Origin of the sequence: Pseudomonas sp. ME-P-057 (assembly GCF_030208975.1) — a bacterium.
In the GTDB taxonomy this organism is placed as follows: Bacteria; Pseudomonadota; Gammaproteobacteria; order Pseudomonadales; family Pseudomonadaceae; genus Aquipseudomonas; species Aquipseudomonas lutea.
In genome coordinates, this window is sequence record NZ_JARVSX010000035.1 from 113373 (window position 1) to 159821 (window position 46449).

The following is a 46449-nucleotide window of genomic DNA, read 5'->3' on the forward strand; positions in this document are numbered from 1 at the left end:
ATCGCAGGATACGCGCGCTGCAGGTTGGAGCACGCGACGATGACGCCGTCGACGTCGGCGGCTGTCTTGCCGGCGCGCTGGAGGGCCTGGTGAGCTGCCGCTACGCCCATTTCGCAGAGGATCGACCACTCGTCATTGGAGCGCTCGGGCAGGCGCGGCTTCATGCGTTGAGGGTCGAGGATGCCGTCTTTGTCCATGACGAAGCGGCTCTTGATGCCGCTGGCTTTTTCAATGAACGCTGCGTTGGATTCCGTCAGGGCCGTGACGTCTCCGGCTTCGATAGCGGCGGCATTGTCGGCGTTGAACCGGGCCACGTAGGTGTTGAAAGACTGCACCAGCTCATCGTTGGAAATACTGTTGGCGGGAGTAAAAAGCCCGGTGCCACTGATCACGACTTCGTACACGGTCGTTCCTCTTGAGATAAAAGCGGCTGGTTGACGGCAGCAGCTGAACAGCCAGCACAAGCATGGGCGGCGATTGATCTGGAACTACAGTCCCAATGCAACGATGCAGCGACTCGCTTGGCGGACGACGGATATTGATGACACTTTGAAGTTTAGCCGCGAAGTTTGCCATAACGGCCGGTTTTTCGCGCTATTACGCACAGCCATCACGCCGCGCACTGCTACAGCCGATCCGGGCAACCCCGGCAACCTTTGGCGAAACGCAAAGTTCGTAGGAGCCGGCTTGCTGGCGAAAGCGGTGGATCAGGCGACAAGTGTGCTGCAGCAAAATCGCCATTCGCGGGCAAGCGCGCTCCTACAATTGATCCGGGCATCACCGGCAACCTTCGGCGAACGCAAAGTCTGCAGGCGCCGGCTTGCTGGCGAAATACAAAGTTCGTAGGAGCCGGCTTGCTGGCGAACGCAGTGGATCAGGCGACAAGTGCGTTGCAGCAAAATCGCCATTCGCGGGCAAGCGCGCTCCTACAGTCGATCCGGGCAACGCCGGTAAACTTCGGCGAACGCAAATTCTGCAAGCGCCGGCTTGCTGGGAAATGCAAAGTTCGTAGGAGCCGGCTTGCTGGCGAACGCGGTGGATCAGACGACAAGTGCGTTGCAGCAAAATCGCCATTCGCGGGCAAGCGCGCTCCTACAGTCGATCCGGGCATCACCGGCAATCTACGGCGAACGCAAAGCCTGCAGGCGCCGGCTTGATCTGGCGAAAGCAAAATCTGTAGGAGCCGGCTTGCTGGCGAACGCGGTGGATCAGACGACAAGTGCGCCGCAGCACCATCGCCTTCGCGGGCAAGCGCGCTCCTACAATTGATCAGGGCAACACCGGCAACCTTCGGCGAACGCAAAGTCTGCAAGCGCCGGCTTGCCGGCGAAACGCAAAGTTCATAGGAGCCGGCTTGCTGGCGAACGCGGTGGACCGGGCAACAAGTGTGCCGCAGCAAAATCGCCATTCGCGGGCAAGCGCGCTCCTACGTTGATCCGGGCAGCATCTGCAACCTTCGGCAATCGCCAAGTCTTGTCCGACCGGTAATCTCATTCATGCAGCCGAAACACCCTACCCTTCAACCTGGCTCCACTGCTTGCTCAATCGCTTGTCCGAAATCGGCACCTTGGTGCCCAGTTGCTGGGCGAACAGCGAGACGCGGTATTCCTCAAGCCACCAGCGATAGACCACCAGTTCAGGGTCACGCTTGCCTTCCTGTGCATGCTTGTCGGCGCGGGTCTGGTATTGCGCCCACAGGTTGCCAAGCTCGATGCTCCAGACCCGGTCCTTCTGTGCCTGACTGCCGAGTTTCTCCAAACGGATTTCAACAGCCTTCAGATACCGCGGCAGTTCCTTCAGCCACGCTGCAGGCGTCTCACGGACGAAGCCGGGGTAGACCAGTTTGCTCAGTTGCCCTTTGATGTCGTTCAGCGCCACCGCCTGCGCGAGATCGATCTTGCCCTTGAAGCGCTTCTGCAGCCCGTGCCAGAGCTTGAGGATCTCCAGCGTAAGCTTCGCCAGACGCTCGGCATGCTCGGTCAGACCGCCGCGCTTGCGCTCCGCCAGTGACAGCAGCCCGGCGCCGTCTCGCGGCAGGCTCGCTTCGCCCTCCAGAATGCAACTGTCCAGACTGGCCAGCAGAATATCCTCGATCAGCGCGTCAACCCGGCCCAAATCGCGATACAGCAGCGCCAGTTCGGTTTGACCCGGCAGCTTGCTGCGCAGAAACTTCGTCGGCTCTGCCAGTTGCTGCAGCAAGAGCCGCTGCAAGGCGCGTCGGTGTTGGTATTCGGCTTCGGCCTGGGTGGAGAAACGCCCTTCCTTGACCGCACCACCCTCTTCTACCAACGCCGGATACACCGTCATCGAGAGCCCGGCGATTTTCTGTTGAGTCTTCTCGGCTACCGCAGCAAAACCCTTGGCTTCAACCGGCTGTTGGCCTTTGTCCGATTGCGGCACCGCCAATGCAGCCTGGCCGGCCTCGGCAAAGCGCGCGGTCAGCTCATCCAGATCGCGTCCTTCGCCGAGAAACTTGCCGTTGGCATCGACCACTTCAAGGTTCATCTTCAGGTGGCTTTCCACCTGCTGCGCGGCCTCGGCCCAGGCTTCGTCAGTCACCCGAACCCCGGTCATGCGCAGCAATTCGCGGCCCAGCGCCTGGGGCAAAGAGCCCTCGGCAAACACCATGCGCTGCAGGGCGGCCTTGACGAAGTCCGGCACCGGCACAAAGTTCTTGCGCAGCGCCTTGGGCAGGTTGCGCACCAGTGCCACGCACTTGGTTTCCAGCAGCCCCGGCACCAACCACTCCAGGCGCTCGGCCGGCAAGGACAGCAACAACGGCGCCGGCACCCGCAGGGTCACGCCATCGCGGGGGTGATTGGGTTCGAAGTGATAGGTCAGCGCCAGGGTCAGTTCGCCCAGGCGCAAGGTGTCGGGATACTGGTTGGCCGTGACCTCGCTGGCTTCACGGGCGAGCACGTCTTCCTCGCGCATGATCAGCAGTTGCGGGTTCTTCTGGCTCTCCATCCGGTACCAGGCGTCGAACGTCGCGGTCTGGTGGACCTCGGCCGGCAAACGCTCGTCGTAAAAGCGGTAGAGGGTTTCTTCGTCGGCCAGAATGTCGCGCCGGCGCGCCTTGGCTTCCAGCTCGTCAAGCTGCTCCAGCAGTTTTGTGTTGGCGCTCAGGCATTGGGCCCGCGACTGGATTTCACCGCGCAACAGGCCTTCGCGAATAAAGAATTCGCGGGACACCACCGGATCGATCGGCCCGAAATGCACCGGCCGACGCCCAACGACAATCAGCCCGAACAACGTGATCTGCTCGAAGGCGACGACCTGGCCGCGCTTCTTCTCCCAGTGCGGTTCGAAATGGTTCTTCTTGATCAAGTGGCCGGCCAGCGGCTCGATCCAGTCGGGCTCAATCTTCGCCACCATCCGCGCATACAGCTTGGTGGTTTCGACCAACTCGGCGGCCATGATCCATTGCGGGCGCTTGCGGCCCAGCCCCGAAGAAGGATGCACCCAGAAACGCCGCTGACGGGCGCCCATGTAGTCGCCCTCTTCGGTTTTCTGGCCAATCTGGCTGAGCAACCCGGAAAGAACGGCCTTGTGAAACTTGGGGAAATCGGCCGGCTCTTTATTGACCGTCAGCTGCAAGTCGCGGCAGATCAGGCTCAGCTGCCGGTGGGAGTCACGCCATTCGCGCAGACGCAGGTAATTGAGGAAGTTGCGCCGGCACCAGTTGCGCAGCGGGCTTGCCGTCAGCGCCTGACGCTGCTCCTCGAAGCCGCGCCAAAGATTGACCAGCCCGGCGAAGTCCGAATCCTGATCCTTCCACTGCGCGTGGGCCTGATCCGCTGCCTGCTGACGTTCCGGCGGCCGCTCGCGCGGGTCCTGAATCGACATCGCGCTGGCCACGATCAGCACTTCCTGCAAGCTGCCCTGTTTGGCGGCTTCGAGCAACATGCGGCCCATGCGCGGGTCGACCGGCAGGCGCGCCAACTGACGGCCCATCGGCGTCAGGTTGTTCTCACGGTCGACCGCCGACAGTTCTTGCAGCAGGTTGAAGCCGTCGCTGATGGCTTTGCCGTCCGGCGGCTCGATGAACGGGAAATCGGTGATCTGCCCCAGCCGCAGGTGGAGCATTTGCAGGATCACCGCCGCCAGGTTGGTACGCAGGATCTCTGGATCGGTGAATTCCGGCCGCGAAAGAAAATCCTCTTCGCTGTAGAGGCGCACGCACAGGCCCGGCTCGACCCGACCGCAACGGCCCTTGCGCTGGTTGGCGCTGGCCTGGGAGATGGCTTCAATGGGCAGGCGCTGCACTTTGGCGCGGTAGCTGTAGCGGCTGATGCGCGCGGTGCCGGTGTCGATGACGTAGCGAATGCCCGGCACGGTCAGCGAGGTTTCGGCGACGTTGGTTGCCAGTACCACGCGGCGGCCAGGGTGCGACTGGAATATGCGTTGCTGCTCGGCCGGCGACAGACGCGCGTAGAGCGGCAGAATCTCGGTGTGCTTGAGTTGCGCCTTGCGCAGCATTTCGGCGGCGTCGCGGATCTCTCGCTCGCCCGGCAGAAACACCAGCACATCGCCGGGCGACTTGCGCTCGCTGCGCTCGAAGGCGGCGAGTTCGTCCAGCGTGGCCAGAATCGCCTGATCGACGGTCAGGTCTTCCTCGATGCTGTTGCCCTCTTCGTCCTGCTGGGCGGTCATCGGGCGGTACCAGGTTTCCACCGGAAAGGTACGGCCCGAGACTTCGATCACCGGCGCCTTGTCGAAATGCTCCGAGAAGCGTTCGAGGTCGATGGTGGCCGAGGTGATGATGACTTTGAGGTCCGGACGACGCGGCAGCAGGGTCTTCAGGTAACCGAGCAGGAAATCGATGTTCAGGCTGCGTTCGTGGGCTTCGTCGACGATGATCGTGTCGTAACGCTCCAGAAAGCGGTCGTGCTGGGTTTCGGCCAGCAGGATGCCGTCGGTCATCAGCTTGATCAGGGTGTTTTCGTCGCTCTGGTCTTCGAAACGTACCTGGTAACCCACCAGACCGCCCAGCGGCGTGCCGATTTCCTCGGCGACCCGGCTGCCGACGCTTCGCGCTGCAATTCGACGGGGCTGGGTGTGGCCAATCAGGCCATGCTGGCCTCGGCCGATTTCCAGGCAGATTTTCGGCAGCTGGGTGGTTTTGCCCGAGCCGGTTTCGCCCGCGATGATCAGCACCTGATGTTCCTGCAGCGCTTTTTTGATCTCGTCGCGTTTGGCCGCGATGGGCAGGTTTTCGTCGTAGCGAATGGTCGGCACGCTCTGCGCCCGACTCACCACGCGCGCGCAGGACGCCTGCACTCGCTCGACCCACTGCGCCAGCTTCGTCTCGTCCGGTTTCTTGCGCAGTTCGTGCAATTGCCGGCGCAAGCGATGACGATCGCTGATCATCGCGTGGTCGAGGTTTTTGAAGAGTTGGTCGATGGAGGTCGAATCGTCGGTCATCAGGGCGCGGGATCTTTCTGTCTGAAATGCTGGGCGCGGATTGTCGCAGATTTGGTGCAGCGGATGCAGGTCTGCGGATCAACGTCGTGTGTGGGGGAGCATTTGTTGTCTCAACGGGACCACCGCCCTGTTGGACCGGCTTGTTGGCGAATGCGGTGTGTCAGGCATCGACCATGTGTTAGCGATACCGCATTCGCGGGCAAGCGCGCTCCTACAGTTGATTCGCGCAAAACCGGCGACCTTCGGCGTACGCGGAACCGGTTGATCCGGGCAACACCGGCGACCTTTTCGGCGTACGCAAAACCGGTGATCCGGTGCAACACCGGCAACCTTCGGCGTACGCAAAACAGGTTGATCCGGGCAACACCGGCGACCTTCGGCGTACGCGGAACCTGTCGGTCCGGTACAACACCGGCAACCTTCGGCGTACGCGAAACCTGTAGGAGCCGGCTTGCTGGCAAAGGCGGAGGGTCAGATACGAAAATGTGGCTGACCCCATAGGTTCGCCAGCGAGCCGGCTCCTACGGATGTGTGGAGCTGGCGGGGTCTGTGGATGTCACGGCTGACTTACGCAGGCTTCTTCAGCGCCAGCTTTTTCAGCTCTTCGTCCCGCAACTCACGGCGCAGGATTTTGCCGACGTTGGTGGTCGGCAGCGCATCGCGGAATTCCACGCTGCGGGGCACTTTGTACGCGGTGACGTTGGCACGCATGTGCGCCATGACTTGATCCTTGCTCAGCGTCGTGCCCGGCTTGCAGACGACGAACAGCTTGATGGCCTCGCCGGATTTTTCGTCCGGCACGCCGATGGCGGCGCACTGCAGCACGCCCGGCAAGGTGGCCAGCACGTCTTCCAGTTCATTGGGATAAACGTTGAAGCCGGAGACCAGAATCATGTCCTTCTTGCGGTCGACGATGCGCATGTAGCCATCGGGCTGGATGATTGCGATATCGCCCGTCTTCAACCAGCCGTCGGCGTCGAGCATCTCGTCGGTGGCGGCCTGATTTTGCCAGTAGCCCTTCATGACCTGGGGGCCCTTGATGCACAACTCGCCCACCTCACCCACCGGCATTTCTTCGCCAGCGTCATTGATGGTCTTGCACAGGGTCGATGGCACCGGAATGCCAATAGTGCCCATCTGGATCTGCTGGAACGGGTTGACCGACGCGACCGGGCTGGTTTCGGTCATGCCATAACCTTCACAGATCGAGCAGCCGGTCACTTCTTTCCAGCGCTCGGCCGCCGCCTGTTGCAGCGCCATGCCGCCTGACAGGGTGAGCTTGAGCGAGGAGAAATCCAGCTTGCGGAATTCGGCGTTATTGCACAGCGCAACGAACAGCGTGTTGAGCCCGACGAAACCGGAGAATTTCCACTTCGACAGCTCTTTGACCATCGCTGACAGATCACGCGGATTACTGATCAGGACGTTATGGTTGCCGCTCAGCATCATCGCCATGCAATGAAAGGTGAACGCATAGATGTGGTAAAGCGGCAGCGGCGTGATCAGGGTCTCGGTGCCCTCATTCAGGTTCGCTGCCATCAACGCCTTGCACTGCAGCATGTTGGCGATCAGGTTGCGGTGGGTGAGCATCGCGCCCTTGGCCACGCCGGTGGTGCCTCCGGTGTATTGCAACACCGCGACGTCGCCGCCGCCCGGAGAAACATCCTGCACCGGCTGGCCATGCCCTTTGGCAAGCACGTCGTTGAATTTGATCGCCTTGGGCAGATGAAACGGCGGAACCATCTTCTTTACGTACTTGATGACACTGTTGACCAGCAGACGCTTGAGGGGCGGCAACAAATCAGCGACTTCAGTGATGATGACGTGCTTGACGCCGGTTTTGGGCACGACCTTTTCGGCCAGATGCGCCATGTTTGCCAGGCAGACCAGCGCCTTCGCGCCGGAATCGTTGAATTGGTGTTCCATTTCCCGCGCGGTGTACAGCGGGTTGGTGTTGACCACGATTAGCCCTGCACGGATGGCCCCGAACACCGCCACCGGGTACTGCAACACGTTGGGCAGTTGCACGGCGATGCGATCACCGGGCTGCAGGTCGGTGTGCTGCTGAAGATAGGCGGCAAAGGCACCGGACAGCGTATACATCTCGCCGTAGGTCAGGGTTTTACCCAGATTGCTGAAAGCAGGTTTGTTGGCGAAACGCTCGCAGGACTGTTTCAATACGGCCTGTACATTCGGATACTGGTCCGGGTTGATATCGGCATCGATACCCGTCGGATATTTATCCTTCCAGAAGTTTTCGAGCATGCAGGCCTACTCCTCATCGACAGCGTTTCTACACACCGCTTGATGCGATGATTTCTTGTGTTTGGAATACTGTAGTCACCGCTTCTTGTTGACCGATGTTACAAAAAGCGGGGCGAGCGTAGCAGCTTTGCAAAGGGCCGCCTAGAGCCAAAAGCGGGCTCTCCGGTCACAACGATGACTCTTGAATATTCGCCAGTCACGTTTAGAGCAATGAACCTAAATGTCGGAATTTTCCTACGTCAGAGGCTCATGCCGACGCCGACAGTCAGACCCTTTTCTGCACCTTCAGCGCGAAAAAAAACGGCGTGATCAACACGCCGTTTTCATGTGACGCCATGCTGATCAGGCGATGTCGCGCAATTCCCGGCGCAGGATTTTCCCCACCGGCGTCATGGGCAGTGATTCACGCAGAACGATCTGCTTGGGAATCTTGTAGCCGGTGAAATTCTCCTTGCAGTATGCCTTCAACTCCTCGCTGGTCAGCGTGGCATCCCTCGGCACCACGAACAGCTTCACAGCTTCGCCAGAGCGGTCGTCCGGAACGCCGATCACTGCACAGTTGGCAACTTTGGGATGACGCGAGACCACGTCTTCGATTTCGTTGGGGTAGACGTTGAAGCCCGAGACGATGATGAGGTCCTTTTTGCGGTCGACGATGCGGATGAACCCGTCCGGGTCGATGACCGCGATGTCACCCGTCTTAAGCCAGCCCTCGACATCGAGCACTTCGGCAGTGGCCTCTGGCTTGTTCCAGTAACCCAACATGATTTGTGGCCCCTTGAGGCACAGCTCGCCGCGTTCACCGACGGGCAGCTCGACGCCATCGTCGGTGATGACCTTGGCGGTGGTGCCCGGCACCGGCATGCCTACCGTGCCCAGCCTGGACTGATTGCCATAGGGATTGGCGGTGGCGACGGGAGACGTTTCAGTCAGGCCGTAGCCCTCGACGATCGGGCAGCCCGTCAGCTGCAGCCAGCGCTCCGCCGTGGCCTTGACCAGCGCGGTGCCGCCTGAATTGGTCAAGCGCAGGGTCGAGAAATCCAGGGTTTTGAACTCGGGATGGTCCATCAGCGCCACGAACAGCGTATTGAGGCCGAGCATCGCCGAGAACTTCCACTTTTTCAGCTCCTTGATGAAGCCGCCGATGTCGCGCGGGTTGGTGATCAGCACGTTGTGATTACCGCTGACCATCATGCACATGCAATTACAGGTGAACGCATAGATGTGATAAAGCGGCAACGGCGCCACCATGATCTCGCTGCCCTGCTTGAAGATCGGCAGACCGTCCGGGCCATGTTGCAACATGCAGGCATAGACCTGCTGCATGTTGGCGACCAGATTGCCATGAGTCAGCATCGCGCCTTTCGGCGAGCCTGTGGTACCGCCGGTGTACTGCAGCACTGCGACATCCTTCAGCGCCAATGGCACCGCCTGCAAACGAGCGCCCTTCCCTCGCTTGAGCACGGTTTTGAACGCGATGGCTTGCGGCAGGTTGTATGCCGGCACCATCTTTTTAACCTTGTCGACGACGGTGTTGATCAGCCAGCCTTTGGCGGCGGACTGCATGTCGCCCATCTTCACTTCGATGAGGTACTGAATGTCGGTGTCCGCCAGCACTTCCTGAACGTTCTTGCCGAAGACGTTGAGGTACACCAACGCGCGCGCGCCCGAGTCCTTGAACTGATGACGCATCTCCCGGGCGGTATAAAGAGGGTTGGTGTTGACGACGATCAACCCCGCTCGCATGGCACCGAACACCGCGATGGGGTATTGAATCAGGTTGGGCATCTGCACGGCGATGCGATCGCCACACTTGAGGTCGGTCTGTTGCTGCAGGTAGCCGGCAAACGCCGCTGACTGCCGTTCAAGTTCCGCATACGTCAGCGTGACGCCCATATTGCTGTAGGCCGGGCGGTCGGCATACTGGCGGCAACTGCGCTCAAACACCTCGACCACCGATGAGTAGGCCGCAAGGTCCACCTCAGAGAGAACGCCAGCGGGGCGCTTGTCGTTCCAGAATTCAGGTTGCATGTTGTTTTTATCCTCTTACCTGAGTGGTACCCGAGTGTACTGGCCCCGTGGTATTTAAACGGGCGTTTGCCGGACGTTAGCAGCTATGGCATAGAAGGCAAATACTCGTACGCATGTCATCAACGCCGTGAATCTTGCGGGTAAACAGCCTGCCATCCGGCTACGGCTATACACTCAAGCGAAGCGCTCGCCACTGCGTTTTTTGCCACAACTTTTTACAGAGCCAGGGAAACGCAATGGAACAGGATGCTTTTTGGCTGGACGCGCACGACCATGCTCGCCTCTTCGTCCACTCGTGGCGACCGCTGGGCAATGCCCGGGCAGTGGTCCTGTTGTCCCACGGCATGGCCGAGCACAGCGGGCGGTATCAAAAGCTGGGTGCTGCGCTGGCACGGGCGGGTTTTGCCTTGTACGCTGCGGACCAGCGTGGCCACGGCCAGACCGCCACGCACGGGATTCTGGGTCACTACGCCGACAAGGATGGCTGGAACAAGGTGGTCGGCGACCTCGCCACCCTCAAAGCATCCGTTGCGGTGCGGCATCCGGGCGTACCGGTGTTCCTGTTGGGCCACAGCATGGGCAGCTACATCGCCCAGGCGTATCTGTTGCACCACAGCGCCAGCTTGCAGGGCGCCATTCTCAGCGCCTCGAATTACCAGCCGGTGACGTTTTACCGATCGGCGGCGCTGGTGGCGCGGATCGAGCGTTGGCGCCAGGGACCTACCGGGCGCAGCGCGGTGATCGAGCACTTGTCATTCGGCGCTTTCAATAAGCACTTCAAGCCCGCACGTACCTGCTATGACTGGCTCAGTCGCGATCCCGAGCAGGTTAACGCGTACGCCAGCGACCCCCTTTGTGGGTTCCGCTGTACCAATCAGCTGTGGATGGATCTGCTCGGCGGCCTGCAGCAGATCAGCCGCCACTCGAACCTGGCGCAGATCGATTCAGGCCTTCCGATACTCATCATTGGCGGTGAATGTGATCCGGTGAGCGACGGCAAGCGTCTCACGCATCTGGCAGACGCGCTGAGAGGCACCGGGCACCCGTTGGTCACGCTGAAAGTCTATGCGCAGGCGCGTCATGAGCTTTTCAACGAGATCAACCGTGAAGAGGTCACCCGGGACCTGCTCGCCTGGCTTGAGCAGGCGCTTGAGCAGGCAAGACCGCGCCGCAGCGAATGACGCCAGCGGCCCACTTTTATTTATGCGACAGGACACTCCATGACCCAAGTCACCAACACGCCGTACGAAGCCCTTGAAGTCGGTCAGACGGCCAGCTACAGCAAAACCGTCGAAGAGCGCCATATTCAGCTGTTCGCGGAGATGTCCGGCGACCGCAATCCGGTTCATCTGGACGCTGAGTTCGCCGCCAAAAGCATGTTCAAGGATCGCATCGCCCACGGCATGTTCAGCGGCGCGTTGATCAGTGCGGCAGTGGCTTGTGAACTGCCGGGTCCGGGCACGATTTACCTGGGCCAGCAGATGACGTTCCAGAAGCCGGTAAAGATTGGCGATACCTTGACCGTGCGCCTGGAAATCCTCGAAAAGCTGCCGAAATTTCGCGTGCGCATCGCGACCCGCGTGTTCAACCAGAACGATGAATTGGTCGTTGATGGCGAAGCCGAGATCCTCGCCCCCCGCAAGCTGCAAACCGTGAGCCTGGCCGAGTTGCCGCCGATCACCGTGGGTTGATCGAGGCTGCGAGGGCGGTTGGTTGGCGAATGCATGTGATTTGACGCTGCATGGGCGTAGCGCAGGTCCGGTTCGCCAGCAAGCCGGCTCCTACAGTGGATCGGCGTGATGATCAGAATCTGCGCTCTGCACAAAATCCGTAGGATCGGCGCCGACACTAAAATCTGTGCCTCGCACAGGATCCGTAGGAGCCGGCTTGCTGGCGAATGCTTGCGTTCAGCCTCCGCATGGCTGTGGGCGGATGGCATATTTTTCCGCTGCACCACCGTGCGCAGATTGCATATGTTCTTCCGCTGCACCACCGTGCGTAGATTCCATGTGTTCTTCCGCTGCACGGTCGTGCGTAGATTGCATATGTTCAGACGCTGCATGGGCGTAGCGCAGGTCCGGTTCGCCAGCAAGCCGGCTCCTACAGTGGATCTGCGTGATAATCAGAATCTGCGCTCTGCACAAAATCCGTAGGATCGGCGTCGACACTAAAATCTGCGCCTCGCACAAAATCCGTAGGAGCCGGCTTGCTGGCGAATGCAAAAAAAACGGGCAACCGAAGTTGCCCGTCATGCCCCGGTCCCGCGTTGCGTGCTCTTTTTATAAAAGCCTCAGCGTCTCGCGCGCCGGGTTGAGTCTTTCCGGGCGAACAGTGCGATGCCTGAGTAAATCACCATCAGCAGCCCCACCGTCATGACGCCGGCTATTACCGCGTGGTCGAGAAACATGCGAGCGCCCTCTGCCTGGCTCTGTTTGATGAGCAAAGGTTAACCGCAGGTTTGCGGGGAGGACTTGATGCAGGTCAACGCCGGCGTCATTCGCCGACAGCCGCCGGGGCCGATATGTAAGAAGGGGTCGTCTAGCGTTTTTTCGGTTTGCTCTTGGCTATCTTCTTGCCCTTGCCCAAGGGCATTGCCTGCTCGAAAGCCTGACGCACTTCGTTCAGCCGCTTGTCATTGAGGTCGTGAACACGTCTGGCACGCTCGGCGCTCAGGTCTACCAGTTTTTCGTCATTGCTCATGGCGTACCGCTCGTCAATACCCGTTGCGGCCAATGATGCGCAATCCTGACCTCGCTGACCAGCCTCAGACTTTCAGATCGACCCACAAACCCTGGCGCGGCTCGTCATCGATGATCGGCACTACTGGCACGGTGTCGTCGGCATTAAGAAAGTCTCCGGGAATGGCCGGGCCTTCCTCAAGCTCGGGATGACGGTCCGCGACGCGGCGGTCGCTGCGGCGGCGTTGATGCCGGCGCTGTTCTTCGCGCAGCAGCAATTCGCCCTGCTCGCGGTCGCGTTCGCCCATGTCGATAGTGGTTTCGCTCGAACTCTTTTGAATCGGCGTCACCGGCGGGATGTCCGGGGTAGGTTTGACCGGGTCCAGCTGCGAAGTTACGGGGGCCGCGCTCAGTGGGATCAGCGGTGGCAGCATGGTAATGGTCTCCTGTTATCAGGCTGTCGGCTGCCGTTTCGTCGACTTGAGCCGATTCAAGCGCGAGTTTCGACTATGTTTTTTGCAGCAAGTGCCCACACAGGCCTCATATCCCATGTATCCGGGGGTTTTTACAATGTGGCTTTGGCCTGGAGGCCTTGTTCCGTTAACATAGTCGGCTTTTTCAAGGCGGGAGTCAGGCAGCATGTCGCAGCAGTATCAACCGGGGCAACGCTGGATTAGCGACAGCGAAGCCGAGCTGGGCTTGGGCACCGTTCTGGCGCAGGACGGTCGCTTGCTGACCGTGCTCTATCCGGCCACGGGCGACACCCGCCAGTATGCCTTGCGCAATGCGCCGCTGACGCGAGTGCGCTTCTCGCCAGGCGACACCATCACCCATTTCGAAAACTGGAAGATGACCGTCCGTGAAGTCGACGACGTCGACGGCCTGCTGGTCTATCACGGCCTGAACGCGCAAAACCAGCCGGTGACCCTGCCAGAGACCCAGCTGTCGAACTTCATTCAGTTCCGCCTGGCCACCGACCGTCTGTTCGCCGGGCAGATCGACCCGCTGCCGTGGTTCTCCCTGCGTTACCACACCCTCGAACACACCAGCCGTCAGTTGCAGTCCTCGCTGTGGGGACTGGGCGGCGTGCGCGCACAGCCGATCGCGCATCAGTTGCACATCGCCCGTGAAGTCGCTGACCGTATCGCGCCCCGGGTACTGCTGGCGGACGAAGTGGGTCTGGGCAAGACCATCGAAGCCGGTCTGGTCATCCACCGCCAGTTGCTGTCAGGCCGCGCCAACCGCGTACTGATCCTGGTGCCGGAAAACCTGCAGCACCAGTGGCTGGTCGAAATGCGCCGCCGCTTCAACCTGCAGGTCGCGCTGTTCGACGCCGAGCGCTTTATCGAAAGCGATGCCAGCAACCCGTTTGAAGACACGCAGCTGGCGCTGGTTTCGCTGGAGTGGCTGGTCGAAGACGAGAAGGCCCAGGATGCGATGTTCGCCGCGGGCTGGGACCTGCTGGTGGTCGACGAAGCCCACCATCTGGTTTGGCATGAAGAAAAGGCCAGCCGCGAATACTCGCTGGTCGAGCAACTCGCCGAAGTGATTCCAGGCGTGCTGCTGCTGACGGCAACGCCGGAGCAACTGGGCCAGGACAGCCACTTCGCGCGTCTGCGCCTGCTGGACCCGAACCGTTTTCACGACCTGCACGCCTTCCGCGCCGAAAGCGAAAACTATCGCCCGGTCGCCGAGGCCGTGCAGGAGCTGCTCGACAAGGGCACGCTTTCGCCCAAGGCCAACGAGACCATTCGTGGCTTCCTCGGCGCAGAGGCGGAAGCGTTGCTCACCGCGGTGGCCGCTGGCGATACCGAAGCCAACGCGCGCCTGATCCGCGAGCTGCTTGACCGTCACGGCACCGGCCGCGTGTTGTTCCGCAACACCCGTGCCGCCGTGCAAGGGTTCCCCGAGCGCAAACTGCACCCGTACCCGCTGCCCTGCCCGGCCGAATACCTGGAACTGCCGATTGGCGAGCACGCTGATCTGTACCCGGAAGTCAGCTTCCAGGCCCATGGCGAGAGCAGCGAAGAAGAACGCTGGTGGCGCTTCGACCCTCGCGTCGACTGGCTGATCGACACCTTGAAGATGCTCAAGCGCGTGAAAGTGCTGGTCATCTGCGCTCACGCCGAAACCGCGATGGATCTCGAGGACGCCCTGCGCGTGCGCTCAGGCATCCCGGCAACGGTGTTCCACGAAGGCATGAACATCCTTGAGCGCGACCGCGCGGCGGCGTACTTCGCCGACGAAGAGTTTGGCGCCCAGGTGCTGATCTGTTCGGAAATCGGCAGTGAAGGCCGCAATTTCCAGTTCTCTCATCATCTGGTGCTGTTCGACCTGCCGGCCCACCCGGACCTGCTGGAGCAGCGTATCGGTCGTCTCGACCGGATCGGCCAGAAACACATCATCGAGCTGCACGTACCGTATCTGGAAACCAGCCCGCAAGAGCGCCTGTTCCAGTGGTATCACGAAGCGCTCAACGCGTTCCTTAATACCTGCCCGACCGGCAACGCGCTGCAGCATACGTTCGGTCCGCGCCTGTTGCCGCAGCTTGAAGGCGGTGACGAAGACGATTGGCAAGCGCTGGTGACCGAGGCCCGTAACGAACGCGAGCGTCTGGAGAGCGAATTGCACACCGGCCGCGATCGCCTGCTGGAGCTCAATTCCGGCGGCGCCGGCGAAGGCGACGCGCTGGTTGAAGCGATTCTGGAGCAGGACGACCAGTTCAGCCTGCCGATCTACATGGAAACCCTGTTCGACGCGTTCGGCATCGACAGTGAAGATCATTCCGAGAACGCGCTGATCCTGCGACCGAGCGAGAAGATGCTCGATGCCAGCTTCCCGCTGGGCGACGACGAAGGCGTGACCATCACCTACGACCGTACCCAGGCGCTGTCCCGTGAGGACATGCAGTTCATCACGTGGGAACACCCAATGGTGCAAGGCGGCATGGACCTGGTGCTGTCCGGCTCGATGGGCAACACCGCCGTCGCGCTGATCAAAAACAAAGCCTTGAAGCCCGGCACCGTGCTGCTTGAACTGCTCTATGTCAGTGAAGTGGTTGCGCCGCGCTCGCTGCAACTGGGCCGTTACCTGCCACCGGCCGCGCTGCGCTGCCTGCTGGACGGCAACGGCAATGACCTGTCGGGGCGCGTGTCGTTCACCACCCTAAATGACCAGTTGGAAAGCGTGCCGCGAGCCAGCGCCAACAAGTTCATCCAGGCCCAGCGCGATGTGCTCAATCCGCAAATCAATGCCGCCGAAAGCAAGATCGCGCCGAAGCACGCCGAGCGCGTGGCCGAGGCGCAGCGCCGCCTCGCCGCCGACACGGACGAAGAACTGGCGCGCCTGACGGCATTGCAGGCCGTCAACCCGACTGTCCGCGACAGCGAGCTGACGGCGTTGCGTGAGCAGCGTGAGCAAGGGCTGGCGATGCTTGAAAAAGCCGCGCTGCGTCTGGAAGCCATTCGGGTGCTCGTGGCGGGATAACGGGTTCGCCGCGCATCCCGCGGCGAACACCCAACCTGTAGGAGCGCGCTTGCCCGCGATTGCGGTGTGTCAGTTACGGATGCGGTGACTGACACACCGCAATCGCGGGCAAGCGCGCTCCTACAGGGACCGTGCCAACCCGATTAACCGACACAATCATTCAGGCTACGGACGGCTTCACCCCCTGCCCCAACGGCTCATCCGCCACCATCCCCTCGCGCATCCTTTGCGCGTCGGCGCTGAAACACGTCGACGCCCGCGCCAGAAACACCAGCGCGAAAAACAACGCCACCGGTATCAGATACATCGCATCGTGCAGACCCACTGCCTTGAACGGCTCGGTCATCAGCTCGACCTGCGCGGCGTACATCGCCGAATGGGCGAAATGGTCTGACAGCAAACCCACCACCACCGGTCCCAGCCCGCCGCCCAGCAAATAGAGACCGGCAAAAAACAATGCCATCGCGGTCGCACGCAGCCGAGGCTGCACCACGTCCTGAATGGCGGTGTAAACGCAGGTATAGAAGTTGTAGGAAAACAGCCAGCCGAGGCTGAACACCCCGACAAAAACACCGATTTCGATACGCCCGGCATGCAGCGCGTAACCGGTGCACAGCGTGGCGACCACCATGCTCAACGCCGCAAACATCAGACGACCGTTGCTCCAGCGTTGATGCACCTTGTCTGCGACCCAGCCACCGAGGGTCAGGCCGAACAGTCCGGTCACGCCGACGATCATTCCCGTGGCCATCGCGGCGTCCTGCAACGGCAGCAGAAAATAGCGCTGCAGCATCGACACCATGAACGAGTTGCACGCGTAAGTGGCGAAGTTGAAGGCCAGCCCGGCCAGCACCAGCCAGCGAAACGTGGGAATCGCCAACAGGCGGCGGATCGGACGATCGATTTTTTCCTGGGAAATGGCCACGCTTTCAGCCGCGCCCCGTGCCGGCTCACGAATGAAAAACATGAACACCGCCAGCACGAGCCCGGGCACGGCGGCGATAAAAAACGGCGCTCGCCAGCTGCCGAACGCCTGCACCATCGCGCCAATGGTGAAGAAAGCCAGAAGCAGGCCTAGCGGCAGTCCCAGCATGAAGATGCCCATCGCGCGGGCGCGACGGTGGGCCGGGAACAAATCGCCGATCAGCGAGTTGGCGGCCGGCGCATAGCTGGCCTCGCCAATCCCTACGCCCATGCGCACCAGCAGAAACGACCAGAAACTACCGACCAGACCGTTCACAGCCGTCAGGCCGCTCCACACCGCCAGGCCCCAGCCCATCAGTTTGCGCCGCGAGCCGTTGTCGGCCATGCGGCCCAATGGCAGCCCGGCGATGGCATAGACCAGCGTGAACGCGGTGCCGATGATGCCGAGCTGGAAGTCGCTCAGCTGCCATTCCTTGCGAATCGGCTCGATGATGATCGCCGGGATGGTGCGGTCGAAGAAGTTGAACAGATTGGCCAGGAACAGCAGAAACAGAACGCGCCAGGCGTTCGCCGCCTGCGTCGAATGATTCATGTGTCACTCTCTTCTTGTTATTTGACCGGCCAGACCCGTCGAGCCGTGAACCTGAAATCTAGTCAGCCTCTCCCAAACTGTCTGTGAACATTCGCATCGCTGATGACCCGCCATCGGAGGCGCCGCGAATGCACTCGGAACACCCACGCCATTCGCCAAACGCACTTGGCAGCAGTGACCGCATCCGCTACCGCCGACACACTGGCAGTTACCGACCTACCCACATTGCCACCATTCCACGCACCTTTATGGGGCGCAGAACGAGGTCATGCCCTTTCCTGGATCAACACCCACGGGGCTACGACCACCGCCCATAACGGTGGATCACGCTCCAGAAGGTCCAGAGCCTTTGATTCAGAGACCTTGCCGACGTCTCCGCTATTGAGCCAAACAGCCACCTGCGCCTCACTGTTTTCAGCAAATGCCTGCGCGACAGCGATCAAATCCTGAGAAGCCTCGACCCACAACAGGGCACCCTTTGCAAAGAACGGTTGCAATTCTTTCCAGGTGATAGAGGCCGTTTCGCCAAGCAGCTTGGCATAGAGGGTGCTAGGTTCTTGCGTCATGGGTTTCACCGTATTGAAAATCGGCGCAATGATAGCGCCGCCTTTCGCACCGACAAACCCGGTTTCAAATGACTGATTGCAGAGAAGTTCGCTCAAGCCGCTTGTTAGGTCCTTCAATGGAACAAAACAGCTGGCTGGATTGTGTATCTTTCTGTCGATTAAGCGACATTCACAGGCTTTGCCCACTGCAGCCAGCTTTTCAAGCGCTCGACCGGCGCTCTAAACTGTTCCGGTACAGTTGCCGGGGGTGTGGCCTGGAGATTTCATCCGGTCCTGCAGCTTTGGCCGTCAGGATTATAAAAACTACAACGCAAGAGTGGAGCATCATGACTAAGGGTATTAATCAGATTTCCAAGCTGTTTGCCGCACTGGTTCTGGCGGGGGTTGCCAGCCACTCGTTCGCAGCTGACACCATCAAGATCGGCATCGCCGGCCCGAAGACCGGCGCGGTTGCCCAGTACGGCGACATGCAGTTCAGCGGTGCCAAGATGGCCATCGAGCAGATCAACGCCAAAGGCGGCGTCGACGGCAAAAAGCTTGAAGCGGTTGAATACGACGATGCCTGCGACCCGAAACAAGCGGTCGCCATCGCCAACAAAGTGGTCAACGACGGCGTCAAGTTCGTGGTTGGTCACCTGTGCTCCAGCTCCACTCAGCCTGCTTCGGACATCTACGAAGACGAAGGCATCATCATGGTGACCCCGGCTGCCACCAGCCCGGAAATCACCGCCCGTGGCTACAAGCTGGTGTTCCGCACCATCGGCCTGGACAGCGCCCAGGGCCCGGCTGCCGGCGAATACATCGCCAAGCAGGTCAAGCCGAAGATCGTTGCGGTCATCCACGACAAACAGCAATACGGTGAAGGCATCGCTACTGCCGTTAAGCAGACCCTCGAAAAAGACGGCGTGAAAGTCGCTCTGTTCGAAGGCATCAACGCCGGCGACAAGGACTTCTCTTCGCTGATCGCCAAAATGAAGCAAGCCAACGTCGACTTCGTCTACTACGGCGGCTACCACCCTGAGCTGGGTCTGATTTTGCGCCAGGCGCAGGAAAAAGGCCTGAAAGCCGGCTTCATGGGCCCTGAAGGCGTGGGCAACGCTTCGATCTCGCAAATCGCCCAGGACGCTTCCGAAGGCCTGCTGGTGACTCTGCCGAAATCGTTCGACCAGGACCCTGCCAACAACGATCTGGTCGCAGCATTCAAAGCGAAAAAAGAAGACCCGAGCGGTCCGTTCGTGTTCCCGGCCTACGCTGCGGTGGAAGTGATCGCCGAGGCGATCAAAACGGCCAAATCCGAAGACACCGCGAAGGTGGCTGCAGCCATCCACGCCGGTACCTTCAAGACCCCTACCGGCGATCTGTCGTTTGACGACAAGGGTGACCTGAAGGACTTCAAATTCGTCGTTTACACCTGGCACAAAGACGGCACCAAGACTGAAGCCCCTGTGAAATAACGCAGCCTTCAGGCTTACCCGAAGCCCACTGCAACCGCAGTGGGCTTTGTTTTAGCTGGGCACCGAATTCCACAAGAATTCCGGCCCCTGAACATCTTGAAACCGCACCAGTGAATCACTGGGCTCGTGCCGAACGCGGACGTAGATCACGACGCGCGAGCGGGAAAAGACTTCACCAGTGGAACACCAGGCAGGTTTTTAGGAGCACACAGCAATGCCGATAGATCTCTATCACTTTCTTCAACAGCTGGTTAATGGGATGACCATTGGCAGCACTTACGCCTTGATTGCCATCGGCTACACCATGGTTTACGGCATCATCGGCATGATCAACTTCGCCCACGGCGAGGTGTACATGATCGGTTCGTATGTGGCGTTTATCGCCCTGGCCGGTCTGACCATGCTCGGCCTGGACAGCCTGCCCCTGCTGATTACCGCAGCATTCGTCGCCAGTATCGTGGTGACCAGTGCCTACGGTTACGCCATCGAGCGAGTCGCCTATCGCCCGCTGCGCGGCAGCAACCGTTTGATCCCTCTGATTTCCGCCATCGGCATGTCGATTTTCCTGCAGAACACCGTGCTGTTGTCGCAGGACTCGAAAGACAAGTCGATTCCCAACCTCATCCCCGGCAACTTCGTTTTCGGCCCCGGCAGCACCCATGAGGTCGTGATCTCCTACATGCAGATCCTGATCTTCATCGTGACGCTGGTGGCGATGCTGGGGCTGACCTGGTTCATCTCCCGCTCTCGCCTGGGACGCGCCTGCCGCGCCTGCGCCGAAGACATCAAGATGGCCAACCTGCTGGGTATCAACACCAACAACATTATTGCGCTGACCTTCGTCATCGGTGCCGCGCTGGCGGCCGTCGCTGCGGTGCTGCTGAGCATGCAGTACGGCGTGATCAACCCCAACGCCGGGTTCCTGGTGGGCATCAAAGCCTTTACCGCGGCCGTGTTGGGCGGCATCGGCAGTATCCCGGGCGCGATGCTCGGCGGTCTGGTGCTGGGCGTCGCCGAAGCCTTTGGTGCCGATATCTTCGGTGACCAGTACAAGGATGTGGTGGCGTTCGGTCTTCTCGTATTGGTGTTGTTGTTCCGGCCAACCGGCCTGCTCGGCCGTCCGGAGGTTGAAAAAGTATGACCAGGAATCTCAAATCGGCCCTTTTCAGCGCAGTGCTGGTACTGGCCGTCGCTTACCCGATCCTCGGGCTCAAACTGGACATCGTGGGGGTAAACCTTGCGGTAGTCGGCGCCAGCAACACCACCGTGCTGGTGATTTTCGCCGCTGCGTTTCTGATGTTCCTGCGCGTGCTGTTCAACGAGCAGATCAGTGCGATGTGGCGCGGCCGCCCGCAAAAGCAGCTGATGTCCGACAAGACCAGCAACTTTCTGACCCTGCCGTCGACCCAGCGCTGGTTCCTCGGTGCCCTGGTCATCGCCGCATTGGTGTGGCCGTTCTTCGGCTCACGCGGTGCGGTGGACATCGCCACGCTGATCCTGATCTACGTGATGCTCGGCCTGGGCCTGAACATCGTCGTCGGTCTGGCCGGGCTGCTGGATCTGGGTTACGTCGGCTTCTATGCCGTGGGCGCGTACACCTACGCCCTGCTCCAGCATTACTTCGGTTTTGGCTTCTGGATCTGCCTGCCGCTGGCAGGGTTGGCGTCGGCAACCTTCGGATTCTTGCTGGGCTTCCCGGTCCTGCGCTTGCGCGGCGACTACCTGGCGATCGTGACGCTGGGTTTCGGTGAAATCATCCGCCTGTTCCTGCGGAACCTGACTGACGTCACCGGCGGTCCGAACGGCATCAGCAACATCGAAAAACCAACGCTGTTCGGCCTGACGTTCGAGCGCAAGGCTGCCGAAGGCATGCAGACCTTCCATGAATACTTCGGCCTGCAATACAACTCCATCAACAAGGTGATCTTCCTTTACCTGATCGCCCTGTTGCTGGCCCTGCTGGCGCTGTTCGTGATCAACCGGCTGTTGCGCATGCCCATCGGCCGCGCATGGGAAGCGCTGCGTGAAGACGAAATCGCCTGCCGCGCACTCGGCCTGAATCCGACCATCATCAAACTGTCGGCTTTCACCCTGGGCGCTGCGTTCGCCGGTTTCGCGGGCAGCTTCTTCGCCGCGCGCCAGGGCCTGATTACGCCTGAGTCTTTTACCTTTCTGGAGTCGGCAATCATCCTGGCGATCGTTGTGCTGGGCGGCATGGGTTCGCAGCTCGGTGTGATCCTCGCAGCTATCGTGATGATTCTGCTGCCTGAACTGCTTCGCGAGTTCAGCGAATACCGGATGCTCGGCTTCGGCGCCTTGATGGTGCTGATGATGATCTGGCGTCCTCAGGGCTTCCTGCCGATGCAGCGTCCCGTCATGAAACTCAAGGGGGAGCGCTGATGAGCCGTCCAATTCTGCAGGCGTCCGGCTTGTGCATGCGCTTTGGCGGGCTGTTGGCCGTCAACGGCGTAGGCCTGACCGTCAATGAGAAACAAGTGGTGTCGATGATCGGCCCCAACGGCGCAGGCAAGACCACCGTGTTCAACTGCCTGACCGGGTTCTACCGTCCCACCTCGGGCACGATCCTGCTGGACGGCGAGCCGATTCAGGGGCTGGCCGGCCATGAAATTGCCCGCAAGGGCGTGGTGCGTACCTTCCAGAACGTGCGCCTGTTCAAGGAAATGACGGCGGTGGAGAACCTGCTGGTTGCCCAGCATCGTCACCTCAACACTAACTTCCTGGCCGGCCTGTTCAAAACCCCCGCGTACCGCAAAAGCGAACGCGAGGCCATGGAATATGCCGAGCACTGGCTGGAAGCCGTCGATCTGAAGGAGTTCGCCAACCGCCCTGCCGGCACGCTGGCGTACGGTCAGCAGCGCCGTCTGGAAATTGCGCGCTGCATGATGACGCGTCCGCGCATCCTGATGCTCGACGAGCCGGCTGCCGGCCTGAACCCGAAAGAAACTGAGGATTTGAAAGCGCTGATCGGCGTGCTGCGCAACGAGCACAACGCCACGGTGTTGTTGATCGAGCACGACATGAAGCTGGTCATGAGCATCTCCGACCATATCGTGGTGATCAACCAGGGCACCCCCCTGGCCGATGGCACGCCCGAGCAGATCCGTGACAATCCTGAAGTGATCAAAGCCTACCTGGGGGAAGCGTAAATGCTGCAGTTCGATAACGTTTCCACGTTCTACGGCAAGATCCAGGCGTTGCACGGGGTCAGCATTGACGTGCAGCAGGGCGAGATTGTCACGCTGATCGGTGCCAACGGTGCTGGCAAGTCGACGCTGTTGATGACGCTCTGTGGTTCGCCGCGTGCTCATAGCGGGAGCATTCGCTACATGGGCGAGGAGCTGGTCGGTCTGGAGTCGTCGGTGATCATGCGCAAGAGCATTGCGGTGGTGCCTGAGGGCCGTCGTGTGTTCGCGCGGCTGACAGTGGAGGAGAATCTGGCGATGGGCGGATTCTTCACCGACAAAGACGATTATCAGGTGCAGATGGATAAGGTGCTTGAGTTGTTTCCGCGCTTGAAGGAGCGTTTCAATCAGCGGGGCGGGACGATGTCCGGTGGTGAGCAGCAGATGCTGGCCATCGGGCGGGCGTTGATGAGCAAGCCGAAGTTGTTGTTGCTGGATGAGCCTTCGCTGGGTCTGGCGCCGATTATCATTCAGCAGATTTTCGAGATTGTTGAGCAGTTGCGGCGCGATGGGGTGACGGTGTTTCTGGTGGAGCAGAATGCGAATCAGGCATTGAAGATCGCTGATCGTGCGTATGTTCTGGAGAATGGCCGGGTGGTGATGCAGGGTTCGGGGGCTGAGTTGTTGGTTGATCCGAAAGTGCGGGATGCTTATTTAGGCGGGTAACTGCTTCGCCTTCGGCGGGCTGTTTTGGAGAGCCTGAAGATCAACAGCGTCGGCCTAACGGCAGACTGTTTCGCCTTCGGCGAGTTACTTGGAAAGGCACCCCAAGTAACCAAGGGTGCTTGCTCCTGGTTTGGCTCCTCCTGCGTCGGAGTACCCTCACTCCGGTCTCGCTCCGTGGGCCCGCTGCCATCCGCCATCCATGGCGGGGGGCAGCTCTCGCCGCATCCATGCGGCTCGGCCCACTCCACGAGACCTGCGTTCAGCCTGCACCCAAGTCGCGATTGGCGGTGTCTGGGCTTTTTGCGTACGAAGATCACAAGCAGATCACAAGCAGATCACAAGCAGATCAAAAGCAGATCAAAAGCTTCCCGGCTGAAGCCGGTCCTACTGGGCGCCGCCGGGTTTACAGAGGTTGCCGCTGGTGCCTCTGACTGCATGCGTTGCTTTTTGTAGGACCGGCTTTAGCCGGGAAGAGGCCAGTTGACGCACTGGAATTTTTGATTGTTTAAACCTGTCTGATCGTTCCCACGCTCCGCGTGGTAATGCATCCCGTGACGCTCCGCGTCAGCTTTACCTCTCCCCACCAACGAGGCCGACCCTCCTAGCCGTCAGAGCTTTTCCAAAGCCGCTGTGCTGCGTTCGAACCATTCGCTCAGATAATCCGCCATGACCTGCACACGCCTCGGCACCCGCCCTTCGAAGGGATGGACCAGGTACAGCGACGATACCGGTGTCTGGTAGTCGCGCAGCAGCCACTGTAAACGGCCGTCTTTCAATTCTTCATGGACCATGTACGACGGCAGTCGCGCGATGCCGGCGCCGACCAGTGCGGCTTTTTTCAGCAAGCCGTAGTGGTTGCTGGCAAACGTGCCACGGACGTTGATGCGGGTCAGTTGGTGCTGCTGATGGTAGGTCCACGACTCGCGCCCTGTGTTGTGGCTGTTGAGCAGGCACCGGTGTGCGCGAAGTTCTTCCGGCGTTTGCGGCGTGCCCTGTCTGGCCAGGTATTCGGGGCTGGCGCAGGTCAGTTCCTGCAGGGCCAGCAGCGGCTTGGCCACTAACCGCTCGTCGATGCCGACGCTGGAGCGGATCCCCAGATCGAAGCCGTCCCGGCGCAGGTCGCGGTAGTGGTTGTTGAGGTCCAGTTCCACCTGCACGTCTGGGTAGGCCTGAGCGAACTCGGTAAGCAAGCCTTCAAAAACGGTTTCGCCCAACGACACCGGCACCGTCAGCCGCACGCTGCCGATAAGGCTTTCACCGAGGCACGCCATCGCGTCCCGAATACGATCCCGTTGCGCCAGCAGCGCGCGAGCCTCGGGCAGCAGGATGGCGCCTGCCGAGGTCAGGGTCAGGCTGCGCGTGGTGCGGTGGAGCAGCGTCACGCCAAAGTTCTTTTCCAGCTTGCTGATGCGCTTGGACAGCTGACTGGTGCTGGTGTCCAGCCACTGGGCCGCCAGCGTGAAGCTATTGGCCTCCACCAGCAGCGCGAACGCCGCGAGGTCGTCCATTTCGCTCATGATTGTTTCCTTTCTGACAAAGCGGGATTGCCGTTTAGGCCCTGTTTCGGTGGTAACGGGCGGCCCAGACTGGGTCACCGTCCAGAGAAGAGGAAAACCGCATCATGAAAATCCTGTTGATTGGCGCCAGCGGCACCATTGGCTCGGCGATCCAGAAGGAATTGGCGCCCCGCCATGAGATCGTCCGCATTGGAAGAAACGGCCCGGACGAGCACGTCGATATTAGTGACAGCGACTCGATCCGCAAACTATTCGAACGGACGGGCTCTTTCGACGCATTGATTTGTGCGGCCGGCAATGTCACGTTCGCGCCGCTCGGCGAAATGACCGCCGACTCTTTTGCCCTGGGTCTGCGTGACAAACTGATGGGGCAGGTCAATTTGCTGCTGATCGGCCGGGAGTACGCCAACGACGCAGCGTCCTTCACGTTCACGACCGGAATCACCAGCGTTGACCCGATTCGCACCGGCGCGTCGGCCAGCCTGGTCAATGGCGCGATCGACGCATTCGTGCGTGCCGCTGCCATCGAGATGCCGCGTGGCATGCGGGTCAACTCGGTCAGTCCTAACGTGCTGGTCGAAGCGATGGGCAGTTACGCGCCCTACTTCCGTGGCTTCAAGCCAGTTCCGGCAGCGGATGTAGCGCTGGCGTATGCCAAAAGTGTCGAAGGGCTACAAACCGGACAGACCTATCAGGTCGGCTAATCGCCCCTTGTGATGAACGAGCAGGCTGAGTAACGTGGCGGCACTTGTCTGGAGACCGCCCCATGTCCGCTGCTCGTTCTGCCCTGATGTTCGCCTTGTTGCCCGTGTTTGCCGGCTGCCAGTTGATGCCGTCACCTTCCGCTGACAACAAGGTATCGACTGCCGGCATGATCCGCATGCAGGGCACCCTCAGCGGAGACGGCGGCAAGCTGTTCTTCGCCCCGTGCAACGAACAGCGACGCTACGCGGTGTCCGACAAGGGCAACACCGGCATCCTCCAGGAAGCCGCCTCGGTGGTAGACAAAAACGGCAAGGCGTTCGCCGATGTACGCGGCAACTTTGTCGCCAGCAAAGCGCAGGGCAGTGATGGCCAGGCCGACCTTTATCAGCTTTACCGCGTCGAGCGGCCGAGCGGTGCCTGCGAAGACCCCAACTTCAAGCGCTTGACCATTCATGCCAGCGGCAATGGCCCGAAGTGGAACCTCAACGCGAGTGGCAAGGGCCTGGTGCTTGAGCGTGAAGGCAAGGAACCGTTCGCCGTGCCCTACATGGAAGAACAGATGCCAGAGGGTCGTTTCAATCTGATCACCGACGCCAACAACCAGCATGTCGAGCTGTACGTCGCGCCGCTGCGTTGCGTGGACCCCTCGAACGGCTCTGTCCAGCACCTGACTGCCGAACTGCGGGTCAATGGCCAGGTTCAGCGCGGTTGCGCCTACTTCGGGGCCATGCGCAACGACTGATGCCTGTCTTTTGCAGGAGCGCGCTTGCTCGCGAGCGCGTTCCCGGAAGCACATCCCTGACCACTGCCCGGCAGAATCGCGGCCAAGCGCGCTCCTGCACTGCTTCGCCCGTCACCTGCTTACACCGTTCGCCCCGAAATGTGGCTTATAATCGCCCGCTCTTGTAGTGCTGCCGGGCCGATCCTGCGGCCCGAAACCGGATTTTTAAATGTTACGAATCACCGAATTCAAACTGCCGCTAGACAACGCGGACGACGAACTGCGCCCTGCACTTCTGCAACGCCTGGCCATCGGCAGCGACGAGCTTCTGGATTTCACCCTGTTCAAGCGCAGTTACGATGCGCGCAAGAAATCCACTGAGCTGCAGTTCATCTACACCATCGACTTTCAAGTGCGTGACGAGCCGGCCCTGCTCAAGCGCTTGAGCCACGACAAACACATCGGCCCGGCCCCGGACGTCAGCTACAAGATGGTCGGCAACGCCCCGGCCGACCTGAGCGAGCGCCCGCTGGTGGTCGGTTTTGGCCCGTGCGGCATTTTCGCGGGCCTGTTGCTGGCGCAGATGGGCTTCAAGCCGATCATCCTGGAGCGCGGCACCGAAGTCCGTCAGCGTACCAAAGACACTTGGGGCCTGTGGCGCAAGAACGTGCTCAACCCCGAGTCCAACGTGCAGTTTGGTGAGGGCGGCGCAGGCACCTTTTCCGACGGCAAGCTGTACAGCCAGATCAAAGACCCGAAATTCATCGGCCGCAAGGTGCTACACGAGTTCGTCAAGGCCGGCGCGCCCGATGAAATCCTCTACGTCAGCAAACCCCACATCGGCACTTTTCGACTGACCGGGGTGGTGGAGAACATGCGTCATCAGATCGTGGCGCTGGGCGGTGAAGTGCGTTTCCAGCAACGCGTGACGGACGTGCTCATCGAGGACGGCCAGATGCAGGGCGTGGTGCTCGACAGCGGCGAGCGCATCGATTCCCGGCATGTGATCCTGGCGTTGGGTCACAGTGCCCGCGACACTTTCCGCATGCTCCATGGGCGCGGCGTGTACATGGAGGCCAAACCGTTTTCGGTGGGCTTCCGCATCGAGCACCCTCAAGGCTTGATCGACCGCGCCCGTCTGGGCAAATACGCCGGTCATCCCAAGCTTGGCGCTGCCGATTACAAACTGGTGCACCACGCCAGCAATGGTCGTTCGGTCTACAGCTTCTGCATGTGCCCGGGCGGCACTGTCGTCGCAGCAACGTCAGAGCCGAACCGCGTCGTGACCAATGGCATGAGCCAGTACTCGCGCAACGAGCGCAACGCCAACTCAGGCATTGTGGTGGGCATCACTCCGGAAGAGGATTACCCGGGTAGCCCATTGGCAGGCATCGAGCTGCAGGAGCGCCTGGAGTCGCATGCCTACCTGATGGGCGGCGAAACCTACGAAGCCCCCGCGCAGCTGGTCGGTGACTTCATCGCCGGCAAGGCGTCGACAGCCTTGGGCCAGGTAGAGCCTTCCTACAAGCCCGGCGTCAAGCTGACCGACCTCGCCGACGCTTTGCCTGCGTTCGCGATCGAAGCCATCCGCGAGGCGCTGCCGGCTTTCGAGAAGCAGATCAAAGGTTTCTCACAGCACGACGCGATCCTGACCGGCATCGAGACGCGCACATCCTCGCCGCTGCGGATCACCCGAGGCGAAGACTTGCAAAGCCTCAACGTCAAAGGCCTTTTCCCGGCGGGAGAAGGCGCAGGGTACGCAGGCGGCATCCTGTCGGCGGGCGTCGACGGCATTCGCATTGCGGAAGCCCTGGCGCGCAGCATGTTGGGGATGACCCACTAAACCGCCCACAAGGTAACGCCCTACAGCCCCGTGAGTCCGTTTGCCGGACGCGTAATGACCAACCGCGTTCGCCAGCAAGCCGACTCCTACAGATTCGCGTATGCCGCAGATTTCAGGGGGTGTCCGGAAAAGCTGTAGGAGCCGGCTTGCTGGCGAACCGGTTTGGGGTGTTGCGCAAACGCGAAAGGTTGCCGCTCGGTCTACCCTGGCAGCACCATGACTGCCCCGCGGTTCAGGGCGGTCGCGTGCTGCTCATCGGCCCCGCATTCAGACGCCACATGAACGAGAGCAGATAAACGAAAACGCCCCGAATCATCGGGGCGTTTCAGTAAGCGGATTGAAGGTCCGCTTTGTGAGCGACAGCTCGGCTTAGTGACTGACGCGGCTGGTGCCGTTGACCGTCATGATGCGGATGCGCTCACCGACCCGGAAGATCTCGTTCTCTTGAACTTCCTGCACGTAGGCACGCATGGTGCCGTCATCTTCCCGCACGGTGATCTCAACGCCCTGAGCACGGGTCAGGCCACCTTCAGCCGCCGAGCCCAGCAAACCGCCGGCGACTGCACCGATCACCGCAGTCACGATGCTGCCACGGCCGCCGCCGATGGCGCTGCCGCCGACGCCGCCAACAATGGCGCCAGCGCCCGCGCCGATCGGGGTTTTGGTGCCTTCAATCTTCACCGGGCGCAGCGACTCGATGGTGCCCAGGCGTACGGTCTGCACCTGGCGAGCTTCGTCGCGCGAGTACGAGTCACCGGTGAGGCTCGAAGTACAGCCGCCCAGCGTCAACGCCATGGCGGTGAACGAAGCAACCAACAGAACAGACTTGCGCATAACAGTATCTCCAGAGGAACAGGTAGCCATTAGACTCTGCGACGTTAATCGATGTCACGGTCCTGTACCGATAATTTACGTTTATTCAGCCGTGATACAGCAACCCGTCCACGTCTCAAACAATGGACGGCAGCGCCAGGCATTGATTCAAATAAAAGTGTGACAGAGGCCCTGCCCCATGGCCTTTTACCTGACCGCTGGCACGTTGAGCCGGGGGCTAAGGCGCCAGACGCTCGCGCTGCCACGTCTCTTGCACCAACCGGTAATTGAGGCGGTCATGCAGGCGACTGGGGCGCCCTTGCCAGAACTCGATGCGATCCGCGACGAGGCGGTAACCGCCCCAGTGCTCGGGACACTCGGGTTGCAAATCGCTGAATCGGGCCTCGGTGGCCCTGAGCAGGCCTTCAAGTTCTTCACGGTCGGCGATAACCCGGCTTTGCGGCGATGCCCATGCGCCGAGTCGGCTGCCGAGCGGGCGGATCTGGAAGTAAGCGTTGGACTCTTCGTGGCTGACTCTTGCCACCCGCCCCTCGATCCGCACCTGACGTTCCAGCGTGGGCCAGAAGAATGTCATGGCGGCGAAGGGCCGCTCGCTCAGCTGCTGACCTTTGGCACTCTCATAGTTGGAGAAGAACGTAAAGCCGTGGGCATCGAGCCCCTTGAGCAGCAAGACCCGGCAGTGGGGACGACCGTCAACGTCAACGGTCGCCAGCGTCATGGCATTGGCTTCGACAGGCGCCTGCTCCGTTTCGACCGCCTCGTCAAACCAGCGGCGAAACAGCGCGAAGGGTTCTTCCGGTGCCTGGGCTTCGGTCAAACCTTCGCGGGCATAATTACGGCGCATATCGGCCAGATGCTGGCTCATCACTGCCTTCCTTTATCGAGATCCGTGAGCGGGATCCCGATAATAACCTCAGTTGCCGGCCTGAGCATCCGGGGCGGGTTTCTTGGCCGCAGCTTTGGCAGGCGCTGCCTTGGCTTTCACCGGCGCAGCTTTTTTCACCGGGGCTTTTTTGGCCGCAGGCGTTTTGGCTGCGGAAGCCTTGCTCGCAACGGCTTTCTTGGCCGGTGCAGCCGATTTGGCAGGTGCAGCGGCCTTGGCCGGTGCAGCAACCGGTGCGGGAGCCGGGGCGTTGGCAGTTTGCACGGCCAGCAGGGTCGGCGCTGGCGGCAAGTTGTACTTGGCCATTTGGGCAACCATGGTGTCTTGCGGGGTGAGGATGATTTCAACACGACGGTTCAGGGCACGACCCGGGGCGCTGTCGCTGGCTGCGCGCGGCATGTCGGCGCCCATGCCACGCAGGCTCAGACGGTTACGCTGCAGGCCGCTGAGGCGGAAAATCGCCGCGACCGATTGGGCACGCTGCTGGCTGATCTTGAGGTCGGCATCGCTGGCGACATCGCTGTGGCCCAACACCAGAACGGCGGCGCGCTGGTCGACTTCAACGATCTTGGCCATGCGGCTGATCGGGCCAAGGTTGGTCGGCAGGAGCATTTCCGGACGCTTCGGATTGAAGGTGCTGTCGACGGGCGCGGTCACCACGAGAATGTCGTCACGGCGCTCGAGCTGGAACTGGCTGTCCTTGATCGCTTCGCGCACTTTCGGCTCGTTCAGGTCCAGCCACGCCTGGGTGACCTTGGGGTCGATCTTCGGCAGCACTGGCGCCGCGTCTTTCCTGGCCTCGCTGGCCCCGAACGGCCACCACCACTTGGCGCCGTCATTGGCTTGAGCGACGGCCGGAGCGGCAGGCTGGGTTGCCGCGACCTCGGGCTTCTTCTCGGTGACGCCATGGTCCGAACCGAACGGCCAGTACCAACGCGTGCCGGTTTCGGCCTGAGACTTCGCTACCTGCGCCGCCACTGGACTTGGTGCCTGAGTTGCCGGAGCGGCATCCGCACCTTTGCCCGAGCCGAACGACCACCAGTGATCGTTGCTGGCTGATTGATCCTGAGGGGTTTGTGCACAGCCGGTGACGGCGAGGCACAGAGCAAATGCGAGACTTTTGTTGGCTGACATGGGTGACCCACACAAATAATTGATCAGAAAATGAACGAAGCAGCGCTCATATAACACGCATAAAGGCGGTTTTGGAAAAAGAAACCGCCCTACGGTTCGGTTAACCAAGATTAACTGACAGTCGGTAGAACAAGCACTTAACGACGAAACTTATTGCAAACACTCACCAAGCACGCGCACCAGGCGTTGGGCGCGAGGATCCATCAGTACATAGGGACCCAGTGTGTTGGTCACGAAGCCAAACGCGACGTCGCGCTCGGGATCGGCGAACCCCACTGAACCGCCAGCGCCAGGGTGTCCAAACGCTTTGGCGCCCAGCCCGAAGGTCGCGTTCGGTACGGTCGGCTGATCAAGCATGCAGCCCAGGCCAAAGCGGGTCTGGGTGAGGAGTGTCTTGTCCTGACCGATGCTGTGCTCGCGCGTCAGCTCGTTAAGCAAGTCGCCATCCAAAAGGCTGCCATCGAGCAAGCCACTGTAGAAGCCGGCCAGACTGCGCGCGTTGCCGTGACCGTTGGCGGCGGGTTGCTGCATGCGCCGCCATTCGGGCTTGTTGGTGCTGGTCATGATCGACGGAGGGTTGGTAAACGCTCTTGCCGTCATGGAGGCAGGCTCGCGCAGGGTGGTCTGCAGCAGGCGTTGCGCGGCCTCGTCACCGGTATTGCCCTTGCCCCTGGCGATATGGGCGACCCGGTCAAATTCCTCTTCCGCCAGCCCGACATGAAAATCCAGGCCCAAGGGTCGCGAAATCCGCGCCGCAATTGAATCGCCCGGCCCGCGACCATCAGCACGGCGAATCAGCTCGCCCACCAGCCAGCCGTAGGTAATCGCCGCGTAACCATGGCCCTGCCCCGGCGTCCACCAGGGCTGTTCGGCCGCCAGCGCGTCGGTCATGGCGTGCCAGTCATAAAGCGCCTCAGCCGGCAACATCTCCCGAATTGCAGGGAGGCCAGCCTGATGACAAAGCAGTTGGCGCAGCGTAATGGACTGTTTGTCACTGGCGGCGAACTCGGGCCAGAGCCGTGCAACCGGTTCATCGAGGTTCAACTTGCCCTCCCCTACCAGCTGCAACGCCGTGACGGCAGTGAACGTCTTGGTGCAGGAGAAGAGATTGGCAATGGTATCGCTGTGCCAGACTTCACTGCCGTCCTTGTCGGCCGTGCCCGCCCAGACATCCAGCACCGTTTCACCGCCGATCTGCACACACAACGCAGCGCCACGCTCCTGCGGATCGTCGAACAATGCGGCGAACGCCTCGCGTACCGCTTCAAACTGAAGCTCGAAATGGCCTTGAATCTGCACGGTCTGGCTCTCCGGTCGGGCGGCGAAAAATGGCGGACATTGTTCCAGTGAATGGCGGCTTTGTGAACCGCCCGGCTAAGGCCGCTTGCCGATCACATCCGCCACCTGGGCATTGGCTTTGCGCACAGCCTCCACAAAACCCTGGTAAGGCACATCGGTGATGCCGACGAGGCCCAGGTGCCCGTTTTCGCCATCCAGAAGGCGGCCGGTCACAGGCTGGTCCAAATACTGGAACCAGTGAACGCCGACAATCGAAGGCTCGGCCAGCGCGCTTTTCAGGAAGCCGGCATACGCGGGACCCCGGTCTTCTTCTCGGGGCACTTCGAGTACGCCGCCCCAGAACGGACCACGGTCACGAGAACCAAAGTGGAACTCGGTGACCAGCACAGGCTTGTCCAGCACTCTCAATTTCGCAAAATCCAGCCCATCCTGTGGCTTGAGGGTGTACATATTGAAGCTCAGCACATCGCAATACTTCGCACAGGCTTCGACGGCTTCAGGGCTCGTGACGCCGAAACGTCCGCCAAGCAGCATATGGTTGGGCGCGTGCCATTTCAGGGCGTCGGAGATTGTCTTGAAATAGGTCTCTGCGAATACGCGCTGGAAATACCGGAAGTCGTTTTCGATTTCCGGGTGATCCGGGCTCGGTTGCGGCGGTTCAAAACCTGGATCTTCCATCAATTCCCAGGCAGACAGATGAATGCCCCACGCTTTGGACAACCCCTCTTCGTTCCGGTACTTGTCGCGCAGTTGCTTGAGAAATGCTCGCTTGGCCGGCACATCGGTGGTCAGCTTCAGCGTGCCGTACGCCAAGCCGTAGCGCTCTTTCGGATCATTGCCTGGCGCCGCCCAAGCCAGTTCGTTGTCCGCGAAATAGCCGATCAGATAAGGGTCGTCGCGGTGGTCGCGTGCGGCGATGGCAACGGCTCGTTCGGTGGCCATGGCGAAGCGCGGATCGAACGGGTCCGGCATCCCGCCCCACCAGTCCTGACCGGTGCTGATGCTCACGTAATCGCCAACGATGGACAGCGGCAGCGTGTACGGAACGCGGTCTTGCCGGTCGCTTTCCGCGTTTTCCAGCGCGGGCTCGCTCCAGTTGCCGATGGTGTTGAAGCCCCAGGCCCGGAGCCGTTGCAGCGTGTGATCGACCCAACGTTGGCTGTCCACAATGGGCGGTTTGCAATCAACCGCTGCTGCCACAGGCTTATCCGTCGCAGGCGCAGGGACGGGTGCGGCCGCGCTTGCCGGGTTGGCAGCGGCGGCTTCTTCATCGTCACGGCTTTCAGCGGGGCTTGGCGCGTCCGCGCATTTGGGCGCGCCATAGGTGCGCTGCAGATTGGCACCATAGAAATCGAACCACCGGCCCTGGTCGAACTGCCGGTTCCGGTTCGCGCCTGTTTCGCGGTTGTCATCACCCTTTCCGAAGAAAACGGCGAGTGGATCGTCGCTGCCGGGCAGGCCGGTGAACATACCTTCGCGGCCTTCGACGTAGGTCTGGCTGTCGTCCAGGGACACGGCATTGACCCCGAGCGAGTAGAAGGGGTGGCCTTCCGGCGTCACCAGAAACCAGCGATCGTCGCGCTTTTCAGTGCGGAAGAACCCCTTCGCTTCAAAGGTCGGGCCGCTGACCAGACCGCCGTATTTATCGTGGGCCGGGCGGTCCTTCAGCCAGGCTTGCAACTGCTGCTGCTCCTTGCCGGCCTGGGACTTGAGTTGATCGTCACTGGCGACCTTCTCTGGCCACTTGCCCCGGGTGAACTGCCCGTAACTGTCGACGAGGTTGCTGTAGGCCGCGGTTTGCATGGCGTTGCCTTCTTGCACGCCGAATTTTTCGATCAGCACGCTCTGCGCAACGTTGGGCTGTGACATCGACACGGTGACCGATGAAACTTCAGCGCTGTTCAACTCACCTTCGGTGTTGGCCAGCAATACCCGCTGCCCCTCGTAGGTCCATGGCATCGGCGGACCGGCGCGCATACCTTGGGTCAGGGGTGAGCTGGCTTTGAGTGGGAGGACCAGGGTTTGTGCAGGGCCGGCGGGCAAATCAATGCGGCTGGTGAGGATTTTGCCGTCACGGCTTTCAATCTGCACATACAGGGTCAGGGCCCAGTCCATCGCGCTTTGAAGGCGCAGGGTCATCGCGCTGTCCTGACTCCAGTCCCACACACCTGCCTGCGGCGTCAAGCGCAGACTTGGTTTTGCAGCCGGATTGAAGATGACGCGGCGCAGCACTTCACCCTCGGCGGTCTGTTCGGCATTGGCCTGTGGAAAACCAGCATCCTGTGTGGTGACTTTAACGACGTCGGCAGGCCGGACGAAGTTGAACAGCGTTTGTTGCACATCGGGCGCGGCGTGGGCCATGCCGACCCACAGCGTGGCAAGAATGGCGGGCAGTGAACGGCGAATCATGTGATCGGAAGCTCCTTGATCGTCTGCGGCCTGACGCGCAACAGGTGATGCGCAGCCAGGCGGACCGGGAAAGCCCGGTCAACCGTGTTCGTTTGCAACGTTTTGTCAGCAACGTTTTATCAACGACACGGCCTCAGGAAATTTCGCGCCGAAATGGCGGCAGTGCATTGAGGATGGCTTTGCCATACCGCTGGGTGACGACCCGGCGATCGAGCAACGTGATGATGCCGCGATCCTGCTCGGTACGCAGCAAACGACCGCACGCCTGGATCAGGCGCAACGAAGCGTCGGGGACGGCGATTTCCATGAACGGATTGCCGCCGCGCGCCTCGATCCATTCCGCCAGTGCGGCTTCGACCGGATCGTCCGGCACCGCGAAAGGGATCTTGGCGATCACCACATGCTCACAGTACGCGCCAGGAAGGTCGACACCTTCGGCGAAGCTGGCCAGCCCGAAAAGGACGCTTTCGTCACCACCGTCCACCCGAGCCTTGTGCTTGTTGAGGGTCTCCTGCTTGGACAGATTGCCCTGAATGAACACCCGTTTGCGCCAGTCCCGCTCCAGACCGTCAAACACTTCCTGCATCTGCTTGCGTGACGAGAACAGCACCAGGGTGCCTTTGGAGCCTTCAACCAGCCCGGGCAGGTCGCGAATGATCGCCGCCGTGTGTTCAGCGGCATTGCGCGGGTCGGCCTTGAGGTCCGGCACGCGCAGCACGCCAGCGTCGGCGTGATGGAACGGGCTTGGCACCACCGCAGTGACGGCGTCTTTGGGTAGCCCGGCACGCATGCGGAAGCGGTCGAACTTGCCGAGGGCCGTGAGCGTCGCCGAGGTCACCAGCGCGCCATAGGCCACGTTCCACAGATTCCGGCGCAGCATTTCGGCTGCGAGTATCGGGCTGGCATTGACCTCGATGTCGAACAACGAGCCGCTGTCGGCCAGGGTCAGCCAACGCGCCATGGGCGGGCTGTTTTCCGGGTCTTCGGCAGTGAATGCGGTCCACAACTCCCAGTTGCCATGGGCGCGAGCCAGCAGGCTGCCGAACAACGGATACCACTCTTCGGCCTGGTGGCTGGCGATGCCGATGTTGACCTCGCCGTCCATGCCTTCTTTGAGCAGCTCGGTCAGGCGGGTGAACAGGTCGTCGAGCCGGGCGAAGCCTTTTTTCAGCTCGATGCCCATTTCGCGCATGTGCTCGGGGACTACACCGCCAATGAAGCGATGACGCGGACGCTCGCGCCCTTCCATGTCTTCGCCTTGCTTGAAGTCCGCCAGTTGCTCACAGGCGGTGAACATGAATTGCTGCTGGGTCTTGATCTCGCGAGCCAGCTCCGGCACCTGCTCGATCAGCTTGCCCAGATCGCCCGGCAGCGGATGCTGGGCTAGTAATTTGGTGAGGTTCTTTGCCGTTTGTTCGAGCCAGTCGGCAGTGGAACGCAAACGGCTGAAATGCGCAAAGTGGCCGATGGCTTTGTCGGGCAGGTGATGGCCTTCGTCGAACACATACAGCGTGTCGCGGGGGTCGGGCAGAACCGCACCGCCGCCCAGCGCGAGGTCGGCGAGAACCATGTCGTGGTTGGTGACGATGACGTCGACCTTGCCCATGCCTTCGCGCGCTTTGTAAAAGGCACATTGCTGGAAGTTCGGGCAGTGGCGGTTGGTGCACTGGCTGTGATCGGTGGTCAGGCGCGCCCAGTCCTGGTCGGCCAGCTCCTGGGGCCAGCTGTCGCGGTCGCCGTCCCATTTATTGCCGGCGAGCTTCTCGATCATCGTCGTGAAGAGCTTCTGGCTGGCCTCGTCGACTTCGATTTTGAAGCCTTCTTCTTCGAACAGCTGCGCGGTTGCGCTCTGGGCGTCGCCTTCCTGCAGGAGCATGTCCAGCTTGGAGAGGCACATGTAGCGACCACGACCCTTGGCCAGCGAAAACGTGAAGTTCAAGCCGCTGTTGCGCATCAGGTCGGGCAGGTCCTTGTAGACGATTTGCTCCTGCAGCGCGACGGTCGCAGTCGCGATCACCAGCCGTTTGCCGGCGGCTTTGGCGGTCGGAATGGCTGCAATCGCGTAGGCCACGGTTTTACCGGTGCCGGTCCCCGCCTCGACCGCCACCACGGCAGGGTCTCCCGAACGGCGGCCTTCTTCGTCGGTGTCGACGTCGCCCAGCACCTTGGCCACTTCAGCGATCATCAGACGCTGACCGTAGCGAGGCTTGAGGCTCTTGGCTTCGAGGAAACGCGAGTAGGCGCCCTGAATCTGGGATTTGAGTTCGGTGCTGATCATGGGCTGGGTCGTTGGCTCGGCGTCACGGGTGCTGAATGAAAACACGAAAACCGCTGGATATATCTTCAGTACTCTCGGCGGGCGGCTATCATACCGCGCTAATTCTTTCTGCGCAGATCGGAGTTCTGGATGTCACCTGTAGCCTTTGTCTACGTCTTGCACGTACTGGCAGCGATTGCCTGGGTAGGAGGAATGTTTTTCGCCTGGATGATTCTTCGACCGGCGGTCATCGCAGCGCTGGAGGGCCCGGCCCGGTTGAAGCTGTGGCTGCAGGTTTTGCCACGGTTTTTCGTGTGGGTATGGGCCGCAGTGATCCTGCTGCCGGTCACCGGTATTGGCATGATCAATATGAATTTCAGTGGCTTTCAGACGGCGCCACGCTACGTCCAGGTGATGATGGGCCTGTACGTTGTGATGGTGGCGCTGTTTCTGCGGGCATCGACGCTGAACCTTCCCCAGTTGCGCAAGGCCGTACTGGCCGAGCAATGGGCTGAGGGCGCCGCCGCACTGGGCGGCATCAAACGTCTGGTGGGGATCAATCTGATCGTGGGAATGGCCGTCGTGGCGATTGCTGCCAGCAGGCCCATGTTCTGAGCCATTTGGCCCTACATTCAGCTCCATGCGTTGCGGCCATCACCCGAAGGTAAATGTGCGTTCAGACACAGGGCCACGCCGCGAAGCAGCTATCGCGTGGAGGCGAATCAGAGGTTGCGAACCACAATAGCGCCCGCTGGCCCGACCGCACCAGACTGGCCTTTTTCGCCGTTCTTGCCGGACTTGGCGCCGTCAGCACGGTAGACCACGCAGCCTTTGGACGCGCCGCCTTTGCCACCCCGCCCGCCGTCGCCGCCAACGCCACCGGCACCGCCTTGAACGTTGACCTTTATGCGGTCGTTAGTGAAGGTTGCCGGCAGTTCAAGGCGCACGACGGCACCTGGGGCGCCATCGCGGCCATTGCCGCCATTATCGCCATCGATTCCCCGACTGGCCGAGCCCCATGTGCATCCCGGATCGATGCCATTGCCGCCATCCAGGCCGACGTATCCCGGCGAGCCGGCGCCGCCACGGGCATCGACAAACAGCTGATCGGCATTAAGTTGTTCGATACGCAGGGTCAGGTTACGGCCTGGAGTAGGCGCCTTCTCGAAGGTTCCCGGTGCGCCGCGTGCGGTAATTTCCGCGCCGGTGCCCAGGTCGCCCTGCTTGACTTGCAAGCTGAACGGCTCGGCGCTGGGCACGATGGCGATGCGTGACTCGTGGCCCATGATCAGTTGCCCCACTTTCACCTCAGTGAGCCCTGCCGGAATCAGGAGAGTGCCGTAATCGGCGACTTCGAGTCGGTCCAGTTGCAACACGCTGGTCTTGGAGGGCAGACGCATCAGCGAATGAGACTCAACGGAAATGCTTTGGGCCATGACCCAGGAACTGCTCAGCGCCGACAGCAGAGCCGCCGTCATCAGCATTGCGTTACGCATGATTAACCTCGGCCTGTGGGCGTGCGATGGTGTTCAAGTGGAAGATGCCAAAGAGCAGGATCATCAGGCGGTCCCGCGCCGGGTGTGGCCGGCCGCGCAGGGTGGCATTGAAGCCGATGAGCTCAATGACATGGAGAAGAAGCAACAACCCGCCCGCCAGTTTGAACAGCACGTCAAAGGGGTTTGGCATGACGGTGGCAAGGCTGGCAAGCACCAGCAGCCAGAACCCCGTTGTCAGCACTTTCCCTGTTCCCCAAAACACACTCATGCAAGGCCTCTGCTGTTTTATTGATTTTGTGCGGTGAAAAATGATTTGCGCACAGTACGGTGACGCGCGGGACTATGCCAGAGGCAGGTTTCAAAAGTTACAGGTGTTGAATGGATCAAGGGCAAGCAGGCCATGTCGTTGTAGAGGGGGCTTGCTGGCCATCACGAACAAGCACATCTATCTGTGTTGGCAAGTACCGGGTTCGCCAGCAAGCCGGCTCCTACAGGTTCAGTGACAATCAGTTGTCATTGCGGTCGGGATTGCGGTGGCGACGAAGTCGCCGACAATAAAAAGCCCCGGCTGTTGAACCGGGGCTTCTTTTACCGCATCAACCTTGTCTTAACGGTTGATTTTGATCTCAACGCGGCGGTTCAGGGCACGGCCGTCGGCGGTTTTGTTGTCCGCAACCGGACGCGCTTCACCGTCGCCTTCCACGGAAACAAACGAAGCACGCGGGATGCCTGCGCTAACCAGATAATCGGTCACCGACTGCGCGCGTTTCTGCGACAGTTTCTGGTTGTACGCATCACCGCCGACGCTGTCGGTGTGACCGCTGACATGCAGCTGGACGTCAGGCGCCTCGGTTTTTAGCTTGGTGGCGACCATGTCCAGTTGCTGTTTGTCACCTGGCGTCAGCGTGGCTTTATTGAACTCGAAATGCACATCGCGGATGGTGATGACTTCTTCCTTCGGCAGCACCACCGGCGCGGCAACAGGCTCAGGCGCCGGCGTTACGAGTGGGCAACCGGTTGCATCGACCGGCGTCCCTTTAGGCGTGTCCGGGCACTTGTCCCTGCTATTGAGGACGCCGTCACCGTCATCATCGCCGTCGCCATGCGTCCAGCAATACGCGCCAGCCATGACGCCGACCGCAGCGCCAAAACCTGCCGCCACCGATGCGCTCTGAAAGGCCCCGATCGCTGCGCCGCTCAGCGCACCGCCCGCCGCGCACAGAGGCCAGTCGGTCTTTTGCAAGCCCGCACACCCCGTCAATACACTGGTCACCAAAATCAGAGGTAACGCTGTCCGAATCATGCTCATACAGTTCTTCTCCTTTGGTATCGGCTAAAACCGACTGAAATGCAGTAAAGACGCGTGTGGGGCCGTTCGCCACCCCAATGTGGGCGGCTGTTACGGTATTTACCGCACAATACGGACTCTTCTTGGGGGAATAGCCTTTTGCCTTCACTCCGTACGCTTTGTCACGCCGCGAAATGGAAAAGTTCAGCACTAGGCCATTGGAGTTTTGCGCGCTAACCTTCCCGTCCGACCGAGGACCTCAAATGACCGATCGCTTCTCCAGCCGCACGCCGCAACAGGCCCTGGCCGCTCTGCTCGATCTTTACGCGCCCAAGCGTCTGTTATTGATCGGCGCCGAGCGTTTTCCGGCCCTGCAGGCTTTTTGCGAAGCACATCCTCAGACCGAGCTGGCATGGGCCGCGCCCGGACGTCTACCCGCTGAACTGGCCGGGCAGCGATTCGACCTGGCGCTGGTGGTCGACTGTCTGGAGCACATGCAAAAACGCGGAGGGCTGGAACTGTTGGGCGGCATCCGCAACCTCAATGCCAGCCGCATTGCGGTGTTGGCCGACCTCGATGCCTGCGGCTGGCAGCCCACGGATTTTTATTCGTTGGCGCTGCAGGCCAGCGAACGGTTTTCCCGGGACGAGCAGGTGTTGACGCTGTTCACCTATGATCTGCGGGAATACAAACAGGTGCCGGACTGGTTGAACGCAAAGTTCTGGGCCAACCCGGAGAATTACGGCAAGTACTGGTGGTGAGAGACGCATCATGAGCAGCGCAACATGTCCTTGTGGCAGCGGCAATCTTCTGGACGGCTGCTGCAATCGCTACCACGAAGGCTTGCCGGCGCCGTGTGCCGAGGCACTGATGCGTTCGCGCTACAGCGCCTATGTATTGGGGCGGGTGGAGTATCTGCTGGACACCACGCTGCCTGCGCAGAGAGACGGCCTGGATCGCGAAGCCATTGCTCAATGGAGCGCGCAGAGTACCTGGCTGGGGCTTGACGTTGAGAGCGCCGAGCTGATCGGCGGCCAGCCTGAACATGCCCTCGTGACGTTCACCGCACGCTGGCACGATGCCGAAGGCGAGCATCGGCATCGCGAGCGCTCCGCATTTGTGCAGCATGAAGGGCGCTGGTTTTTCATCGACCCGACGGTGTCGCTCAAGGCGGGCCGTAACGATGCCTGTCCTTGCGGGAGCCGGCAGAAATTCAAGAAATGCTGCTCGGCATATCTCAACTGAGTGGTGAGCTGAGCGCCGTATCCGTCTTCTACCATTCAAACAGGCGCAGCCTTCACGCCAGACGGATGTGGGAAATGTCCGGCACCCGTACTTGCCGCTCAGCTTTTTCCTGACCCAGCTCGCTCCCGGCAGGTGCAAGGCTAAGTGCCGACAGATCAAGCTGCGGCGCGCGCGGCGGGGCTTTCGCATCCTGCACGTCCTGACCCGGCTCGGACAGCGTGAAGTCGGGCGCCTCCACATCGACGAAAGCGGCCATGTACACGTCGCGTGGCTTGACTTCGGCTTTACGCGCTGGCGCGGCATCGGTGCGCGGAGCGGTTGCTGATGAGGGCTTGCGTGTCCAGTTGGGCTCATCGGGCGGCGGCGCCAGCTCGACCTCTTCGACCTCCACCTGACCGGGCACTTCCTGTGGTGGCGGGACTGCCTGCGCCATTTGCACAACCTGGGCCGAGGCCCCAGCCCGCTCCAGCGTCGAGCGGTATTTTTCGGCTGCGGCCTCGTCCAGATTGTTTTTCAGCACCAACCGACGACCGGAAAACAATAACGCGATACGCTGGGCGTCGGCCTGAAACAGCTTCGCCATGTTGGCCTTGACCAGATCGGGCTGCGCGCCCGGGACCAGTTGGCCGGAAAATACGATTTCATAGAGCTTCATGGTCAATACTCCTTCGACACATGGCGCGAGTATGGCGCAGGCTGTGTGGAACGGCGAGTCACGCTGACGACTGTCAGACCGGGCAAAAGGGAGCGACCCACGATGTTTGCAGCATACGTCCTCAGAATCGCAGGCCTCTGCGCATTACTTGCGCTGACCGGCTGCTCGACCTGGATAACCGGCGGGTTTGAAGACCCTGACGTCAAACTGCTGAAAGTTGAAGTGGTCAAGGCAAAACTCCTGCGCCAGGATTTCAAGCTGCGCTTGAGAGTCGACAATCCGAATGACTCAAGCCTGCTGGTGCGCGGCTTGCGCTACAAGATCATGCTCAACGACATGCTGCTCAGCGAGGGCGTGTACAGCGACTGGTTCATTGTCAAAGCCAACAGCCACAAGAACTTCTCCGTACCGATCCGAACCAATTTGTGGGAGCACCTCAAGGACATCTCGCGGGTGCTGGGCAAGTCCGGTCAGCCTGTGCATTACCGGCTGGACGGCAAGCTCAAGACCGGATTTTTATTCGGACACAGCGTGCGCATTGGACGCAATGGCGACATAATCCCCGGCGATTTGATTCCGGAGTAACCCCATGAACCAGCAAGCCCACGTGCACGGTCCAGACTGCGACCACGATCACGACCATCACGATCATCATCATGACCACGGCCACGTGCATGGCCCGCATTGCAACCACGCCCCCCAAGAGCCCGTGCGCAACACGCTCAAGGACGTGGGCCGCAACGATCCCTGCCCTTGCGGCAGCGACAAGAAATTCAAGAAATGCCACGGCGCCTGACAGCCCGATCCCTTGCAACGGCCTGAGCTTTCAGGCCGTTTTTGTTTGTGCAACGAACATGCGAAGGGGTAAAACAGCGTCAGCCTCAATGGCAGTCGTGATGACCACACCCGGAGCGCACCATGATCGACCTGCACTACTGGACCACCCCCAACGGCCACAAAGTCTCGATCTTCCTGGAAGAGGCGGGCCTGCCTTACAAGATCTTTGCGGTCAATATCGGCGCGAACGAGCAGTTCGAGCCCGATTTCCTGAAGATATCGCCCAACAACAAAATCCCGGCCATCGTTGATCACGAACCGGCAGACGGTGGCCAGCCGCTGAACCTGTTCGAGTCAGGCGCGATCCTGCTGTATCTGGCGGAAAAGACCGGCCGGTTCATGACCCAGGACCTGCGCGGTCGGCAGGAAACCCTGCAGTGGCTGTTCTGGCAGATGGGCGGCCTGGGACCGATGGCGGGTCAGAACCACCATTTCAACCGGTTTGCCAAAGAAAAGATCCCCTACGCCATCAAACGCTACGTCGACGAAACTGCGAGGCTATACGGCGTTTTAAACGAGCGCCTGGCCGACCGCGCATTTGTGGCGGGTGAGGACTACAGCATTGCGGACATGGCGATCTATCCGTGGATCGTGCCGCACGCGTTTCAGCAGCAGAACCTGGATGACTTCCCGCACCTCAAGCGCTGGTTCGAGTCGATCGCCAGTCGTGATGCGGTAAAACGCGCCTACGCGCTGGTCGACCAGATCAACCCACCGAAACCCTGACCGCTGAGAGCGTCCGACAGGCGGATAAAGCTGCGGGCGCAGGCTTGCTGACGAATGCGAAGTTCTACGACTTTGCCGACGGACGAACACCGACGGTACCGCGCTGCCAACTGACTAATATCCGTTGTAGGAGCCGGCTTGCTGGCGAATGAAGGCTCTACGACTCCGCCGACGGACGAACACCGACGGTACCGCGCTGCCAACTGACGAATACCCGTTGTAGGAGCCGGCTTGCTGGCGAACCGCGTAGATCAGTCGCTACTGAGGTGCCTGACACACCCTGTTCGCCAGCAAGCCGGCTCCTACAGATTCGATGCACAGCAAGCCAGCTCCAACAGATTCGACAGCCAGCAAGCCGAGCCCACAGGTTCTGCGGTCTGCTCTCTGCGCTGACGACCGCTCCCCCCCAAATCCCGAAAATAAACTCTCGTCCCCGGCTTGCGTGGCGCTCGACGGCTCACTAACGTAGCGCCCTTTGAACGATCACCCCCGCAGGAGCTACATCATGGCGTCGCCAGCCCTTTCAACGTTGAAAACGCGCGTGAGCGTGGCCGCTGCCATGATCGGTCTGTTGAGCCTGGCGGGTTGCCAGCTCGGGGGTGAAGACCGTGACAGCTTGCCGCCTGCCAGCGGAGTGTTCGCTATTAAAGGGCTGGCGCAGAACGTCTCTATCCGCCGCAATTCACTGGGCATGCCGCTGATTGAAAGCAGCACGTTTCATGACGCGTTGTTTACCCTGGGTTACGTCCACGCCAGCGACCGCATCACGCAAATGATGCAAATGCGTTTGCTGGCTCAGGGCCGGCTGTCGGAAATCGCCGGACCGGGTGCGCTCGATCTCGATCGCATGATGCGCGCCGCCAACCTCAAGCAGACCGCCAGCCAGTTGTACGCCGCTTCCTCGCCGCGCCTGAAACGCTTCTTCGAGGTGTATGCGCGCGGCGTCAATGCCTACCTGTTCCGCTATCGCGACAAGCTGCCGGCTGACCTTGCCGATTCGGGCTACAAGCCGGAGTACTGGAAGCCGGAAGATTCGGCGCTGATTTTCAGCCTGCTCAACTTCAGCCTGTCGGTGAATCTGCAGGAAGAAATTGCCTCGCTGGTGCTGGCTCAAAAGGTGGGGGCGGACAAACTGGCCTGGCTGCTGCCCACCTATCCGGACGAAGCGCTGCCTTTCGATGAAGCCGACAAGCTCAAGGGTTTGAACCTGGGCAGCCAATTGCCGGGGCTGAGCGATCTGGACAAGGCGGCGTTGCAGCTCTCGGATCTCAATCTGCTGGGGGTATCGGCGTCGAACAACTGGGTAATTTCGCCGCAGCGCGCCCGCGCCGGCAGGAGCCTGCTGGCCACCGACAGCCAACTGTCGCCCACCCTTCCCTCCATGTGGACCTTCGTGCAGATCCGTTCGCCGAAATACCAGGCCGCCGGCGCAACCGTGGCTGGCCTGCCACTGGTGTTATCAGGCTTCAACGGCAAGCTGGCCTGGGGCATGGGCCCGGCCATGGGCGACAACCAGGACCTGTTCCTCGAAAAGATCAAGCGTGAAAACAACCGCCTGATGGTCATGGCGGACGGCAAATGGGTGGCGGCTGGCGCGCATGAAGAAACCTACTTCGTGAAGGGCCAGAGCCCGGTCCGCGAGCCCGCCTACGAAACCCGGCATGGCCCGCTGCTCAACGCAGGCGCCGCGCAACTGGCAAGCGGGCTGGGCATCGCGTTGCAAACGCCGGACGCCAAAGACGACAAAACCCTCGATGCGCTGTTCGATCTGACCCGCGCACCCAACGTGCAGCGGGCGTTCGACACCACCCGTGAGATCCGCGCGATCACCCTGAATATGGTGTTCGCCGATGCGTCGAACACCGGTTGGCAAGTGACCGGCAAATACCCGAACCGTCGTGACGGGCTGGGGCTGATTCCCTCGCCAGGCTGGGACGGCAAGTTCGACTGGGACGGCTATGCCGACGCCATGCTGCATCCGTACGATCAGGATTCGCAGCAAGGCTGGATCGCCACCGCCAACCAGCGCACCATGCCCAAAGGCTATGGCATGCAGCTGTCCAATTCCTGGGACTATCCTGAGCGTGCAGAACGGATCGCCGAGCTGGCCAACGCTGGCAAGCAAGACACGCGCAGCACCGTGGCCATGCAATATGACCAAACGACAACCTTCGCCGCGAAGCTTAAAAAAATGTTCGCCGCGCCCGGCATGTCAGCCCCTTTGAAGCAGGCCATCGACGCACTGCCATCGGCAGATCGGGACAAGGCGCGTGAAGCATTGAGCCGTCTGATAGCGTTCGACGGCAGGCTGTCGCCGGGGTCGGCTGATGCCGCCGTCTATGAGCTGTTCCTGCAGGAAAGCGCGCGGCAAACCTTCCTCGACGAACTGGGCCCGGAAACCAGCCCGGCCTGGAAAGCGCTGGTGCAAAACGCAGACCTGTCCTACTCACCCCAAGCCGATCACCTGCTGGGCCGCGAAGACAGTCCGTACTGGGACGACGTGAAAACGCCGCAAAAAGAAGACAAGCCCGCCATCCTGGCGCGCAGCCTGGCCGCCGCAATCTCCACAGGGGACAGCCAGCTGGGTGCCGATCACAAGGCCTGGCAATGGGGCAAGCTGCATCAAACCGTGTGGACCTCGCAAAGCGCGCAGCTGAGCGCAGCGTTGGGTGGCAGCAAGGCCGGCGCAGTCAAAGGCCCCGTGGCCAGCGGCGGTGACCACACCACGCTCAACGCCTCGGGCTTCCACTGGGGCCAGGACTTCAACGCCGCGGTCGTTCCGGCGATGCGCATGATCGTCGACTTCGCCCAACAAGAGCCCATGATGGCGCAGAACGCCGCCGGCCAATCCGGCAACCCTGCCAGCCCGTACTACGCCAACGGCATAGACCCGTGGATGAAAGGCCTGTACATGTCCGTGCCGATGCAACCGGAAAACTTCGAAAAAGCCTACGGCAAACAGCGCCTGACACTGACGCCCGGAAAGTAAGCAGCACTTACTGGGATGCCGGAGTTATCAGCGAGATCCTAAGCAATGACGCAGAGCGTCTCCGGATGCATTCCCACGTAGAGCGTGGGAACGATCAAGCGCTAAACCGCAAGATTGATGGTGCTCATACCGGCCCCTTCCCGGCTAAAGCCGGTCCCACGAAAAGCAACGCGTGCAGCCAGTGGGACCGGCGGTGCCTCTGTGGGACCGGCTTCAGCCGGGAAGCTCTTGATCTGCTTTTGATTTTGATCTTCATCGCAAAAAGCTCAGACGACACCCATCGCGACTTGGGTGCAGGCTGAACGCAGGTTTTGCGCAGTGG

General features: G+C 60.9%; 38 protein-coding genes (1 of these 38 cut by a window edge). 18 read left to right on the forward strand and 20 right to left on the reverse strand.

The window, feature by feature from the left end:
- From QRN48_RS19115 to fadD2, 4 genes are all read right to left on the reverse strand, one after another.
- Positions 1 to 404, reverse strand: partial view of a beta-ketoacyl-ACP synthase III gene (locus QRN48_RS19115; RefSeq protein ID WP_191944495.1) — the 5' end (the start) only. It extends 718 nt beyond the left edge of the window; 404 of the gene's 1122 nt are visible here — the first part of the coding sequence; it begins with the start codon at positions 402 to 404; its stop codon lies beyond the left edge, outside the window.
- Between the two features lie 1108 nt (positions 405 to 1512).
- On the reverse strand, positions 1513 to 5424 hold the full coding sequence (gene hrpA, locus QRN48_RS19120; RefSeq protein ID WP_285352431.1) for an ATP-dependent RNA helicase HrpA: 3912 nt from the start codon (positions 5422 to 5424) through the stop codon (positions 1513 to 1515).
- A gap of 567 nt (positions 5425 to 5991) precedes the next feature.
- Positions 5992 to 7689, reverse strand: a complete 1698-nt coding sequence (gene fadD1, locus QRN48_RS19125) for a long-chain-fatty-acid--CoA ligase FadD1 (RefSeq protein ID WP_191944493.1) — start codon at positions 7687 to 7689, stop codon at positions 5992 to 5994.
- Positions 7690 to 8031: 342 nt separating this feature from the next.
- Positions 8032 to 9720 (reverse strand): long-chain-fatty-acid--CoA ligase FadD2, encoded by a 1689-nt coding sequence (gene fadD2, locus QRN48_RS19130; protein ID WP_285352434.1) that lies wholly within the window; start codon positions 9718 to 9720, stop codon positions 8032 to 8034.
- A gap of 236 nt (positions 9721 to 9956) precedes the next feature.
- Between fadD2 and QRN48_RS19135 the strand changes: the two genes are divergently transcribed.
- On the forward strand, positions 9957 to 10901 hold the full coding sequence (locus QRN48_RS19135) for an alpha/beta hydrolase (protein WP_191944491.1): 945 nt from the start codon (positions 9957 to 9959) through the stop codon (positions 10899 to 10901).
- A 39-nt stretch (positions 10902 to 10940) separates the two neighbouring features.
- Entirely contained in the window at positions 10941 to 11411 is a 471-nt protein-coding gene (locus QRN48_RS19140) for a MaoC family dehydratase (protein WP_037012202.1), read from the forward strand.
- A 599-nt stretch (positions 11412 to 12010) separates the two neighbouring features.
- Here the strand turns inward: QRN48_RS19140 and ccoM are convergent.
- The 3 genes from ccoM to QRN48_RS19155 form a co-directional block, all read right to left on the reverse strand.
- Positions 12011 to 12127 carry a cytochrome c oxidase subunit CcoM gene (gene ccoM / locus QRN48_RS19145; protein ID WP_276209511.1) on the reverse strand — a complete coding sequence of 39 codons (117 nt, stop codon included), beginning with the start codon at positions 12125 to 12127 and terminating at the stop codon, positions 12011 to 12013.
- A 131-nt stretch (positions 12128 to 12258) separates the two neighbouring features.
- A complete protein-coding gene (locus tag QRN48_RS19150) occupies positions 12259 to 12420 on the reverse strand; it encodes a hypothetical protein (RefSeq protein ID WP_285352438.1) in 162 nt (53 codons plus the stop codon).
- 64 nt (positions 12421 to 12484) lie between these two features.
- On the reverse strand, positions 12485 to 12832 hold the full coding sequence (locus tag QRN48_RS19155; RefSeq protein ID WP_191944490.1) for an aspartate-semialdehyde dehydrogenase: 348 nt from the start codon (positions 12830 to 12832) through the stop codon (positions 12485 to 12487).
- Between the two features lie 205 nt (positions 12833 to 13037).
- On the opposite strand from QRN48_RS19155, the gene rapA reads away from it, so the two are divergent.
- A complete protein-coding gene (gene rapA, locus QRN48_RS19160; RefSeq protein ID WP_285352445.1) occupies positions 13038 to 15884 on the forward strand; it encodes an RNA polymerase-associated protein RapA in 2847 nt (948 codons plus the stop codon).
- 160 nt (positions 15885 to 16044) lie between these two features.
- On the opposite strand, the gene QRN48_RS19165 is transcribed toward rapA, so the two are convergent.
- On the reverse strand, positions 16045 to 17400 hold the full coding sequence (locus QRN48_RS19165; protein WP_285352448.1) for a spinster family MFS transporter: 1356 nt from the start codon (positions 17398 to 17400) through the stop codon (positions 16045 to 16047).
- Between the two features lie 266 nt (positions 17401 to 17666).
- The gene (locus tag QRN48_RS19170; protein WP_191944521.1) at positions 17667 to 17966 is read right to left on the reverse strand and encodes a DUF2288 domain-containing protein; all 300 of its coding nucleotides are present in this window, start codon (positions 17964 to 17966) and stop codon (positions 17667 to 17669) included.
- Positions 17967 to 18292: 326 nt separating this feature from the next.
- On the opposite strand from QRN48_RS19170, the gene QRN48_RS19175 reads away from it, so the two are divergent.
- The 5 genes from QRN48_RS19175 to QRN48_RS19195 all read left to right on the forward strand — a co-directional run bounded on the left by QRN48_RS19175 (position 18293) and on the right by QRN48_RS19195 (position 23289).
- Positions 18293 to 19420 (forward strand): branched-chain amino acid ABC transporter substrate-binding protein, encoded by a 1128-nt coding sequence (locus tag QRN48_RS19175; protein WP_285352451.1) that lies wholly within the window; start codon positions 18293 to 18295, stop codon positions 19418 to 19420.
- Positions 19421 to 19634: 214 nt separating this feature from the next.
- Positions 19635 to 20561, forward strand: coding sequence for a high-affinity branched-chain amino acid ABC transporter permease LivH (livH, locus tag QRN48_RS19180; RefSeq protein ID WP_037012211.1), 927 nt, complete (start codon positions 19635 to 19637; stop codon positions 20559 to 20561).
- Positions 20558 to 21820: a high-affinity branched-chain amino acid ABC transporter permease LivM gene (locus QRN48_RS19185; RefSeq protein WP_037012212.1), complete on the forward strand. Its 1263-nt coding sequence runs from the start codon at positions 20558 to 20560 to the stop codon at positions 21818 to 21820. The genes livH and QRN48_RS19185 overlap by 4 nt, the downstream gene beginning before the upstream one ends.
- Positions 21820 to 22587: a high-affinity branched-chain amino acid ABC transporter ATP-binding protein LivG gene (gene livG, locus QRN48_RS19190; RefSeq protein ID WP_191944487.1), complete on the forward strand. Its 768-nt coding sequence runs from the start codon at positions 21820 to 21822 to the stop codon at positions 22585 to 22587. Before QRN48_RS19185 ends, livG begins: the two co-directional genes overlap by 1 nt.
- A complete protein-coding gene (locus QRN48_RS19195; protein WP_037012216.1) occupies positions 22588 to 23289 on the forward strand; it encodes an ABC transporter ATP-binding protein in 702 nt (233 codons plus the stop codon).
- 608 nt (positions 23290 to 23897) lie between these two features.
- Here the strand turns inward: QRN48_RS19195 and QRN48_RS19200 are convergent.
- Complete coding sequence (locus QRN48_RS19200; RefSeq protein ID WP_037012218.1) at positions 23898 to 24806, reverse strand: LysR family transcriptional regulator; 909 nt, start codon at positions 24804 to 24806, stop codon at positions 23898 to 23900.
- Between the two features lie 104 nt (positions 24807 to 24910).
- Between QRN48_RS19200 and QRN48_RS19205 the strand changes: the two genes are divergently transcribed.
- The 3 genes from QRN48_RS19205 (at position 24911) to QRN48_RS19215 (ending at position 28075) form a co-directional block, all read left to right on the forward strand.
- Positions 24911 to 25510: a short chain dehydrogenase gene (locus QRN48_RS19205; protein ID WP_191944485.1), complete on the forward strand. Its 600-nt coding sequence runs from the start codon at positions 24911 to 24913 to the stop codon at positions 25508 to 25510.
- Between the two features lie 62 nt (positions 25511 to 25572).
- On the forward strand, positions 25573 to 26253 hold the full coding sequence (locus QRN48_RS19210) for a COG3650 family protein (RefSeq protein ID WP_037012221.1): 681 nt from the start codon (positions 25573 to 25575) through the stop codon (positions 26251 to 26253).
- Between the two features lie 208 nt (positions 26254 to 26461).
- Entirely contained in the window at positions 26462 to 28075 is a 1614-nt protein-coding gene (locus QRN48_RS19215; RefSeq protein WP_285352457.1) for an NAD(P)/FAD-dependent oxidoreductase, read from the forward strand.
- Positions 28076 to 28444: 369 nt separating this feature from the next.
- Here QRN48_RS19215 and QRN48_RS19220 read toward each other — a convergent pair whose 3' ends face one another.
- From QRN48_RS19220 to dinG, 6 genes are all read right to left on the reverse strand, one after another.
- Positions 28445 to 28909 (reverse strand): outer membrane lipoprotein, encoded by a 465-nt coding sequence (locus tag QRN48_RS19220; RefSeq protein WP_285352460.1) that lies wholly within the window; start codon positions 28907 to 28909, stop codon positions 28445 to 28447.
- 217 nt (positions 28910 to 29126) lie between these two features.
- Entirely contained in the window at positions 29127 to 29774 is a 648-nt protein-coding gene (pdxH, locus tag QRN48_RS19225; RefSeq protein WP_037012227.1) for a pyridoxamine 5'-phosphate oxidase, read from the reverse strand.
- 48 nt (positions 29775 to 29822) lie between these two features.
- Positions 29823 to 30926: an OmpA family protein gene (locus QRN48_RS19230; protein WP_191944482.1), complete on the reverse strand. Its 1104-nt coding sequence runs from the start codon at positions 30924 to 30926 to the stop codon at positions 29823 to 29825.
- Positions 30927 to 31076: 150 nt separating this feature from the next.
- On the reverse strand, positions 31077 to 32225 hold the full coding sequence (locus tag QRN48_RS19235) for a serine hydrolase domain-containing protein (protein WP_191944481.1): 1149 nt from the start codon (positions 32223 to 32225) through the stop codon (positions 31077 to 31079).
- Between the two features lie 75 nt (positions 32226 to 32300).
- The gene (locus QRN48_RS19240; protein WP_191944480.1) at positions 32301 to 34634 is read right to left on the reverse strand and encodes a beta-galactosidase; all 2334 of its coding nucleotides are present in this window, start codon (positions 34632 to 34634) and stop codon (positions 32301 to 32303) included.
- 133 nt (positions 34635 to 34767) lie between these two features.
- Entirely contained in the window at positions 34768 to 36912 is a 2145-nt protein-coding gene (dinG, locus tag QRN48_RS19245) for an ATP-dependent DNA helicase DinG (RefSeq protein ID WP_037012234.1), read from the reverse strand.
- Positions 36913 to 37041: 129 nt separating this feature from the next.
- Here dinG and QRN48_RS19250 point away from each other — a divergent pair, with 129 nt between their 5' ends.
- Complete coding sequence (locus tag QRN48_RS19250; protein WP_285352465.1) at positions 37042 to 37506, forward strand: CopD family protein; 465 nt, start codon at positions 37042 to 37044, stop codon at positions 37504 to 37506.
- A gap of 107 nt (positions 37507 to 37613) precedes the next feature.
- On the opposite strand, the gene QRN48_RS19255 is transcribed toward QRN48_RS19250, so the two are convergent.
- From QRN48_RS19255 to QRN48_RS19265, 3 genes are all read right to left on the reverse strand, one after another.
- On the reverse strand, positions 37614 to 38372 hold the full coding sequence (locus QRN48_RS19255; protein WP_420806900.1) for a collagen-like protein: 759 nt from the start codon (positions 38370 to 38372) through the stop codon (positions 37614 to 37616).
- Positions 38373 to 38379: 7 nt separating this feature from the next.
- Entirely contained in the window at positions 38380 to 38655 is a 276-nt protein-coding gene (locus QRN48_RS19260; protein ID WP_191944478.1) for a DUF1145 domain-containing protein, read from the reverse strand.
- 339 nt (positions 38656 to 38994) lie between these two features.
- Positions 38995 to 39696, reverse strand: a complete 702-nt coding sequence (locus tag QRN48_RS19265) for a PA1041 family peptidoglycan-binding anchor lipoprotein (protein ID WP_285352468.1) — start codon at positions 39694 to 39696, stop codon at positions 38995 to 38997.
- 242 nt (positions 39697 to 39938) lie between these two features.
- Here QRN48_RS19265 and QRN48_RS19270 point away from each other — a divergent pair, with 242 nt between their 5' ends.
- Both QRN48_RS19270 and QRN48_RS19275 read left to right on the forward strand, forming a co-directional pair.
- On the forward strand, positions 39939 to 40436 hold the full coding sequence (locus QRN48_RS19270) for a DUF6231 family protein (protein WP_037012241.1): 498 nt from the start codon (positions 39939 to 39941) through the stop codon (positions 40434 to 40436).
- Positions 40437 to 40446: 10 nt separating this feature from the next.
- The gene (locus tag QRN48_RS19275) at positions 40447 to 40920 is read left to right on the forward strand and encodes a YchJ family protein (RefSeq protein WP_285352471.1); all 474 of its coding nucleotides are present in this window, start codon (positions 40447 to 40449) and stop codon (positions 40918 to 40920) included.
- Positions 40921 to 40972: 52 nt separating this feature from the next.
- Here the strand turns inward: QRN48_RS19275 and QRN48_RS19280 are convergent, their stop codons facing one another.
- Positions 40973 to 41575 carry a hypothetical protein gene (locus tag QRN48_RS19280; protein ID WP_037012243.1) on the reverse strand — a complete coding sequence of 201 codons (603 nt, stop codon included), beginning with the start codon at positions 41573 to 41575 and terminating at the stop codon, positions 40973 to 40975.
- Between the two features lie 102 nt (positions 41576 to 41677).
- Here QRN48_RS19280 and QRN48_RS19285 point away from each other — a divergent pair, with 102 nt between their 5' ends.
- The 4 genes from QRN48_RS19285 to QRN48_RS19300 all read left to right on the forward strand — a co-directional run bounded on the left by QRN48_RS19285 (position 41678) and on the right by QRN48_RS19300 (position 46127).
- Positions 41678 to 42160, forward strand: a complete 483-nt coding sequence (locus tag QRN48_RS19285) for an LEA/WHy family protein (RefSeq protein WP_285352474.1) — start codon at positions 41678 to 41680, stop codon at positions 42158 to 42160.
- Positions 42161 to 42164: 4 nt separating this feature from the next.
- On the forward strand, positions 42165 to 42371 hold the full coding sequence (locus QRN48_RS19290) for an SEC-C metal-binding domain-containing protein (RefSeq protein ID WP_037012248.1): 207 nt from the start codon (positions 42165 to 42167) through the stop codon (positions 42369 to 42371).
- Between the two features lie 122 nt (positions 42372 to 42493).
- Positions 42494 to 43138 (forward strand): glutathione binding-like protein, encoded by a 645-nt coding sequence (locus QRN48_RS19295; RefSeq protein ID WP_285352476.1) that lies wholly within the window; start codon positions 42494 to 42496, stop codon positions 43136 to 43138.
- A gap of 505 nt (positions 43139 to 43643) precedes the next feature.
- Positions 43644 to 46127: a penicillin acylase family protein gene (locus tag QRN48_RS19300; protein WP_285352478.1), complete on the forward strand. Its 2484-nt coding sequence runs from the start codon at positions 43644 to 43646 to the stop codon at positions 46125 to 46127.
- Positions 46128 to 46449: the final 322 nt, after the last annotated feature.

Bases quoted from the DNA above. Each gene is read 5' to 3' on its own strand.
- hrpA (WP_285352431.1), bottom strand. From the start codon at position 5,424: ATGACCGACGATTCGACCTCCATCGACCAACTCTTCAAAAACCTCGAC.
- fadD1 (WP_191944493.1), bottom strand. From the start codon at position 7,689: ATGCTCGAAAACTTCTGGAAGGATAAATATCCGACGGGTATCGATGCC.
- fadD2 (WP_285352434.1), bottom strand. From the start codon at position 9,720: ATGCAACCTGAATTCTGGAACGACAAGCGCCCCGCTGGCGTTCTCTCT.
- QRN48_RS19135 (WP_191944491.1), top strand. From the start codon at position 9,957: ATGGAACAGGATGCTTTTTGGCTGGACGCGCACGACCATGCTCGCCTC.
- QRN48_RS19140 (WP_037012202.1), top strand. From the start codon at position 10,941: ATGACCCAAGTCACCAACACGCCGTACGAAGCCCTTGAAGTCGGTCAG.
- ccoM (WP_276209511.1), bottom strand. From the start codon at position 12,127: ATGTTTCTCGACCACGCGGTAATAGCCGGCGTCATGACGGTGGGGCTG.
- QRN48_RS19150 (WP_285352438.1), bottom strand. From the start codon at position 12,420: ATGAGCAATGACGAAAAACTGGTAGACCTGAGCGCCGAGCGTGCCAGA.
- QRN48_RS19155 (WP_191944490.1), bottom strand. From the start codon at position 12,832: ATGCTGCCACCGCTGATCCCACTGAGCGCGGCCCCCGTAACTTCGCAG.
- rapA (WP_285352445.1), top strand. From the start codon at position 13,038: ATGTCGCAGCAGTATCAACCGGGGCAACGCTGGATTAGCGACAGCGAA.
- QRN48_RS19165 (WP_285352448.1), bottom strand. From the start codon at position 17,400: ATGAATCATTCGACGCAGGCGGCGAACGCCTGGCGCGTTCTGTTTCTG.
- QRN48_RS19170 (WP_191944521.1), bottom strand. From the start codon at position 17,966: ATGACGCAAGAACCTAGCACCCTCTATGCCAAGCTGCTTGGCGAAACG.
- QRN48_RS19175 (WP_285352451.1), top strand. From the start codon at position 18,293: ATGACTAAGGGTATTAATCAGATTTCCAAGCTGTTTGCCGCACTGGTT.
- livH (WP_037012211.1), top strand. From the start codon at position 19,635: ATGCCGATAGATCTCTATCACTTTCTTCAACAGCTGGTTAATGGGATG.
- QRN48_RS19185 (WP_037012212.1), top strand. From the start codon at position 20,558: ATGACCAGGAATCTCAAATCGGCCCTTTTCAGCGCAGTGCTGGTACTG.
- livG (WP_191944487.1), top strand. From the start codon at position 21,820: ATGAGCCGTCCAATTCTGCAGGCGTCCGGCTTGTGCATGCGCTTTGGC.
- QRN48_RS19195 (WP_037012216.1), top strand. From the start codon at position 22,588: ATGCTGCAGTTCGATAACGTTTCCACGTTCTACGGCAAGATCCAGGCG.
- QRN48_RS19200 (WP_037012218.1), bottom strand. From the start codon at position 24,806: ATGAGCGAAATGGACGACCTCGCGGCGTTCGCGCTGCTGGTGGAGGCC.
- QRN48_RS19205 (WP_191944485.1), top strand. From the start codon at position 24,911: ATGAAAATCCTGTTGATTGGCGCCAGCGGCACCATTGGCTCGGCGATC.
- QRN48_RS19210 (WP_037012221.1), top strand. From the start codon at position 25,573: ATGTCCGCTGCTCGTTCTGCCCTGATGTTCGCCTTGTTGCCCGTGTTT.
- QRN48_RS19215 (WP_285352457.1), top strand. From the start codon at position 26,462: ATGTTACGAATCACCGAATTCAAACTGCCGCTAGACAACGCGGACGAC.
- QRN48_RS19220 (WP_285352460.1), bottom strand. From the start codon at position 28,909: ATGCGCAAGTCTGTTCTGTTGGTTGCTTCGTTCACCGCCATGGCGTTG.
- pdxH (WP_037012227.1), bottom strand. From the start codon at position 29,774: ATGAGCCAGCATCTGGCCGATATGCGCCGTAATTATGCCCGCGAAGGT.
- QRN48_RS19230 (WP_191944482.1), bottom strand. From the start codon at position 30,926: ATGTCAGCCAACAAAAGTCTCGCATTTGCTCTGTGCCTCGCCGTCACC.
- QRN48_RS19240 (WP_191944480.1), bottom strand. From the start codon at position 34,634: ATGATTCGCCGTTCACTGCCCGCCATTCTTGCCACGCTGTGGGTCGGC.
- dinG (WP_037012234.1), bottom strand. From the start codon at position 36,912: ATGATCAGCACCGAACTCAAATCCCAGATTCAGGGCGCCTACTCGCGT.
- QRN48_RS19250 (WP_285352465.1), top strand. From the start codon at position 37,042: ATGTCACCTGTAGCCTTTGTCTACGTCTTGCACGTACTGGCAGCGATT.
- QRN48_RS19260 (WP_191944478.1), bottom strand. From the start codon at position 38,655: ATGAGTGTGTTTTGGGGAACAGGGAAAGTGCTGACAACGGGGTTCTGG.
- QRN48_RS19265 (WP_285352468.1), bottom strand. From the start codon at position 39,696: ATGAGCATGATTCGGACAGCGTTACCTCTGATTTTGGTGACCAGTGTA.
- QRN48_RS19270 (WP_037012241.1), top strand. From the start codon at position 39,939: ATGACCGATCGCTTCTCCAGCCGCACGCCGCAACAGGCCCTGGCCGCT.
- QRN48_RS19275 (WP_285352471.1), top strand. From the start codon at position 40,447: ATGAGCAGCGCAACATGTCCTTGTGGCAGCGGCAATCTTCTGGACGGC.
- QRN48_RS19280 (WP_037012243.1), bottom strand. From the start codon at position 41,575: ATGAAGCTCTATGAAATCGTATTTTCCGGCCAACTGGTCCCGGGCGCG.
- QRN48_RS19285 (WP_285352474.1), top strand. From the start codon at position 41,678: ATGTTTGCAGCATACGTCCTCAGAATCGCAGGCCTCTGCGCATTACTT.
- QRN48_RS19290 (WP_037012248.1), top strand. From the start codon at position 42,165: ATGAACCAGCAAGCCCACGTGCACGGTCCAGACTGCGACCACGATCAC.
- QRN48_RS19295 (WP_285352476.1), top strand. From the start codon at position 42,494: ATGATCGACCTGCACTACTGGACCACCCCCAACGGCCACAAAGTCTCG.
- QRN48_RS19300 (WP_285352478.1), top strand. From the start codon at position 43,644: ATGGCGTCGCCAGCCCTTTCAACGTTGAAAACGCGCGTGAGCGTGGCC.